Source organism: Duganella sp. GW821-FHT07G03, from assembly GCF_059418605.1.
The window spans coordinates 1-57,277 of record NZ_JBWKQE010000029.1 but is presented as its reverse complement, the minus strand read 5'-3'; the positions used below and the strand labels follow the sequence as shown (position 1 = coordinate 57,277).

49 protein-coding genes and 2 tRNA genes (1 of these 51 cut by a window edge) are annotated in these 57,277 nt (G+C 63.8%); 19 read left to right on the top strand and 32 right to left on the bottom strand.

Translation table 11 applies throughout. From position 1 onward, the window contains the following. Positions 1-558: the 3' portion of a substrate-binding periplasmic protein gene (locus AC07OK_RS27215; RefSeq protein WP_494693191.1), read on the top strand. The gene continues 171 nt to the left of window position 1, outside the view; 558 of the gene's 729 nt are visible here — the last part of the coding sequence; the start codon falls outside the window, past its left edge; its stop codon occupies positions 556-558. Between the two features lie 81 nt (positions 559-639). Next, entirely contained in the window at positions 640-1,077 is a 438-nt protein-coding gene (locus AC07OK_RS27210; RefSeq protein ID WP_494693190.1) for a GNAT family N-acetyltransferase, read from the top strand. A 19-nt stretch (positions 1,078-1,096) separates the two neighbouring features. On the opposite strand, the gene AC07OK_RS27205 is transcribed toward AC07OK_RS27210, so the two are convergent. After that, positions 1,097-1,588: a septal ring lytic transglycosylase RlpA family protein gene (locus tag AC07OK_RS27205; RefSeq protein WP_494693189.1), complete on the bottom strand. Its 492-nt coding sequence runs from the start codon at positions 1,586-1,588 to the stop codon at positions 1,097-1,099. Between the two features lie 125 nt (positions 1,589-1,713). On the opposite strand from AC07OK_RS27205, the gene AC07OK_RS27200 reads away from it, so the two are divergent. Both AC07OK_RS27200 and AC07OK_RS27195 read left to right on the top strand, forming a co-directional pair. Next, positions 1,714-3,147 carry an aldehyde dehydrogenase family protein gene (locus AC07OK_RS27200; protein ID WP_494693188.1) on the top strand — a complete coding sequence of 478 codons (1,434 nt, stop codon included), beginning with the start codon at positions 1,714-1,716 and terminating at the stop codon, positions 3,145-3,147. A gap of 169 nt (positions 3,148-3,316) precedes the next feature. Next, positions 3,317-5,248, top strand: a complete 1,932-nt coding sequence (locus AC07OK_RS27195; RefSeq protein ID WP_494693187.1) for a CocE/NonD family hydrolase — start codon at positions 3,317-3,319, stop codon at positions 5,246-5,248. 127 nt (positions 5,249-5,375) lie between these two features. On the opposite strand, the gene AC07OK_RS27190 is transcribed toward AC07OK_RS27195, so the two are convergent. The 9 genes from AC07OK_RS27190 to AC07OK_RS27150 form a co-directional block, all read right to left on the bottom strand. Further along, positions 5,376-5,789, bottom strand: a complete 414-nt coding sequence (locus AC07OK_RS27190) for a DUF6691 family protein (protein WP_494693219.1) — start codon at positions 5,787-5,789, stop codon at positions 5,376-5,378. Beyond that, positions 5,789-6,214 carry a YeeE/YedE family protein gene (locus tag AC07OK_RS27185; protein WP_494693186.1) on the bottom strand — a complete coding sequence of 142 codons (426 nt, stop codon included), beginning with the start codon at positions 6,212-6,214 and terminating at the stop codon, positions 5,789-5,791. Before AC07OK_RS27185 ends, AC07OK_RS27190 begins: the two co-directional genes overlap by 1 nt. 61 nt (positions 6,215-6,275) lie before the next feature. After that, a complete protein-coding gene (locus AC07OK_RS27180) occupies positions 6,276-6,980 on the bottom strand; it encodes a hypothetical protein (protein ID WP_494693185.1) in 705 nt (234 codons plus the stop codon). Positions 6,981-7,161: 181 nt separating this feature from the next. After that, positions 7,162-7,236, bottom strand: a tRNA-Arg gene (locus tag AC07OK_RS27175). An 81-nt stretch (positions 7,237-7,317) separates the two neighbouring features. Then, positions 7,318-7,394 (bottom strand) — tRNA-Pro (locus tag AC07OK_RS27170). Positions 7,395-7,465: 71 nt separating this feature from the next. Continuing rightward, positions 7,466-8,815, bottom strand: coding sequence for a phosphoglucosamine mutase (gene glmM, locus AC07OK_RS27165; RefSeq protein WP_494693184.1), 1,350 nt, complete (start codon positions 8,813-8,815; stop codon positions 7,466-7,468). 12 nt (positions 8,816-8,827) lie between these two features. After that, positions 8,828-9,679 carry a dihydropteroate synthase gene (gene folP / locus AC07OK_RS27160; RefSeq protein WP_494693183.1) on the bottom strand — a complete coding sequence of 284 codons (852 nt, stop codon included), beginning with the start codon at positions 9,677-9,679 and terminating at the stop codon, positions 8,828-8,830. A gap of 73 nt (positions 9,680-9,752) precedes the next feature. Beyond that, entirely contained in the window at positions 9,753-11,636 is a 1,884-nt protein-coding gene (ftsH, locus tag AC07OK_RS27155) for an ATP-dependent zinc metalloprotease FtsH (RefSeq protein ID WP_494693182.1), read from the bottom strand. A gap of 202 nt (positions 11,637-11,838) precedes the next feature. Continuing rightward, a complete protein-coding gene (locus AC07OK_RS27150) occupies positions 11,839-12,540 on the bottom strand; it encodes an RlmE family RNA methyltransferase (RefSeq protein WP_332855332.1) in 702 nt (233 codons plus the stop codon). Between the two features lie 43 nt (positions 12,541-12,583). On the opposite strand from AC07OK_RS27150, the gene AC07OK_RS27145 reads away from it, so the two are divergent. Further along, positions 12,584-13,054, top strand: coding sequence for a YhbY family RNA-binding protein (locus AC07OK_RS27145; RefSeq protein ID WP_217943711.1), 471 nt, complete (start codon positions 12,584-12,586; stop codon positions 13,052-13,054). 61 nt (positions 13,055-13,115) lie between these two features. On the opposite strand, the gene AC07OK_RS27140 is transcribed toward AC07OK_RS27145, so the two are convergent. From AC07OK_RS27140 to AC07OK_RS27095, 10 genes are all read right to left on the bottom strand, one after another. Next, positions 13,116-13,598, bottom strand: coding sequence for a DUF4149 domain-containing protein (locus AC07OK_RS27140; protein ID WP_494693181.1), 483 nt, complete (start codon positions 13,596-13,598; stop codon positions 13,116-13,118). Beyond that, entirely contained in the window at positions 13,598-14,074 is a 477-nt protein-coding gene (greA, locus tag AC07OK_RS27135) for a transcription elongation factor GreA (protein ID WP_026335301.1), read from the bottom strand. Before greA ends, AC07OK_RS27140 begins: the two co-directional genes overlap by 1 nt. Positions 14,075-14,187: 113 nt before the next feature. Next, positions 14,188-17,418, bottom strand: a complete 3,231-nt coding sequence (carB, locus tag AC07OK_RS27130) for a carbamoyl-phosphate synthase large subunit (RefSeq protein WP_494693180.1) — start codon at positions 17,416-17,418, stop codon at positions 14,188-14,190. Between the two features lies 1 nt (position 17,419). Further along, on the bottom strand, positions 17,420-18,583 hold the full coding sequence (gene carA, locus AC07OK_RS27125; RefSeq protein ID WP_494693179.1) for a glutamine-hydrolyzing carbamoyl-phosphate synthase small subunit: 1,164 nt from the start codon (positions 18,581-18,583) through the stop codon (positions 17,420-17,422). Positions 18,584-18,837: 254 nt separating this feature from the next. After that, entirely contained in the window at positions 18,838-19,248 is a 411-nt protein-coding gene (locus AC07OK_RS27120; RefSeq protein ID WP_020706088.1) for a heme-binding protein, read from the bottom strand. Between the two features lie 36 nt (positions 19,249-19,284). After that, on the bottom strand, positions 19,285-20,208 hold the full coding sequence (locus AC07OK_RS27115; RefSeq protein WP_494693178.1) for a patatin-like phospholipase family protein: 924 nt from the start codon (positions 20,206-20,208) through the stop codon (positions 19,285-19,287). A gap of 49 nt (positions 20,209-20,257) precedes the next feature. Then, positions 20,258-21,610, bottom strand: coding sequence for a Gfo/Idh/MocA family protein (locus tag AC07OK_RS27110; RefSeq protein WP_494693177.1), 1,353 nt, complete (start codon positions 21,608-21,610; stop codon positions 20,258-20,260). A gap of 14 nt (positions 21,611-21,624) precedes the next feature. Continuing rightward, positions 21,625-22,959 (bottom strand): DUF3472 domain-containing protein, encoded by a 1,335-nt coding sequence (locus AC07OK_RS27105; protein ID WP_494693176.1) that lies wholly within the window; start codon positions 22,957-22,959, stop codon positions 21,625-21,627. A gap of 20 nt (positions 22,960-22,979) precedes the next feature. Then, positions 22,980-25,958, bottom strand: coding sequence for a TonB-dependent receptor plug domain-containing protein (locus AC07OK_RS27100; RefSeq protein ID WP_494693175.1), 2,979 nt, complete (start codon positions 25,956-25,958; stop codon positions 22,980-22,982). A gap of 98 nt (positions 25,959-26,056) precedes the next feature. Continuing rightward, on the bottom strand, positions 26,057-29,350 hold the full coding sequence (locus tag AC07OK_RS27095) for a TIM-barrel domain-containing protein (protein ID WP_494693174.1): 3,294 nt from the start codon (positions 29,348-29,350) through the stop codon (positions 26,057-26,059). Between the two features lie 270 nt (positions 29,351-29,620). Between AC07OK_RS27095 and AC07OK_RS27090 the strand changes: the two genes are divergently transcribed. From AC07OK_RS27090 to AC07OK_RS27065, 6 genes are read left to right on the top strand one after another with little or no spacing between them, the layout of a single operon-like run. Beyond that, positions 29,621-30,763, top strand: a complete 1,143-nt coding sequence (locus tag AC07OK_RS27090) for an AgaS family sugar isomerase (protein WP_494693173.1) — start codon at positions 29,621-29,623, stop codon at positions 30,761-30,763. Then, on the top strand, positions 30,750-31,721 hold the full coding sequence (locus AC07OK_RS27085; RefSeq protein WP_494693172.1) for an ROK family protein: 972 nt from the start codon (positions 30,750-30,752) through the stop codon (positions 31,719-31,721). The genes AC07OK_RS27090 and AC07OK_RS27085 overlap by 14 nt, the downstream gene beginning before the upstream one ends. Before the next feature lie 10 nt (positions 31,722-31,731). Beyond that, on the top strand, positions 31,732-33,099 hold the full coding sequence (locus tag AC07OK_RS27080) for a D-tagatose-bisphosphate aldolase, class II, non-catalytic subunit (RefSeq protein WP_494693171.1): 1,368 nt from the start codon (positions 31,732-31,734) through the stop codon (positions 33,097-33,099). A 33-nt stretch (positions 33,100-33,132) separates the two neighbouring features. Next, complete coding sequence (locus tag AC07OK_RS27075; RefSeq protein WP_026335293.1) at positions 33,133-33,900, top strand: DeoR family transcriptional regulator; 768 nt, start codon at positions 33,133-33,135, stop codon at positions 33,898-33,900. 3 nt (positions 33,901-33,903) lie between these two features. Next, positions 33,904-35,016, top strand: coding sequence for an N-acetylglucosamine-6-phosphate deacetylase (gene nagA, locus AC07OK_RS27070; RefSeq protein WP_494693170.1), 1,113 nt, complete (start codon positions 33,904-33,906; stop codon positions 35,014-35,016). 11 nt (positions 35,017-35,027) lie between these two features. Beyond that, a complete protein-coding gene (locus AC07OK_RS27065; protein WP_494693169.1) occupies positions 35,028-36,833 on the top strand; it encodes an MFS transporter in 1,806 nt (601 codons plus the stop codon). Here AC07OK_RS27065 and AC07OK_RS27060 read toward each other — a convergent pair. After that, the gene (locus tag AC07OK_RS27060; protein WP_494693168.1) at positions 36,830-37,606 is read right to left on the bottom strand and encodes an alpha/beta fold hydrolase; all 777 of its coding nucleotides are present in this window, start codon (positions 37,604-37,606) and stop codon (positions 36,830-36,832) included. The genes AC07OK_RS27065 and AC07OK_RS27060 overlap by 4 nt on opposite strands. A 104-nt stretch (positions 37,607-37,710) precedes the next feature. On the opposite strand from AC07OK_RS27060, the gene AC07OK_RS27055 reads away from it, so the two are divergent. Next, complete coding sequence (locus tag AC07OK_RS27055) at positions 37,711-38,325, top strand: hypothetical protein (protein ID WP_494693167.1); 615 nt, start codon at positions 37,711-37,713, stop codon at positions 38,323-38,325. Here AC07OK_RS27055 and AC07OK_RS27050 read toward each other — a convergent pair whose 3' ends face one another. Further along, positions 38,326-40,140: an FAD-binding oxidoreductase gene (locus tag AC07OK_RS27050; RefSeq protein ID WP_494693166.1), complete on the bottom strand. Its 1,815-nt coding sequence runs from the start codon at positions 40,138-40,140 to the stop codon at positions 38,326-38,328. It abuts the gene before it with no gap. Between the two features lie 252 nt (positions 40,141-40,392). Between AC07OK_RS27050 and AC07OK_RS27045 the strand changes: the two genes are divergently transcribed. Further along, on the top strand, positions 40,393-40,926 hold the full coding sequence (locus tag AC07OK_RS27045) for a phasin family protein (RefSeq protein ID WP_494693165.1): 534 nt from the start codon (positions 40,393-40,395) through the stop codon (positions 40,924-40,926). 6 nt (positions 40,927-40,932) lie between these two features. Here AC07OK_RS27045 and AC07OK_RS27040 read toward each other — a convergent pair whose 3' ends face one another. After that, the gene (locus AC07OK_RS27040; RefSeq protein WP_494693164.1) at positions 40,933-41,595 is read right to left on the bottom strand and encodes a glutathione S-transferase family protein; all 663 of its coding nucleotides are present in this window, start codon (positions 41,593-41,595) and stop codon (positions 40,933-40,935) included. Positions 41,596-41,772: 177 nt separating this feature from the next. On the opposite strand from AC07OK_RS27040, the gene AC07OK_RS27035 reads away from it, so the two are divergent. From AC07OK_RS27035 to AC07OK_RS27020, 4 genes are all read left to right on the top strand, one after another. Then, positions 41,773-42,585: a MipA/OmpV family protein gene (locus AC07OK_RS27035; protein ID WP_494693163.1), complete on the top strand. Its 813-nt coding sequence runs from the start codon at positions 41,773-41,775 to the stop codon at positions 42,583-42,585. A 166-nt stretch (positions 42,586-42,751) separates the two neighbouring features. Beyond that, on the top strand, positions 42,752-43,498 hold the full coding sequence (locus AC07OK_RS27030; RefSeq protein ID WP_494693162.1) for a CPBP family intramembrane glutamic endopeptidase: 747 nt from the start codon (positions 42,752-42,754) through the stop codon (positions 43,496-43,498). A 15-nt stretch (positions 43,499-43,513) separates the two neighbouring features. Continuing rightward, entirely contained in the window at positions 43,514-44,107 is a 594-nt protein-coding gene (gene aroQ / locus AC07OK_RS27025; protein ID WP_494693161.1) for a gamma subclass chorismate mutase AroQ, read from the top strand. 169 nt (positions 44,108-44,276) lie between these two features. Further along, complete coding sequence (locus AC07OK_RS27020) at positions 44,277-44,483, top strand: hypothetical protein (RefSeq protein ID WP_494693160.1); 207 nt, start codon at positions 44,277-44,279, stop codon at positions 44,481-44,483. A 228-nt stretch (positions 44,484-44,711) separates the two neighbouring features. On the opposite strand, the gene phoR is transcribed toward AC07OK_RS27020, so the two are convergent. The 7 genes from phoR to pstS form a co-directional block, all read right to left on the bottom strand. Beyond that, the gene (gene phoR / locus AC07OK_RS27015; RefSeq protein ID WP_494693159.1) at positions 44,712-46,025 is read right to left on the bottom strand and encodes a phosphate regulon sensor histidine kinase PhoR; all 1,314 of its coding nucleotides are present in this window, start codon (positions 46,023-46,025) and stop codon (positions 44,712-44,714) included. Beyond that, positions 46,025-46,714 (bottom strand): response regulator, encoded by a 690-nt coding sequence (locus AC07OK_RS27010; RefSeq protein ID WP_020706067.1) that lies wholly within the window; start codon positions 46,712-46,714, stop codon positions 46,025-46,027. Before AC07OK_RS27010 ends, phoR begins: the two co-directional genes overlap by 1 nt. Before the next feature lie 18 nt (positions 46,715-46,732). Then, positions 46,733-47,446, bottom strand: a complete 714-nt coding sequence (phoU, locus tag AC07OK_RS27005) for a phosphate signaling complex protein PhoU (RefSeq protein WP_020706066.1) — start codon at positions 47,444-47,446, stop codon at positions 46,733-46,735. 37 nt (positions 47,447-47,483) lie between these two features. Then, positions 47,484-48,284: a phosphate ABC transporter ATP-binding protein PstB gene (pstB, locus tag AC07OK_RS27000; RefSeq protein WP_494693158.1), complete on the bottom strand. Its 801-nt coding sequence runs from the start codon at positions 48,282-48,284 to the stop codon at positions 47,484-47,486. Between the two features lie 34 nt (positions 48,285-48,318). After that, entirely contained in the window at positions 48,319-49,188 is an 870-nt protein-coding gene (pstA, locus tag AC07OK_RS26995; RefSeq protein WP_494693157.1) for a phosphate ABC transporter permease PstA, read from the bottom strand. Then, positions 49,188-50,186, bottom strand: a complete 999-nt coding sequence (gene pstC / locus AC07OK_RS26990) for a phosphate ABC transporter permease subunit PstC (protein WP_494693156.1) — start codon at positions 50,184-50,186, stop codon at positions 49,188-49,190. The genes pstA and pstC overlap by 1 nt, the downstream gene beginning before the upstream one ends. Positions 50,187-50,330: 144 nt before the next feature. Further along, positions 50,331-51,377 (bottom strand): phosphate ABC transporter substrate-binding protein PstS, encoded by a 1,047-nt coding sequence (pstS, locus tag AC07OK_RS26985; RefSeq protein ID WP_494693155.1) that lies wholly within the window; start codon positions 51,375-51,377, stop codon positions 50,331-50,333. Positions 51,378-51,681: 304 nt separating this feature from the next. On the opposite strand from pstS, the gene ppk1 reads away from it, so the two are divergent. Beyond that, positions 51,682-53,778 (top strand): polyphosphate kinase 1, encoded by a 2,097-nt coding sequence (ppk1, locus tag AC07OK_RS26980; protein WP_494693154.1) that lies wholly within the window; start codon positions 51,682-51,684, stop codon positions 53,776-53,778. Between the two features lie 42 nt (positions 53,779-53,820). Next, positions 53,821-54,288 (top strand): phosphohistidine phosphatase SixA, encoded by a 468-nt coding sequence (gene sixA / locus AC07OK_RS26975; RefSeq protein WP_494693153.1) that lies wholly within the window; start codon positions 53,821-53,823, stop codon positions 54,286-54,288. Positions 54,289-54,529: 241 nt separating this feature from the next. Here the strand turns inward: sixA and AC07OK_RS26970 are convergent, their stop codons facing one another. Both AC07OK_RS26970 and fliD read right to left on the bottom strand, forming a co-directional pair. Beyond that, the gene (locus AC07OK_RS26970) at positions 54,530-55,642 is read right to left on the bottom strand and encodes a polyamine ABC transporter substrate-binding protein (RefSeq protein ID WP_494693152.1); all 1,113 of its coding nucleotides are present in this window, start codon (positions 55,640-55,642) and stop codon (positions 54,530-54,532) included. Between the two features lie 92 nt (positions 55,643-55,734). Continuing rightward, the gene (gene fliD, locus AC07OK_RS26965) at positions 55,735-57,114 is read right to left on the bottom strand and encodes a flagellar filament capping protein FliD (RefSeq protein WP_494693151.1); all 1,380 of its coding nucleotides are present in this window, start codon (positions 57,112-57,114) and stop codon (positions 55,735-55,737) included. Positions 57,115-57,277 lie beyond the last annotated feature (163 nt).

The following is a 57,277-nucleotide window of genomic DNA, read 5'->3' as shown; positions in this document are numbered from 1 at the left end:
CTGCACCTGACGCCGCGCTACCTGGCCGTGCCGCGCAAGCGGGTGGAAACGCCGCTGGCCGGCGGCCAGGCCGACATCCTGTGCGACCTGCGGCCGGAGTGGCTGGACGGCAAAGACTGGCTGTGGTCGGAGGCGATTTTCACCAACAACGAGATCGTCACCACGCGCATCGATACGGCGGCCCTGCGCCGCGTGAGCGAATTGCGGCGGCAGCGCATTGGCACCATACTCGGCTACCGCTATGCCCATCTGGAACAGCCGTTGGGCGAGGAATTCCTCCGCGACGACGCCGCCAGCGACGACCTCAACCTGTCCAAGCTGTTGCGCAAGCGCTTTGTCTACATGCTGACCAATTCGCTGTATTTCGATTATCAGCGCAAGGTGCATCCGGAACGGGCCCTGCTCAATCCGGTGGCATTCAAAGTCACTTCCTTCGACACCTATTGCGCGCTGCCGCGGGGCGGCAAGCTGAACTTGCCGACGCTGGACAAAGCGATCCAGACGCTGAAGCGGCGCGGCGAGATCCAGGCCATGCTCGAACGCTTTCGCCCCGGCTGAGGCAACAATTTATACAAATCTTTGCTTGCATTCCAATCGTGCACGCCTCAAGCTAAGTGATTCCCTTAGCCTGTAACACTTATGCCCCTGGAATTACAATTCGTCCCCCTCAAGTCAGCGATCCCAGCCAAAGTGCTGCATGCCTACCGCCAGGACGCCAACTGGCCGTCGAACCCTGAATTCCCGCATGATGCACGCGGCAAGGTCGTGTGGGTCAGCGTGGAAACGAACGGCAAGCAAATCGCCATCGCGCGGCTGGAGCTGGCGCCGCCTGAATTCTGCGCCGTCAGCGAGTTCATTGTCCGCAGCAAATACCGGTCGCAAGGGGTGGGCCGCTGGTTTATGCATCGCATCGAACAATATTGCAACGGCTTCGGCATACGCCGCTTGGTCTTGCAGGCAGCCAACGGCACCGAAAAATTCTATGCATCCTTGTCCTTTCACAACGATCCCTACCTACCGACGTTCCTGAAAAAAGACATCAATCCGCTGCTGCCGAAGATGTTCATGGCGCGCTGATCGACAGCATCGCGCCGGCCTAGTGCGATTTCTCGGGCGGGGCTGATGCGGCCTCGGTCTTGGGCGGCAACTTGAGCGGCGTGACGGCCACCGGCGCCACCCCCTCCTCCTTCATGTCGAGCTTGTCGGCGGTCTTGGGAGTGACGTCGATGATGCGGCCATCGACATACGGGCCGCGGTCCTTGACCACCACGACCTCGCTCTTGTTGTTGTCCAGATTGGTGACTTTGGCGACCGTACCCACCGGCAGCGTCTTGCTGGCGGCGGCGTTGCTGTCGGGCTTCATGGTTTCGCCGTTCGCCATTTTCTTGCCGCGGAAACGACGACCATAGTAGGAAGCCTTGCCCTTGCGGGTTTTGCCGGAGCGGTCCAGATGATGGCCCGATGGCGCCATCTTGCGCGCTGCGGCCTCTTCCGCCTGAGTCTGCTTTTCGGGCGCCGCAGCCTGTGCGTGCGCGGCCAACAGCCAGCACAACGCCGGTCCCAGCAGCAATACACGCAGCGTCTTCATACGCCGCATTGTAGGCCGTTTGGACGGCGCGCCACGCCCGATAGATCATACTAATCAAGCGCTTGCTTGCTGCAAAAATTGCAGCAATAATGGTCCTCCAACATAGACAGACGGGGACAACGGCGATGAGCGAAGCGGACGTGCAGCAGATCAGGACGGCGTTCGACGCCCAGCAGGCCACCGCGCTGCGCTGGCGCGCATCGAACGCGGCCGAGCGCATCGCCCGCGTCACGCGTCTGCGCGATGCGCTGATGGCGCAGCGCGAGGCGTTGTATGTAGCCTTCCAGCGCGACTACCGCAAGTCGCCGGCCGAGGTCGAAGCGTCCGAATTGCTGCCGGTGATGGAGGAAATCCGCCAGGTGCTGGGCGCCCTCAAGCGCTGGATGAAGCCGCGCCGCCACTGGCCCACCACCACCATGCTGGGCACTTACGCCTCGGTGCAATACCAGCCGCGCGGACGGGTGCTGATCATCGCGCCGTGGAACTATCCGCTCAGTTTGTGTTTCGGTCCGCTGGTGTCGGCGCTGGCCGCCGGCAACACGGCGATCATCAAGCCGTCCGAGATGACGCCGGCCGTGTCCGCACTGATGGCGCGCATCATCGCCGAGGTGTTCAAGACCGACGAGGTGGCGCTGTTCGAAGGCAGCCAACCCACTTCGCACGCCCTGCTCCAGCTGCCCTTCGATCATATTTTCTTCACCGGTTCGCCATCGGTGGGCAAGCTGGTGATGGCCGCCGCCGCCCAGCATTTGGCCAGCGTGACGCTGGAGCTGGGCGGCAAGTCGCCGACCATCGTCGATGAAACCGCCAATCTGAAGCTGGCGGCGGAAACACTGATGTGGGGAAAGTTCCTCAACAACGGCCAGACCTGCGTGGCGCCCGATCACGTGTACGTGCACGCCAGCGTCAAGGCCGGGTTTGTCGCCGCCTGTCGCCACGTGCTGCAACAGCGCTACGGCGCCGACGCGGCGGCGCAAAAACGCAGCCCCGACCTGACCCGCGTGGTCAACCAGCGCCATACGCAGCGGCTGGCCGGACTGCTGGCGGACGCGGTGCGGCGCGGCGCGGTGGTGCACACCGGCGGCGAGGTCGACGAGGCGCAATGCTATATCGCGCCGACGCTGATCGAACAGATTCCGGCCGGCGCGGCCATCCTGTCGGAGGAAATCTTCGGCCCGCTGCTGCCCATCATCGAATACCGCGAGCTGGACCAGGTGATCGCCGCCATCAACGCCGCGCCCAAGCCGCTGGCCTTGTACGTGTGGAGCACGCGCCAGGCCAACATCGACAAGATGCTGAAGCAAACCAGCTCGGGCGGGGCCTGCGTCAATCACTGCGTCGCGCATTTCGCACATGGCAACCTGCCTTTTGGCGGCGTCAACAATTCCGGCATGGGCAGCGCCCACGGTGAATACGGATTCAAGACCTTCTCGCACGAACGAGCGGTGCTGCGCGCGTCGCCGCTGATGCTCATCAAGCTGTTCTTCCCGCCCTACACGCAAGGCCGCTTGCGGCTGATACGGCTGGTGGTCGACTCGCTGAAGCTGCCAATGCTGTGACCGCCAGGTTGTTAACAAATTCTGTGGATAAGCCTGTTAACAAGCGTCAAGCACGGTAGCCAAGTGGCTGTTTAGAAAGGGGAAACTTTCGCTGCGCAAATTTGTTGCAGTAAAAGTTATCCACTGGCATTACACTGGGCGGGTTTGACTTTTCATTAACAAGGAAATCATGAAACCCCGTCTTACTGCCCTCGCCCTCGCCCTCATATTGGGCGGACTTTCCTGCCATGCCGGCGCAGCCGATGCCGCCGCCGCGCCGAAATACAGCCTGCGCGAACACTACACCAAGTACGAATTCCGCATCCCGATGCGCGACGGCGTGCGCCTGTTCACCGCCGTCTACGTACCCAAGGATGCCGGCAAGAGCTATCCCTTCCTGGTCCAGCGCACGCCGTACAGCGCGGGCGTGCAGTCGGGCGGCGAGTTGCACTACGGCGTGGACTTCTACCCCGAGCACATCGGGCCTTCGCAGGACTTCGAGGACAGCGGCTACATCTTCGTCAAGCAGGATGTGCGCGGCCGCTACATGTCCGAAGGCAAGTGGATCGAGATGACGCCGCACGTCAACCCCAACCGCGCCAAAGGCCAGGGCAACGAGAGCGAGGACATGCACGACACCGTCGAGTGGCTGCTGAAGAACGTCGCCAACCACAACGGCAAGGTCGGCATCCTGGGCACTTCCTACCCCGGCTTCTACACGTCGGCCAGCATCATCGATTCGCACCCGGCGATCATGGCGGCGTCGCCGCAGGCGCCGGTGACCGACCTGTACATGAACGACGACTCTTATCACGGCGGCGCCTTCATGCTGGCTGGCAATTTCGATTTTTACTCGGCCTTCGTGGAAGCGGAAAATCCGACGCCGCTGCCGAAGACCTGGGACCATTTCGACTATGGCACCGCCGACGGCTACGAGTTCTTCCTGTCGCACCTGACGCTGTCCCATATCACCGCCACCATGACGCCGAAACAGCGCGCCCTGCTGTTGCCCACCATCGAACACTCGACCTACGACGAATTCTGGAAAACCCGCAACATCGGGCCGCACCTGAAGAACATCAAGGCCGCCGTGCTGACCGTGGGCGGCTGGTATGACGCCGAAGACCTGCAAGGCCCGCTGAGCACCTACAGCAGCATCAAACGCAACAATCCCGGCATCTACAATGGCCTGGTGATGGGGCCGTGGTCGCACGGCGCCTGGGGCCGCGCCGACGGCAAGAGCCTGGGCTATGTCAAGTTTGACGCCAAAACCGGCGAACAGTTCCGCAGCAACATTCTCTACCCTTTCTTTGAACAGCACCTGAAAGGCGTGGCCAACAAGAATGTGTCGGAAGTGTATGCCTTCGAGACCGGCAGCAATGTGTGGCGCAACTACGCCGCCTGGCCGCCTAAGCAAGCCCAGCCGCGCACCCTGTTCCTCGGACCGAACGGTACGCTGGCCTGGAAGCAGCCGGCCGCCGGCGAGGCCTACGACGAATATGTGGCCGATCCACGCAAGCCGGTGCCGTTCACGGCCTATCCTGCACAGGGGGCGCCCAAGGAATACATGGTCGGCGACCAGCGCTTCGCCGCGTCGCGGCCGGACGTCCTGACCTATCGCAGTGAGGTGCTGGAAGAGGACGTCACGCTGGCCGGCCCGGTCAAGCCCAAGCTGTTCGTTTCCACCAGCGGCACCGACGCCGACTGGGTGGTCAAGCTGATCGACGTCTATCCGGCCGCCTACCCGGGCGCGGGCGAGGACGATGAGCGCGGCCCGGACGTGCCGAAACCAACGTTGACGATGGCAGGTTATCAACAACTGGTGCGCGGCGACCCGCTGCGCGGCAAGTTCCGCAACAGCTTCGAGAAACCGGAGCCGTTCACGCCCGGCAAGGTGGAAGCGGTCAACTATGCCATGAGCGACGTCAACCACACCTTCCGGCGCGGCCACCGCATCATGGTGCAGATCCAGAGCTCCTGGTTCCCGCTGGTGGACTTGAATCCGCAGACCTTCGTGGATATTCCGAAGGCCAAGCCGGAGGACTTCCAGAAGGCGACGCAACGCGTATATCACGCGCCGGCCATGTATTCCGGCGTCGAAGTGCAGGTATTGGGCAAGTAAAACAGGACTGGCGGCCGGTTGTTAACAAATTCTGTGGATAAGCTTGTTAACAAGCCCGGCCGCCGTGGGCTAAGTGGTTGTTTCAGATAAGAAAATCGGCGCTGCGCAAAATTGTCGCAGCGTCGAGTTATCCACCGCGACGGCGTTCGAGCAGTTCGAATATCCCCATCCCGGCCAGCATCGCCAAAACGAATACTATCGCCTTCGGCAAGCCCATGCCCAGGCCGACCAATGCCGGTCCGGGACAAAATCCCGCAATTCCCCAGCCCGCGCCAAATAATATCGAACCGAATACCAGGCGGCGGTCGATTTTAACGGAGGTGGGGAGCTTCATTTCCATTCCCCGCAAGGTGGTTTTACGCCGGCCAGCATAAGAAAATGCCAGAAAACCCACGGCGATTGCGCCGCCCATCACGAATATCAACGATGGATCCCAGTTGCCCGCCAAATCCAGGAAACCCAGCACTTTGGCGGGATTCGCCATGCCGGAAACTATCAGGCCCAGGCCAAACAATAAACCGCACAGAAAAGAGATAATCATCATATATGCCGCATTAAATAGACGCTGATAAAACCCGCCGCCGTAAAGATGGCGGTCGCCGCAATCGACCGCGGGGATAGCCTGGATATTCCGCAAACCCCATGTCCGCTGGTGCATCCCGATCCATAGCGGGTACCCACGCCTACCAGCAAACCGGCAGCGATCAATACGCCATAATCCGCATCGATCTGCGCCTGGGGCCAGGCGTAAAACACGCCATAGACCAAGGGCGCCAATATCAGGCCGGCGACAAAAGTAATACGCCAGAGAATATCGCCCGGCACCGGCCGCAACAGGCCGCCAATCACGCCGCTAATGCCGGCTATCCGGCCATTCAACAAAATCAGCAGCGCTGCCGCCGCGCCGATGAATACGCCGCCCAGCAAGGCCGACCAGGGCGTGAAGTTCAGACTATCGATGACCATGCGACGCTCCCAGGGTTACGCGCCAGAAAACGGCGCGAACAAGCTAATTGTTGGCATAATTCTACTCCCCCAGCAGGGCGAGCGACTCCAGCCATGCGGCTTTCCACGGACGCAGATCCGGTTGGGTCGCGAACGCCTTCTTCAGATGCGACATCGGCACGCGATAGACATCATTCAATCCGAGCGCCAATGTGACCGGATTCCACAAATGGGTATTCTTCCCCGCGCGGGAATTCTTTCTCACCCTGGCGCCGTCATCGCCGAATATGCCTATACCGCTGAGCAGGGATTTCTCCAGGTCCAGCTTGGCCATGCCTCCGAATACACGCAGCACTTCGTCTTTCGTGATTCCTTTCAGAATCTCCTTAGGCGGCGACGCGACGACTTCCTCCTTCGGATTCAATATGTTTTCCAATAGAGCTGCGACATCCCTTTGAAAGAAACGCAAGGCGTCCAAAGGCATGGTAATGCCCGGCGGTTTGAGCTTAAAGGAAATCCGGTCCGAATCCCGTGTCATGCGGATTAATACGTCGCCGCTGCCGGCGATCAGTCGCTGTGTATCTTCAACAAAGAATATTGGTGCCGGATACCGGGTAATTCCCTCGGCGAACAGGCCGGCATGTTCTTCCGAATAATCCAGCCATACATGAGGCGTTAAACCCGCTTCCAGCAAGCGTGCCAGATTCCACGGCGTGCCAGTCTGCTCACTTAACCATGAACAAGTCTCATCGGTCGTTGCATTATTAGGAAGTGTGCCGGTTGTCATTTTCTTCTCTCGGAATTTTCGGATACCGCAGTGTACCAATAATACGCGCGGTTTAACGCCGCACTGCGCCGTCGGCATGTCGCACAATAAAGGTGACGCATGTATATTGGGAATAGCGGTGCTGGGGAGATAATGGGATGAAACAGGAGGATGCAGCCATGACGGCCTGGAGGAGTCTGAATGGTCCGCCCGGAGGGAATCGAACCCCCATGATCGCTTTAGAAGAGCGAGGTCCTATCCGTTGAACGACAGGCGGTTTTCATGTAGTCAGTATTCTAACCACTAGCGGCACATATGAAAAACGGGCTGTCTTTCGACAACCCGTTTTAAAAGTTCTTGGTCGGAGTACAAGGATTCGAACCTTGGACCCCCTGGTCCCAAACCAGGTGCGCTACCGGGCTGCGCCACACTCCGAAGACAGTATTCTAACGCTTGGCTCCCGCTACGTCAATGAGAGGCCAAGAAATTATTACACTGCTGAAATTTTATGCAGCCAGCTGGGCTTCCACCTTGTCCGCAATACGGTGCGCCATCGACTGCGCATCGCTGGCGTTACGCGCTTCGACCATCACACGTATCAAGGGTTCGGTGCCGGAAGCGCGGATCAGCACACGGCCGCTGTCGCCCAGCTCGCGCTCGACCAGTTCCTTTTCCGCCACCATGGCCGCGTTCTTGGTCCAGTCGAAGCCTGGCGAGACGCGCACGTTGACCAGCGTCTGCGGGAAGATCACCAGCTCGCCGGCGCACTGCTCCAGCGATTTGCCGGCGCGCTTCAGCGCCGACAGCACTTGCAGCGCCGAGATGATGCCGTCGCCGGTGGTGTGCTTGTCCAGGCACAGCAGGTGGCCGGAGCCCTCGCCGCCCAGCAGCCAGCCCTTGTCCTTCATCACTTCCAGAACGTAGCGATCGCCGACCTTGGCGCGCGCGAAACCGATGCCCTTCTCTTTCAGCGCCACTTCGACCGCCATATTGGTCATCAGCGTGCCGACCGCGCCGGCCACCGGGCCGGTCGCCAGGCGATCCATGACCATCAGGTACAGCAGCTCGTCGCCGTTGTACAGGCGGCCGTTGGCGTCGCACATGATCAGGCGGTCGGCGTCGCCGTCCAGCGCGATGCCGAGGTCGGCGCCGTGGGCGCGCACGGCGGAGGCCATGGCCTCCGGCGCGGTGGCGCCGTGGTCCAGGTTGATGTTGAAGCCGTCCGGCTTGTTGCCGATGGCGATCACTTCAGCGCCCAGTTCGTGGAACACGTGCGGGGCGATGTTGTAGGCGGCGCCGTGGGCGCAATCGACCACCAGCTTCAGGCCGCGCAGGTCCAGCTCGTTCGGGAAGGTGCTCTTGCAGAATTCGATGTAGCGGCCGTGGGCGTCGTCCAGGCGCTTGGCGCGGCCCAGCTTTTCCGACGCCACGCACTCCATCGGCACGTCCAGCGCGGCCTCGATCTCCAGCTCCACCGAATCGGGCAGCTTGGTGCCCTGGTCGGAGAAGAATTTGATGCCGTTGTCCTGGAACGGGTTGTGCGATGCCGAAATCACCACGCCGGCCGACAGGCGCAGCGCGCGCGTCAGGTAGGCGATGGCCGGAGTCGGCATCGGACCGGCCAGCATGACGTCGACGCCGGCGGCCGAGAAGCCCGCCTCCAGCGCCGCTTCCAGCATGTAGCCGGAAATGCGGGTGTCCTTGCCGATCAGGACAGTTGGACGCACCGAACCGCTGCGGGTCTTGGCCAAGACCTTGCCGGCCGCATAGCCGAGGCGCATGACGAAGTCCGGCGTGATCGGCGATACGCCCACCAGGCCGCGGATGCCATCAGTTCCAAAATATTTACGTGACATTGTGTATTCTCTTTATCGTTGTAGGTTAGTTCCTGCCTGCCATACTTTTAGCGCATCCACCGTTTCCGCCACATCGTGCACGCGCACGATCAGCGCGCCCTGCGCCACCGCCGCCAACGCGCCGCCGACGCTGCCGGCCATGCGTTGCTCGACCGGCTTGCCGGTCACCGCGCCCACCATGGCCTTGCGCGACAAGCCGGCCAGCAGCGGCACGCCCAATTCGGCGATCAGCTGTCCGGTGGCTTTCAACAAGGCGTAATTATGCTCCACAGTCTTGCCAAATCCAAAACCTGGATCGATGCAGAGTCGACGCGGATCAATGCCGGCCGCGGTCAGCGCCTCGATGCGCTCGCGCAGGAAGCCGCTGACTTCGGCCACCACGTCGCCGTAGCTGGGCGCCAGCTGCATATGCTGGGGGTCGCTTTGCATGTGCATGATACACAAGCCGCAGTCGCTGTCGCGCACCGCAGCGATGGCGCCTGGCGCGCGGAAGCCGTTGATATCGTTGATCATGTCGACCCCGGCGATGATGGCTTCGCGCATCACCTCTGGCTTGTAGGTATCGACCGAGATGGCCGGTCCCTGGTCGCGCAGCGCGTACAGCACCGGCATCACACGCTGCAGCTCCTGCGCCAAAGGCAGCGGCGGCGCGCCGGGGCGGCTGGACTCGCCGCCGACGTCGATGATGTCGACACCGTCCAATATCATCTGCTCGGCATGGGAGATGGCGAATTCCAGCGACTGGTGCTGGCCGCCGTCGGAAAACGAATCAGGGGTGACGTTGAGGATGCCCATCACGCGGGCGCGGGCGCGGTCGCCCCGCCACGGATAGTTGAATCGGCCGAACTGTAATGTAGATCGCATGGATAACCGGAAGAAAAATAAAAAAAAGGGCGAGGATCGCTCCCCACCCTCTGTCTTGCTACTCAGCCAAGAATCAGGCTGGAGCGGTCACGCTGGGCGAGACGCCCGAGCCGCCATCGCTAGGCGGATGCTTGCGGATGGTCACGCCGGCTTTCGGCGCGCGTGGCTCCAGGCCGGCCATGATGTCGTTGATCTGGTCGGCATCGATGGTTTCCCATTCCATCAGCGCCTTGGTCATCACTTCGACCTTGTCGCGGTTCTCTTCCAGCAGCTTGCGCGCCAGCTGGTACTGCGTGTCGAGGATGCTGCGGATCTCGGCGTCGACCATTTGCTGGGTCGCTTCGGAAATCGTCTTCGATGCGCCGCCGAAGAAGCCGTCGTTCTGGCTGTCTTCGTAGACCATCACACCCATCGCGTCGGACATGCCGAAGCGGGTCACCATCGAGCGGGCCAGCTTGGTGGCGCGCGAGAAGTCGTTCGAGGCGCCGGTCGACATCTGGCCGACGAAGATCTCTTCGGCGATACGGCCGCCGAACAGGATGGAAATTTCTTCCAGCATCTTGTCCTTGTAGCCCGAAATATTGTCGTGCTCAGGCAGCTGCCAGGTCAGGCCCAGGGCCCAGCCGCGCGGCATGATGGTCACTTTGTGGACCGGATCGGCCTTCGGCAGCAGCTTGGCGACCACGGCGTGGCCGGACTCGTGATACGCGGTGTTGCGGCGCTCTTCCTCGCGGATGACCATCGACTTGCGCTCCGGGCCCATGAAGATCTTGTCTTTCGCATCTTCGAAGTCGATCATGTCGACCAGGCGCTTGCTGCGGCGCGCGGCGAACAGCGCAGCCTCGTTGACCAGGTTGGCCAGGTCGGCGCCCGAGAAGCCAGGCGTGCCGCGGGCCAGGATGTCGGCCTTGACGTCGGTGCCGATAGGCACTTTGCGCATGTGCACGTTCAGGATCTGTTCGCGGCCGCGGATGTCCGGCAGGCCGACCGAGACCTGGCGGTCGAAACGGCCCGGACGCAGCAGCGCCTTGTCCAGCACGTCGGCGCGGTTGGTGGCGGCCACCACGATCACGCCGGACGACGCTTCGAAGCCGTCCATTTCCACCAGCAGCTGGTTCAGCGTCTGTTCGCGTTCGTCGTTGCCGCCGCCCATGCCGGCGCCGCGATGACGGCCGACCGCGTCGATCTCGTCGATGAAGATGATGCAAGGCGAATGCTTCTTGGCGTTCTCGAACATGTCGCGGACACGGGAAGCACCCACGCCGACGAACATTTCAACGAAGTCCGAACCGGAGATCGAGAAGAACGGCACCTTGGCTTCGCCGGCGATGGCGCGCGCCAGCAGGGTCTTACCCGTGCCCGGAGGACCGACCATCAGCACGCCGCGTGGAATGCGGCCGCCCAGTTTCTGGAATTTGCTCGGGTCCTTGAGGAAGTCGACGATTTCGTTGACTTCTTCCTTCGCTTCGTCGCAACCGGCGACGTCGGCGAAGGTGACGGTGTTATTGGTTTCGTCCATCATGCGCGCCTTCGACTTGCCGAAGGAGAAAGCGCCGCCCTTGCCGCCGCCCTGCATCTGACGCATGAAGAAAATCCACACGCCGATCAGCAACAGCATCGGGAACCAGGAAACGAAGATTTGTTGCAGGAACGACTGCTCCTCAGGCGGACGCACGTCGAAGTGCACGCCGTTGTCGCGCAGGTCGCCGACCAGGCCGCGATCGAGGCCGGTGGCGGTGGCGCGCACCTTGGTGTCGTCGCTACGGGTGGCCGTGATGTTGACGCCTTCGATCACCACATCCTTGATACGCTTGGCCTTGACCTCATCCAGCAAATCGGAATAAGCGATGGGTTTGGCGCCAGCGGTCACGCCGTGGCTGTCAAACTGCTTGTACAGCATCAGCAGCAGCAGTACCACGACTACCCAGATGGCTGATTTGGAAAACATGTTATTCACGAAAACTCCTTGGATGCAGGGCGCATCTTTTAACCGATAGCTAGAAACCCGATTTTACTCGCAATAAGCAGGCGGTGCCAGAAGCCCGCCTGCGCGTGCGGCCAAAATTCCAGCCGTAAAACACATTATTTGACCAAAATACCAGTGCGATCAAGTCAAAACTGATCCTCACCGTGTCGATGTGCGGCCCAAGCGCCAAATATCAAGGGCGCTCGAGAGGGAAATCGTCAGTTTCCAGCGGTAGTGCCGAGCTCATGCCGTCGGTCGGGTTTTTCAGGCCGCGCCCCAGCAGGAAAATCTCGGACGACTTGTCGCGGCTGGCTTTCGGCTTTTTCTGCACCACGGTTTTGAATTCGCGGCGGAATTTGAGCACAATATCGTTAAAACCCATGTCTTTAAAACATTTCACCAGCAGCGAGCCGCTCGGTTTTAAATGGGCCTGGGAGAATTCAATTGCCAAATCGATCAGATGTTCCATGCGCGCGGCGTCGGCCGAGGCAATACCGGACAGGTTGGGCGCCATATCCGATAACACCACATCGATTTTTTGACCTTTGACATGATCTTCCAATAATTGCAACACCTCGGGCTCGCGGAAATCGCCCTGGATGAAGTGGAAGTCGGCGATCGGCTCCATCGGCAGCAGATCGAGGCCGATCAGCGTGCCGTTGATGCCCCCGCCCTCCTTGCCGGACAGCTTGCGGCGCACGTATTGCCCCCAGCTGCCGGGAGTGCAGCCGAGGTCGACGATGACCTGGCCGGGCTTGATCAGGTTCTCGTCCTCATCGATCTCCTTGAGCTTGAAAGCGGCGCGGGCGCGGTAGCCCTCTTTTTGCGCTAATTTCACATAAGGGTCGTTAATGTGGTCGTGTAACCAGTTTTTGTTTAATTTCTTCTTCTTCATTCGCGTAGAATACTGCCTTTAAGGGAACCACTAAAAATATATTATGCAAAAACTTACACCTGTTGAGCGCAGCGCTCTGCGCGCCGAAGCGCATGGCCTCAAGCCTATCGTCATGATCGGCGAGGCAGGCCTGACAGCCAACGTCCTCAAGGAAATTGCGCTGGGTCTGGACTCCCACGGCCTGATCAAGGTTCGCGTATTCGGCGACGACCGTGAAGCCCGTGCCGCCATGTACGACACCATCTGCGAGCAGCTCGATGCGTCGCCGGTACAACACATCGGCAAACTGCTGGTGCTGTACCGTCCGAAGATCGAAACGGAAAAGGCCCGTTCGACCTCCGGCAAGGGCCTGCGCGAAGTCACCATCGTCAAGCCTAGCCCAAGCGGCACCAAACGTCCGTCTGTGACCAAGGTACTGCTCAAGGGGAATGAACGCGTGACGCAAGGCGGCAATATCAAACGCGCCAAGCCACAGCAGAAGTCGACCAAGAAGAGCGCACTGGGCTCGAAATAAGCCTGATGCATCGTCCTTTCCCGCCTGGGAAAGGACGAAACTGTTATAACCGTATTACTATTTACTGTTTGACCACCAGCCACGCGGCCAGCAAGCTCTGCACCAGGTAGATGCTGCTGGAAATGCCGTGCAACATGCCGAATTCGTTCTGAGCGGCGCCTTCCATCACCCCGCCCGGCCCCGCCGCGGCACGCAGAGCGGCCATCATCGGTTGCAGGCCGAAGTGCGACACCAGCGTGCACGCCAGCATCGTCGAGACGATCAACAGCAGCATGCGGCGCGTCTTGGCGGCCGAGTTGGCGGCTGAACCGGCGAAGATACCGCCCGTCTCCGCGCCCTTGCTAACCCACAGCAACGCCAGCATCACCAGCGCGCAGGCGATCGACAGCCAGGCCTGGTTCTTGAACAGGCTGGCGGCAATGGTGCCGGCCAGCACCCGGTCGCTCAGCGTGGCGAACAGCGTCGGCGCGGCCAGATAGCCGACTGCCCACAGACTGCCCGCCCACAGCGTCGCGACCAGCAAACGTGTACGCGCGAGCAGCATCAGATGTATCGCACTTCCAGGATTTCGTATTCGCGCGGGCCGGACGGCGCCTGCACTTCCACCACGTCGCCGGCCGACTTGCCGATCAGCGCGCGGGCGATCGGCGAGGTCACCGATACTTTGCTCAGTTTCAGGTCCGCTTCGTCCAGGCCGACGATCTGGTAGGTCACTTTCGAACCCGAATCCAGGTCTTCCAGGTCCACGGTCGAGGCGAACACTACGCGGCCATCGGCGTCCAGCGTGGTCGGGTCGATGATTTGCGCGGCGCTCAGCTTACCTTCCAGTTCGGCGATGCGGCCTTCGACGAAGGCCTGGCGCTCCTTGGCGGCATCGTACTCGGCGTTTTCCGACAGATCGCCATGCGAACGTGCTTCAGCAATCGCGTCGATCACGATACGGCGTTCTTTGGTCTTCAACTGGTGCAACTCTTCTTTCAGGAGTTCTGCGCCGTACTTGGTAAGTGGAACTGAAGTCATGTTTATATTTACTCTGTTGTTACAATGGAAAACCACAGAGGCCACGCCAACCTGCAGCGCGAGCTCTGTGGTTAAAAGGTACTGTTTTCCGTCACCGGGGTGACGAAAGAACCTTAGTGTAAGGTTTTATGCAGCCCTTGTAAATCGTACACTTGCAACTCGTCCAAATGACGGATGCCTTCGACCGCCGCTTCCGCGCCGGCGATGGTGGTGTAGGTCGTCACGCGCGACGCCAGCGACGAGGTGCGGATGGCACGCGAGTCGGTGATGGCGCTGCGCTTCTCTTCCACCGTGTTGATCACCAGGACGATCTCGTGGTTCTTGATCATGTCGACCACGTGCGGACGGCCTTCGACCACCTTGTTCACCGGCGTAACCGGAATCCCGGCCGCCGCGATGACGGCAGCGGTGCCCTTGGTCGCCACCAGCGTGAAGCCGATGTCCACCAGGTCGCGCGCCACTTTAACGGCGCGCGGCTTGTCCGACGATTTCACCGAGAGGAACACCTTGCCCGACTTCGGCAGCTTGATGCCGGCGCCCAGCTGCGACTTGACGAAGGCTTCGCCGAAGGTCTTGCCGACGCCCATGACTTCACCGGTCGATTTCATCTCAGGTCCGAGGATGGTGTCGACGCCAGGGAATTTCACGAACGGGAACACGGCTTCCTTGACGCTGAAGTAAGGCGGCACGACTTCGTGCGTGATGCCTTGCTGCGCCAGCGTCTGGCCAACCATGCAGCGCGCGGCGATCTTCGCCAGCTGCAAGCCGGTGGCCTTCGACACGAACGGCACGGTGCGCGAGGCGCGTGGGTTCACTTCCAGCACGTAGACCACATCGCGCAACACGCCGTCGCGCTCCTGCTTCTGGATCGCGAACTGCACGTTCATCAGGCCGACCACGTTCAGGCCCTTGGCCATCAGCGCGGTCTGGCGCTTCAGTTCATCGATGGTCTCTTGCGCCAGCGAGTAAGGCGGCAGCGAGCAGGCCGAATCGCCCGAGTGCACGCCGGCTTGCTCGATGTGCTCCATCACGCCGCCGATGAAGGTGGTTTCGCCGTCGGAGATGCAATCGACGTCGCACTCGATGGCGTCGTTCAGGAAGCGGTCCAGCAGCACCGGCGAATCGTGCGATACCTTGACCGCTTCGCGCATGTAGCGCTCCAGGTCGCGCTGCTCGTGGACGATCTCCATCGCGCGGCCACCCAGCACGTAGGAAGGACGGACCACCAGCGGGTAGCCGATTTCCTGTGCCAGCGCCAAGGCGTCGGCTTCGGTGCGGGCGGTGCGGTTAGGCGGCTGGCGCAGGCCCAGCTTGTGCAGCAGCTGCTGGAAACGCTCGCGGTCTTCGGCGGCGTCGATCATGTCCGGCGAGGTGCCGACGATAGGCACGCCGTTCGCTTCCAGGTCCAGCGCCAGTTTCAATGGCGTCTGGCCGCCGTATTGAACGATCACGCCGACCGGCTTTTCCAGGTCAACGATTTCCAGCACGTCTTCCAGCGTCAGCGATTCGAAGTACAGGCGATCCGAGGTATCGTAGTCGGTCGACACGGTCTCCGGATTGCAGTTGACCATGATGGTCTCGTAGCCGTCTTCGCGCATCGCCAGCGCCGCGTGCACGCAGCAGTAATCGAATTCGATACCCTGGCCGATGCGGTTAGGGCCACCGCCCAGCACCATGATCTTTTTCTTGTCGGTCGGGTTGGACTCGCACTCTTCATCGTAGGTCGAGTACATGTAGGCGGTGTTGGTCGAGAACTCCGCCGCGCAGGTGTCGACGCGCTTGTACACTGGACGGATGCCCAGCTCATGGCGCTTGGCGCGCACGGTCTTGGCATCGGTCTGCAGCAGGAAGGCCAGGCGGCGATCCGAGAAGCCTTTTTGCTTCAGCTTGTACAGCGTAGGCTTGTCGATCTGGTCCAGCTTCTGGGTGTCCATCCACAGTTCCAGGTCCACGATCTCTTTAATCTGGATCAGGAACCAAGGGTCGATCTTGGTCAGGTTGTGTACTTCTTCCAGCGTGAAGCCCTGGGCGAACGCGTCGCCCACGTACCAGATGCGCTCAGGACCTGGCTCGCCCAGTTCCTCTTCGATCTTCTCGCGGTCCTTGGTTTTTTCGTTCAGGCCGTCGACGCCGACTTCCAGGCCGCGCAGCGCTTTCTGGAACGATTCCTGGAAGGTGCGGCCGATCGCCATCACTTCACCGACCGATTTCATTTGCGTGGTCAGGTGGTGGTCGGCGGTCGGGAATTTCTCGAACGTGAAGCGCGGGATCTTGGTGACGACGTAGTCGATCGACGGTTCGAACGAGGCCGGGGTCGCGCCGCCGGTGATCTCGTTGCGCAGCTCGTCGAGCGTGAAGCCCACGGCCAGCTTGGCCGCCACTTTCGCGATCGGGAAGCCGGTGGCTTTCGACGCCAGCGCCGACGAACGCGATACACGCGGGTTCATCTCGATGACGATCATGCGGCCATCTTCCGGGTTGATCGAGAACTGCACGTTGGAGCCGCCGGTGTCGACGCCGATTTCACGCAGCACCGCCAGCGAGGCGTTGCGCATGATCTGGTATTCCTTGTCGGTCAGCGTCTGCGCCGGCGCCACGGTGATCGAGTCGCCGGTGTGCACGCCCATCGGATCCAGGTTTTCGATCGAGCAGATGATGATGCAGTTGTCCGCCTTGTCGCGCACCACTTCCATCTCGTACTCTTTCCAGCCGATCAGCGATTCTTCGATCAGCAGTTCGGAGGTCGGCGAAGCTTCCAGGCCGCGTTTGCAGATGGTCTCGAATTCTTCTTCGTTGTAGGCGATGCCGCCGCCGGTGCCGCCCATCGTGAACGATGGACGGATGATGACCGGGAAGCCCAGCGTGCGCTGCACGCCCCACGATTCTTCCATGGTGTGGGCGACGCCCGACTTGGCCGAACCGAGGCCGATCTTGGTCATCGCGTCCTTGAACTTGGAGCGGTCTTCGGCCTTGTCGATGGCTTCCGGCGTGGCGCCGATCAGTTCAACCTTGTACTTGTCCAGGATGCCGTGGCGATGCAGGTCCAGCGCGCAGTTCAGCGCGGTCTGGCCACCCATGGTCGGCAGGATCGCGTCCGGCTTCTCCTTGGCGATGATGCGCTCCACCACTTGCCAGGTGATCGGCTCGATGTAGGTGACGTCGGCCATTTCCGGGTCGGTCATGATGGTCGCAGGGTTGCTGTTGACCAGGATGACTTTGTAGCCCTCTTCGCGCAGGGCCTTGCAGGCCTGTGCGCCGGAATAATCGAACTCGCAAGCCTGGCCGATGATGATCGGGCCAGCGCCAATGATCAGAATACTTTTAATGTCTGTACGTTTAGGCATCTTATTTTTTCTCCGTTGCTTCCATCATGCCGATGAAGCGGTCAAACAGGTAAGCGACGTCAGTCGGGCCAGGCGATGCTTCAGGGTGGCCCTGGAAGCAGAAGGCCGGCGTGTCGGTGCGGGCGAAGCCTTGCAGCGAACCGTCGAACAACGATTTGTGGGTGACGCGGCAGTTGGCCGGCAAGGTGTCCGGGTCGACTGCGAAGCCGTGGTTCTGGGACGTGATCAGCACTTGTTTGCTGTCCAGGTCCTGCACCGGGTGGTTGGCGCCGTGGTGGCCGAACTTCATCTTCAGGGTTTTCGCGCCCGAGGCCAGGCCCATGATCTGGTGGCCGAGGCAGATGCCGAACAGCGGCAGCTTCTTGGCCATGAAGACCTTGGCGGCGGCGATCGCGTAGTCGCATGGCTCAGGGTCGCCTGGGCCGTTCGACAGGAACACGCCGTCCGGGTTCAGCGCCAGCACTTCTTCAGCGGTGGTTTGCGCCGGCACCACGGTGACTTTGCAGCCGCGCGCGGTCAGCATGCGCAGGATGTTGCGCTTGACGCCGAAGTCATAAGCGACCACGTGGAACTTAGGGTCGGTCAGTTTGCCGTAGCCTTCGCCCAGCGTCCATTCGGTTTCGGTGAAGTCGTAGGCCGCCTTGACGGTGACGACCTTGGCCAAATCCATGCCGGCGATGCCGGGGAAGGAGCGGGCCAGGTCCAGCGCTTGCGCGGCGGACGGCTCGTTGCCCTGGGTGCCGACCAGGATGGCGCCGGACTGGGCGCCCTTCTCGCGCAGGATGCGGGTCAGCTTGCGGGTGTCGATACCGGCGATGCCGACGATGTTCTCGGCCTTCAGGTAATCGGACAGCGACTGGGTGGAGCGGAAATTCGACGCCATCAGCGGCAGGTCACGGATGATCAGACCGGCGGTGTGGACTTTGGTGGATTCGACGTCTTCCGGATTGACGCCGGTATTGCCGATATGCGGATACGTCAGCGTGACGATCTGGCGGCTGTAGGAAGGATCGGTCAGGATTTCCTGATAGCCGGTCATGGACGTATTGAAGACCACTTCGCCAGTTGTATGACCGGCGGCGCCGATCGAAAAACCTTTGAAAATGGTACCGTCAGCGAGGGCCAGTATGGCTGGAACGGCAGGGCCAGAAAAAAATGGCGGCAAGGGCAACTCCTGATAAAGTTACCGTAGCTGCGCCACGTCAGACGACCGTCGTGTGTCCCCCGCCGTCGCAGGCCAGGGTAGAAGGTCAATTGATGATGGAGTGAGTGGTAGTCGCTACGGTAGAGGTGAGATTGGCTAAACCTTTGAATTATAACCAAATCTACCTTGCTTGGCAATGGCAGCCGGAGCACAGTCGACGAAAAAAAAATGCCGCCGGACGCGAGTCGGGCGGCACTTGGTCGAAACGTTGTAAATTAATTCAGCGCGGCGATACCGGCCTTGGCAACCTGCACATCTTCAGCCGACTTGACGCCGGAAACGCCAACGGCGCCGACGACGTGGCCGTCAACGATGATGGGCACGCCGCCTTCCAGCAGGCCGTCCGCCATCGGCGCCGGGGCGCTCAGGAAGGCGGTGCGGCCGTTGTTGATCATGTCTTCGTAGATCTTCGATTCGCGGCGGCCCAGCGCCGATACGCGCGCCTTGGCGGGGGCGATGTGCGACGACAGCGGCGCGGCGCCGTCCTGACGTTGCAGCCACAGCAGGTGGCCGCCGTCGTCGACGATGGCGATCACGACTGGCCAGTTATGGGCGGTCGCCTCGGCTTCGGCGCCGGCAGCGATCTTCTTGATGTCGGCAAGCGACAGGTATGGTTTGGTTTGCATGTGCTCTTCCTTATTATTGGACCGGATATTGTACTGCTACGGTCTGCGCTTGGCTTCCAGTTTCTGCTTGATCTGCGCCATCACCTGCGCGGCGGCCTGCTCGCCCGCCAGGATCGCCTGGTTGCGGCCGGCGAAATCGTTGCCCGCCATTTTGCCCAGGCTAGGCGCGATGACCACGTCCGCGTCCTTCAATTCGTACTGGTTGATGCGCTGGCCCATGATGCTGAAGGTCTGCATGATGACGTCCAGCGAGCTGACGGTGGCCTGCACGTCGGCCTGGGTCGAGATGTTGACGGCGATGACGAAGTCCGCGCCCATGTCGCGCGCAAAGCGCACCGGCACCGGCGCCACCAGGCCGCCGTCCACATACGAGCGGCCGTTGATGACCACCGGCTGGAACACGCCCGGCACCGACGACGACGCCCGTACCGCCATGCCCGTGTTCCCGCGCTGGAACAGGATCGGCTGGCCGGTCTTCAAATCCGACGCCACGGCGCCGAACGGTATCTTCAACTTCTCGATCGGCTGGTTGTTGACCGCCTTGTTGACGTAGGACTGCAGCGCCTCGCCTTTCAGCACGCCGGAGCTCTTGCCGAACAGCGGCACCGCCCAGTCGGAGATCGCCGCTTCGTCCATGTCCATCGCCACCTTCTGCAACTGGAAGCCGGTGTTGCCGGCGGCGTAGAGCGCGCCGACCACCGAGCCGGCGCTGGTGCCGACCACGATGTCCGCGTAAATGCCCTGCGCCTCCAGCGCCTTGATCACGCCGATGTGGGCGAAGCCGCGCGCCGCGCCGCCACCCAGCGCCAGGCCGATCTTGATCTTCTTGGGAGGCAGCGGCTCCGGCACCGCCAGCGGTGGCGCCGACGGCGTTTCAATCACCGGATTGGTTTTGCAGCCGACAACGGCGGCTGCGGCGAAGATGGTTAAAGCGACAAGGGAAAGACGGCGTGATGGCATGTAGGGGTTCAATCTGCTGGGGTTTAGGCGCAGCAGATTGTACCCCACCTTACAAGGCGAAGATCGGCTTGCGCGTCTTCCACGCTCCAGCCGTGAAGTCCGGGAAGTCCAGCGTCTGGAAGTTCTGCGCGATCGACTGTTCCGATAGCGGCGTGATGGCGCTCCATGTCACGGCGTCGTAGATATCGATCGGCATCGGCGCCCTCGCCTTCAGCGCTTCGATGAAGGAGTGGATGACGAAGAAGTCCATGCCGCCATGGCCGGCGCCCTCCGCGTCCTTGGCGTGCTTGCGCCACAGCGGATGGTCGTACTTGTCCTGGTAGGCCTGGAAGTCCTCCCACTGGTGCGGCTTGCTCTTGCCTTCGATGTGAATGGAATTGTTCACGTCCATCCACAGGCCGTCGGTGCCCTGCACGCGGAAGCCCAGCGAATAAGGGCGCGGCAGCGAGGTATCGTGCTGCAGCAGGATGGTCTCGCCGTTCTCGCACGACAGCGTGGTGGTGACCACGTCGCCCAGCTTGAATTGCGTCTTCGCGTTCGGGCTGGCCGCGCCGCCAGGCTGCTTGACGATGTAGTCGTGCAGCCCGCGCGCCTTGGTGGCGAAGCTGTTGATGCGAGTGAAGCGGTTGCCGCGGTTGATGTTGGTGTACATCGCGCACGGACCGATGCCGTGGCTCGGATAGAGCTCGCCATCTCGCTGCACCGAGTGCTCGGTGCGCCACTTGGCTTCCGACCAGCCCTTGGCGCCGAACTCCACGCCGCCACCGTAAGGCTTGGCCGGATCGCCGCTGTTGAACTTTACCGCGCGCAGGTCGTGCTGGTAGCCGCCTTGCAGGTGTATCAGTTCGCCGAACAAGCCGGAACGCACCATCTGCAGCACCGCCATCACGTCGCGGCGGAAGCAGACGTTCTCCAGCAGCATATACGGCGTGTTGGTCTTGAGCTGCGTGTTCAACACATCCCAGTGGTCCTGCAGCGTGATGCCGGCGACCACCTCGCAACCGACAGGCACCTTGGCCTGCATGGCGGCGATGGCCATCGGTGCATGCCACTCCCATGGCGTGGCGATGATCACGCCATCGAGCGCGCCGGCGTCCAGCATGCGCTTGTAGGCTTGCGGATCGCGGTCCTCGCCGAAGGTCTTCGGCTTGGCCTTGCCCGATTTTTCCACCTGCTTGAGCGCGCGGCCCAGCATGATCGGTTCGATGTCGCACAGCGCGACGACTTCCACGTCGTCGCGGCGCAGCAGTTCCTGCAACAGCACCTGGCCGCGCATGCCGGTGCCTATCATGCCGATGCGCACCCGCTCGCGGGTGGCGCCGAACGCCGTCGGCAGCATCAGGCTACCCGCCAACGCTGCGCCGGCGGTCAGGAAGTCGCGTCGATTAAAAACTGATTTCATGGTACTCCTTTTAATTATTGCTGCGGCAGCGTGGTCACATCCACAGCCGGTTGCCGGCCGGTGGCGGCGCGGGTGAAGTTCTGGTTCACCGGAACATAGCCGGCGAAGAAGCCGCCGTTACGCAGGTAGAACTGGCCGTTATCCAGGCCGCCGGCGTAGTCCATGCGCTGGGCGTTGGTCACCGTGGCGTCGCCGGTGAAGCGCGCCGTCGTCACCTCGGACCACGCGCCCGACACGTTGCGGGCCCACTGGTTGCCGAACGATACACGCCGGCCAGTATAGCCCTTGGTATCGATGAAATTCTCCAGGAAGGAGTAGGCTCCCGTCAGGTAGGTGGTGGTGGCCGGACGCTTCCAGGTGGCGATAAAACGCCACACGCCCAGCTCCGGCGCGTAGAACCACGCCGAGTAGTCGGTGGCGCCGGCGCCGTCCGGCCGCGCGCGGGTGATGAAGCGGTAGGTGTTCCCGCTGATCCAGTTGTAGCTCAGGTAGGACTGGCCGCCCGTGCCTTCGCCGCCGAAGCCGTTGTCCACCACGCCCGCGCCCTTGCGCACCAGCGTGGTCTTACCGCCGCCGTCCGCATCCCACACCGAGAACAGCACCCAGCGTTCGCTGGGCGACTTGACCTGGATGCCGAAGTAGCCCTGGTCGAAGCCGTTGGCCATGTAGTAGGAGCCTTCCGGGTCCTGTCCCGCCGGCACAGTCACCTCGTTGTAGAAGTACTCGGTGTTGGCCGGCGTGGTGTAGCCCATGTGGACCGACGGTCCGCGCCGCGACCAGTAGTAGTTGGCCGCGTCGTCGGCGTAGTTGATCGCCGCGCTGGTGGTCACGCGCAGGGCCGAGACGTCACCGAAGTAGCCGCCGTCCTTGCTGACGCCCTGCAGGTCGACCTTCACATAGTCCGGCGCCGCGACGTTGACGGTGCCGACCGGGTAGCTCCCACTGCCGTTGGCGGTCAGTTTGACCACGAACGGCTTGCCGTTGACGGTGACGCGTATGGTGCTGTTGTTGCTGCCGGCCAGCCGGGCGTCCAGGCCCAGCGTGACCGACCCTGCGGACGCCATGCGGAAGTAAGCGCTGGTGACGGTGCCTGGGTTGCTCCAGTTGGCCAAGCCGTTGCCGTTGATCTCCTCCTGTGCGCCGGCGGGCGCGCTGGTGATGAAGGCATTGCCGGCCAGCGCCACTGTCTTCGAGCTGACGGTGGTCGCGCCGGCCTGCGGCCCGCCCATCACCACCTGCGCGGCCGTCTTATCCGTCTGGCCGCCAGTGCTTGCGCCGCCGCACGCGCTCAACATCAACGCTGCGGAATACAGGAACAATCGTCTTGGCTTCAAAGCTCGTTGTGTCATTGTGGTCTCCTCAGGACGGGTCAGAAGAACTTGTAATTGGCCGAGAACGAGTACATACGGCCGAACAGGTTCTGGCTATGGTTGTAGCCTTCCCAGCCATTCGGATCGTACGTAGGCTGCTTGTTCAACAGGTTCTTGATATTCATGCCCAGCTCCAGGTTCTTGATCGGCTTCCAGTTCAGCGCCAGGTTGACCGTGTAGTACGACGGCGCGCCGCCGCACAGGTTCTGCGGCAAGGCGACCGAAGCGGCCGTGCAGTTCTCCGGCGTGTTGTCGGTATCCCATGGACCGTAGGCCCACTTGGTCTTGCCAGTGTAGTTGACGAACAGGCTGGTGACGAACTTCTGATACGCCCAGTCGGCGTTGAACGTGGCGCGCACGCGCGGCGAATCGTAGAAGCCGACCACGTTGCCGGTGAAGCCGCTGCCGTCTTCCGAGTTGTAGGTCTCGCGGCGGCGGATGGTCGCCGACACGCCGGTGTTCAACTTGCCGTATTCGCCCAGCGAGAAGCGGGTGCGGGCATCGATGTCGACGCCATCGAGCAAGGTGCGGCCACGGTTCGAATACGAGTTGATCAAGCCGCCCAGGTTACCCACCGAGTACTTCGGCGCGCCGCCGGAACAAGCCGCAGCGTTGGCCGGGTTGTTGCACATGGCGGCGACGGCCGCCATGTTGCCACGGTCCGCATCGGTGATCGGATTGCGGATGGCGGCGCTGGTGCCGGCCAGGGTCGGGCCGTATTTGTCCACCAGCTGCGTGAACAGTTCATTGAAGTCCTGGCGCACGATCTCGTTGCGGCGGTAGACGAACCAGTAGTCCACCGAAATGCTGACATCCTTGACCGGTTGCAGCACCAGGCCGGCGGTCGAGATCTTGGCCTTCTCCGGACGCAGCGACGGGTTGGGCGGCGTCAGGCCGCCGACCGTGGTCGAGCAGTTCGAATTGAGCAGATTCTTGCCCAGCTCCGCCTCGGCCGGCGAGACGGACTTCATCAGCACCTTGGCCATCGCATTGGTTTCGTCGCAGCGCACGGTGTCGCGGATGCCGCCCACCTGCGCGAACACGCCGCCGCTGCCCGATTCGGCCAGGTTGGGCGCGCGGAAGCCTTCGGAGTAGGTGCCGCGCACCATCACCTCGGGACGCGCGCGCCACAGCACGCCGATTTTCGGCGCCAGGTTGGCGGGGAAGTTCGGATATTTGTCGAGGCGCGCGGCGGCGTTCACTTCCAGCTTGTCGGTCACCGGTATCACCACTTCGCTGAACAGCGCCGCGATGTTGCGCTGGCCGTCGAACCAGGAGCCGCCCTGCTGCGTGATGTAGCCGTTGGCCGCATCCTGGTTGCCCGGCGTGTAGAAGCTCTCGCGCATCAGGCTCGCGCCAACAGCCATGCGCACTTCGCGTTCGCCCAGCTTGGCGATGGTGCCTTCGACCTTGCCATCCCAGGTAATCAGCTTGGTCCACGACTGGATGTCGAAGGTCGGATAGGCGGTGCGCAGCAGCGCGGCGTTGGCGTCGCTGATCTCGCCGAACTTGTAGGCCGGATTGTCGGCGATGTAGGTGCGGCCGGTCGTCGCGTCGGTGGTGAACGGGCCGAAGGCCTTGGCGAAGCCCTGGGTGTTGATATTAACCGTCTGGAACAGCGTCGAATGGCTGCCCGCCACGCTGAGCGCCGTCTCGAAGTCCCAGCCGCCGCCGATGCTGCCGCGCAGGCCCGCCACCGCGCGGTAGTTGTTGTCCTCATTGGTCTGGCCGAAGTGGCCGGGGGCGTCGAGCATGATGTAGTTCAGGCCCGCCGCGCCGCCCATCTTGGCCGCCATGTCGGCATCGAGCTTGCCTTTCAGGTAGACGTTGTTCGGTCCCAGGTAGGGCGTGACAAAGGTGTTGAGCGTGGTGCCGGTATTGCGCGCGAACCAGTTACTGGTGCTGCCGCTGTTGAAGCTGCGCGGGCCGTTCTCGCCGCGCAGCTTGATGTGGGTATAGGTCGCTTCAGCGAAGCCTTCCAGGTTCTCGCTGATCTTCAGGCGGCCGCTGAGGAAGCCGGTGGCGCGGTCGGAGCTCGGGCCGGTGTCCAGCTGGTAGGGTAGCGTGTTCCACACGCAGCGGCTGCCGGCGGCCTCGGTGATGGAGGTGGTGCAGCCGCTCACCGCACGCTGGGTGCGGGCGTTGTTCTTGGATTTATCGAAGACGAACAGGGTGCCGGGATTGACCACGCCAGGTTCGCTGCCGACGCCGACGCGCATGCCGGAGACAAAGGTCGGGTTATTGACGTAGAAGTAGTCGGGCCGCTTCAGATAAGTGTCCGCCGACGAAATGCGGTCGCGCTGGTAGACGTTGATGGCCCCATAGACGTTGTAGCCGTCGGTGTCCAGGTCGCCCAGGCCGTACAGTACATTGGCCTGGCGTTCGCCGTAGGATTTGACGCTCGGCGTGGAGTCGTTGCTGGCGCGGACTTCCAGGCCCTTGTAGTTCTTCTTGGTGATGACGTTGATCACACCGGCCACCGCGTCGGAACCGTAGACGGCCGAAGCGCCGTCGGTCAGCACTTCCATGCGCTCGATGGCGGCGGCGGGAATCGCGTCGATGTTGACGAACATGGTCTGGAAGCCGGCCGGCGCGCCGTAGAACGACAGGCGGCGGCCGTTCAGCAGCACCAGCGTGCCCTGCGCGCCCAGGCCGCGCAGATTGGCCTGCGAGGCGCCGTCGGACCCGGTGAACATCGAGCGGAAGTCCTGCTGCGCCGGACGCGCGGCCGGCAGGTTGTCCAGCACTTGCAGCAGCGTGCGGGCACCCATGTTCTCGATCTGCTTGGCGTCGATCACCTGCACCGGCGACGCGGTTTCGGCGTTGATGCGCTTCAGGCTGGAGCCGGTGATTTCGACCCGCGTAAGCTTCTGCTCATTCGCGCTCTTTTGCGCTTGCTCATCCAGCTCGTCGGCGGCCAGCGCCGTGGAAGCCAGACCCACCGCCACCATCGCGGCCACCAGTTTTTTCATATGCATCTTTGTCTCCCTGTTATTTGTGGTTTGGTTTATTTGAGGCTGCAACGGCCCCTCCCCGGTCCGCGGAGGGGCTCTTTCTTGTGAAACTAAGGGTTAGGTCAGCGCGGGCGGACGGTGCTGCCCTCTGTGCCTATCAGGACCGCGTTGGCCCAGTTGCCGCAGACCTGGGCCGGCTTGCTGCCGCGCGCGCCCAGGGTGCGCAGGCTGAGTTGACTCAGTCCGCGCACATCGATTTCCGGCTTGACCACGGCCGGCGCCGTGATCAGGCCACTGTCATACAACATCCGTTCGCCGCTCCAGACCTGGAACTGCATGCCGCCGGCGCTGCGGCAGCTGTCATCCATGCCCAGGTCGGCGCGCAGCAGGTTCCAGTTGCCCGCCAGTTGCAGGTCGACGCGGCTGGTGGCGCCCACGCCCAGGCCCTTGCGGAACCACAGGCCGTTCATGCGCATCTCGCTGCCATGCGCAGGCTTGTCGCGGCTGACGTTCTTCGGCAAGGCCAGGTCGGACAGGAACTGCTGTACTTCCGGACCTTCCTTCGGCTGGTAGGCCAGCACATGGAACTCGGACAGCGTGATCGGCTGCACCTCGCTCGGCACGGCGGCGTTGTAGGCACGGGCGGCCGGCGTGGCGACGGCGGTCACCATCGGATCGGTGGCGGATGCGCCATCGCCCTCGGGGTTCTGGGTGCTCATGACACGGAAGCGCAGCAGGCGGCCGGCGGCCGGCGGGAAGCTGATCGTCTGCGTGCCCTGCTCCAGCTTCAACTGGCCGCGCTTGACCGGCTGGCCCCAGTCGCCGTTGTTGTCGCCCATGTAGATCTCGTAGTCGCGGATCTGGCCGTGCTGCCAGTGCTGGTCGGTGCGCGGCGCCAGCTCGATGCCGTCGACCAGGCGGCGCTCGGTGAAGCCGATCACCCATTCATGCGGACCGCCCTGCACCGCCGGGCTGCGCGCGGTGCGGAACCAGGTGGCCGGGTTGTTGTCGAATGCGTTTTCCAGCGGGTGGCCGGTTTCCTCGGCCGGACGGTTCATCACCATCATGGCGTCGGCTGGAATGGCGCGGCCCAGCACCGGCGCGGACGGGAAGGCGTCGTCGGCCACCGTAGTCGCGGCGCCGGTCTGCACGGTGAAGCGCAGCGGCTGGCGGATGTCCTGGCTGGCGGCCTTGACGTGCAACGTACCCAGTCGGTCGGCGGCGTCGAAGTACCAGCCTGCGGCGGCGGCATCAAAGGCGGCGCGGTCGGCCAATGGCGGCAGCACGGCGCTGCCGGTGCTCACTGCGGCCGGACGCTGGCGGGTCAGCAGGCGCAACGCATAGGCGCGGCGATCGGGCTGGCCGGCATAGCTGCCCACCACCGGTTCGACGTCGACCTTGACGCCATCGGCGCCGGCGTTCATGCGGATCAGCTGCTGGCTGAAGGCGCCGTCCTGGTACTTGCGGGTGTTGCCATCATCCTCGTACAGTGTGAATTCGGATGCGCCCTGCGGATACAGGTCCAGCGTCAATACGTCCTTCGGTTTTTCGCCGTCGTACAGCATCTCCGGGTACATCGGCAGGATGGCGCCGGCGCGGACGAACACCGGCAGCTTGTCCAGCGTGACGGCCAGGTCGATATCGCGCCCGCCCTTGCCGGCCGTGGCCTGGCGGCCGTCCCAGTAGTCGAACCACTGGCCCTGCGGCAGGTGGATGCCGCGGCGCCAGCCCTGGCTGACGGCTTGGCTGCGGTACACCGGCGCCACCAGCAGGTCGCGGCCCAGCAGGTACTGGTATTTGTAGGCTTCGGTGTAGGCCGCCGGATCTTCCGGGTTGTCCCACATCAGGCCGCGCACCAGCGGCGCGCCGCTCTGCTCCGTCTCGCGCATCAGCGTGTACATATAAGGCGTCAGGCGCATCTTCAGCTTCAGGTAGCGGCGGTTGATGCTGACGTAAGGCTCGGCGAACCACCACGGATGCTTGCGCTCCGCCGCCGCCCAGCCGGACATCCCCATCAGCACCGGGGTAAAACTCTTCCACTGCAGATCGCGGGTGTAGGTCTCCGGGCTGCCGCCGAAGATCCCGTCGACGTCGCCGGTGGCGTAGGCCTGGCCGGACAGGCCGGAGCCGATCAGCGTCGGCACGTGCCAGCGAATGTAGTCCCAGCTGGCGCTCTGGTCGCCGGTCCAGGTGACGGCATAGCGCTGGGTGCCGGCCCAGCCCATCACGGTCCAGATGAATGGACGGCCATCGGAGTTATTCAGGATGCCGTCGTAGGCCGACTTGTTGGCGTCCAGCGAGAACTGATAGCCCTTGCCGGTCCACGCCACGTCCAGCTTCTGCACGCGGGTGCCGGCGGTGCCGACTTCCCACGCCATTTTCTCGACGCCGTTCTCGGTCCACAGGCCGGTGCGGAAGCCGTATTTGGCCAGGCCCTGCACCGTTTCCGGCAGCGCCGAATAGCCGCAGCCGTAGCCGTCGTTCGGCAGTATCCAGCCGCCCGGCATGTCGTGTTCGCGGTATTTGCGCGCCACGGTTTCGATCACGTCCGGCGTCTTGCCGGTGGGGCCGTCGGTCCAGCCTTTGGGCACGGTGCCCGGCTTCTTGACGTTATCGCCGTCGTTGTAGCAATCGGCGTCGCCGTATTCCAGCGCCCAGCGCGGCAGCATGCGCGCGCGGCCGGTCCACTCGGTGTAGCGGGCCAGCACGTCGCGCAGGTCCTTGCCGACGAAGTAGTAGGCGTCGAAGCGCGCCTCGTTGTGCTCCAGCGAGATCTGGTCGCTCTGGCGCAGATCGTAGCTGCCGTCGGACCAGGTGTTGCGCAGCATGCCCCAGCCGCGTGAGCTCATCAAAAACGGCGCGGGGCTGGGTCGGTCGCCCTCTTCCCAGCCGCCGGAGTACGACACCTGCAACTGCTTGCCCTTGAATTCATAGCGGCCGTTCTGCTGGCCGCCGCCGAAGAAGCGCTCGGCCTTGTCGCTCGACAGCGTCTGCACGCTTTGCTTGTCGCCCAGTTCCAGCGGCTGGATCTCGCGCCACAGCGGCTGCGCGTCGCCGGCGCGGAACAGGCTGAAACGCAGCGGCTTGCGGTCGATGCGCAGGCTCAGGGCCGCCGTGCGGATCAGGATATGGTCGGCCTGCTCGCTGACGCTGTGCTCCACCGTGGCGGACGGCGTGGCGACGACGATGGGCGCGGCCTTGTCGCCGGCGCCGGTCAGGCCGGATTTGGGGCCGGCCCAAATATGCAGCACATCGGCGCGCGGAAGACTAAGCTGTATGTGGGCGCCGGTGTCGGTGACCAGATCCCACTGCTGGCCGGCGCCGGCGGTGACGCTGCGTAAATTACCGATCGGAGCGGCCAAGGCCATTAAAGGTGCGCTGGCCAGCAAGGCGGCAATGACTGAAATCTGTTTCATAGTCTGCTTCACGAAAGAAAATGCGTTGCGATGCAATTACTCTAGGAATAAAAATAAGCCCGGTCAACAAAAAGAAAGAAAATATTTAAAAAGAACCAGCCAAATCTTTCGTATTGATAGTTGATCGAATAGCATACTTTCGTTTCCGTGGCAAAAGTGGTACAGGCCAGCACGGCGGCGTTGCGAACCAACTTTCTTTTCACTTTCGAATTTGACATTCCGAAAATAAAACCTTATTCTTTCCATGACTTAACCAGACTAATTCTTTCGATGACCAACTTACTCCAACGTGCCCCCCAAGCCTGGCGCGATATCGGCGGCCTCGATACCGCCGAAGAAATCGTCCATCAGCCAGCCCTCTGGCGCGAACTGGCGACGCACCTCGCCACGGAAAAAAGCCGCATCGCCGCCTTCCTGGGCGACACCTTGAGCAATCCGCAGCAGCGCGTGATCCTGACCGGCGCCGGCAGCTCGGCCTATGTGGGCGAGATCATCGCCGACGAAATCAACGCCGCCTGGCCGTGCCAGGTGCGCGCGCTGTCGACCACCAGCTTGCTGACCCACCCCGCGCTGTACCTGGAACGCACGGCGCCAACGCTGGTGGTGTCCTTCGCCCGCAGCGGCAACAGCCCGGAAAGCACGGCGGCGGTACAACTGGTGCGCGACATGGTGCCGACCGCGCGCTTCCTCAACATCACCTGCAACGCCGACGGCGCGCTGGCCCTGCAAGGCGCCGGCGACCAGCAGACCCTCAACCTGATGATGCCGGCCGCCAGCTGCGACCGCGGCTTCGCCATGACCAGCAGCTTCACCTGCATGCTGCTGGCCGCGCTGTGCGTGCTCGATCCCGACTTCCAGCCGGAGCGCCTGGACACGCTGGCGCAACTGGGCGAGCAAGCGCTGGCCGCGTGGTCGGCGCCGGTGGCCGAACTGGCTTCGCAGCGCGTCGCGCGCGTGGTCTACCTGGGCAGCGGTCCGCTGGAAGCGTTGGCCAAAGAGGCGGCGCTGAAGATCCTCGAACTGACCGCCGGCAGCGTGCTGGCGATGGCCAACAGCGCGCTCGGTTTCCGCCACGGCCCCAAGGCCGCGTTGAACAAGGAGACGCTGGTGGTGCTGTTCCGCAGCTCCGATCCGCTGTCGCGCCGCTATGAACACGATTTGCTGCTGGAGCTCCAGCGCGACCAGGTGGCCGGCCGCTGCCTGACCGTGGGCGCCGGCGCCGGCGCCGACATAGGTATCGACGCGCCGGCCTGGCCGGACGCCTGGCTGGCGCCTCTGTGGCTACTGATGGCGCAGCAGTACGCGCTGCACCAGTCGGCGCTGCTGCAACTGCATCCCGATAATCCTTTTGCCGGCGGCACCGTCAACCGTGTCGTGCAAGGCGTCACCATCTACCGCCATGACGAATTCTGAACCACGCGGCTATCACGGCATCGACATCGGCGGCACCAAGATCGAGCTGGTGGCGTTCTCCGAGGAAGGCCATGAGCTGAAGGAAGTCCACCGCGAGCGCATCGCCACGCCGGGCACCGATTTCGCCGAGTTCCTGCTGGCGATCCAGGGCCTGGTGGGCCGCGCCGACAAGGCGCTGGGCTTGCGCGCACCGGTCGGCATCGGCCTGCCGGGTGTGATCGACAGCGCCACCGGACGCCAGCTCAGCTCCAACGTGCCGGCATTGAACGGTCGCGCCGTGGCCCATGCGCTCAAGGATGCGCTGGAGCGCCCGGTCGCCATCGGCAACGACTGCCAGTGCTTCGCGCTGTCGGAAGCGCAAGGCGGCGCGGCGCACGGCCAGCCGACCATGTTCGGCGCCATCATCGGCACCGGCGCCGGCGGCGGCTATTGCGTCGACGGCCGCCTGCTGCGCGGCGCCAACGGCGTAGCCGGCGAATGGGGCCACTGGCCGCTGCCGGCGGCACAGCTGGCATCACAGTTGGTGATGCAGTTTGCGCCGGCCCCGCTGCCTGTCCTCGACTGCCCTTGCGGGCGGCGCGGCTGCCTGGAACGCTATGTCTCCGGTCCCGGCATGAGCCGGCTGCACCAGCACCTCGGCGGCGGCGACGAAACGCCATCAGCCATCGTCGCGCAGGCGCGCGCCGGTTCGGCCATCGCCGTCAAGACCATGGCGCTGCACGCCGACTTGCTGGGCCACGCGCTGGCCACGCTGGTACTGACGCTGGACCCGCACGCCATCGTGCTGGGCGGCGGCTTGTCGCAGCTAGCGCACCTGTACGACCAGCTGCCGGCCGCGATGCGCCGCCACCTGTTCCCGGGCGTGCGCGTGCCGCCCATCCTGCCGCCGAAATTCGGCGACGCCGGCGGCGCGCGCGGCGCCGCCCTGCTCGCCCGTCAGCAACTGACTGCCCACTAAGCAAAAGCCTATGAAAACTACCGAATCCCTGTCCCCCGTCCAGCAAATCATCGCCGCCCATCGTCGTGGCGAATCTGTCGGTTTGTACAGCGTGTGCTGCAGCCATCCGGGCGTGCTGCGCGCGGCGATGCGCGTGGCGGCCGACTACGACACCGTGCTGCTGGTGGAAGCGACTTCGAACCAGGTCGACCAGTTCGGCGGCTACACCGGCATGACGCCGTCCGCCTTCCGCGACTATGTGCACAACCTGGCGCGCGGCCAGGGCTTCCCGCTGGAGCGCCTGGTGCTGGGCGGCGACCACCTCGGCCCCAACGCCTGGCAGGGACTGGACGCGGCCACCGCCATGCAGCACGCGGAGACGCTGATCGCCGCCTACGCCGCCGCTGGCTTCCACAAGATCCACCTCGATTGCAGCATGCGCTGCGCCGACGATCCGCAGCTGCTGAGCGACGAAACCATCGCCGCCCGCTCGGCGCGCCTGTGCGCGGTCGCGGAAAAGGCCGCCGAGCAGGCCGGCCTGCCGCCGCCGGTGTACGTGATCGGCACCGAAGTCCCTATCCCCGGCGGTGAGGCCAACCTGGCGCAGGCCGGCGCGGTCACCTCGCCCAAGGCCGCAGCGCGCACGCTGGACGTGCACCGCCTGGCGTTCTTCGCGATGGAGCTGCACAGCGCCTGGCGCCGCGTGATCGCGATGGTGGTGCAGCCGGGCGTGGACTTCGACCATAGCCAGATCCAGCACTACGACGCGACCCAGGCCACCGCATTGTCGGCCTTCGTCGCCGGCCAGCCCGGCCTGGTGTTCGAAGCCCACTCCACCGACTACCAGCGCGAATCGGCGCTGCACGACATGGTGCGCGACCACTTCGCCATCCTCAAGGTCGGCCCGGCCGCCACCTTCGCGCTGCGCGAGGCCCTGCAGGCGCTGTCCCGCATCGAGGAAGAACTGGTGGCGCCCGGCCAGGCCTCGCGCCTGATGCAGGTGCTGGACGAAACCATGCTGGCGCAGCCCAAGCACTGGGCCAAGCACTACCCCGGCAGCAGCGCCGAGCAGCGTTTGCTGCGCCGCTATGGCCTGAGCGACCGATGCCGCTACTACTGGGGCGAGCCGGCCGTGGTGGCGGCCGTCGACAAGCTGTGCACCAACCTCGATGCGCTGGCGATCCCGCTGTCGCTGCTGAGCCAACACCTGCCGGAGCAATTCCAGGAAGTGCTGCAAGGCCGGCTGGGCACCAAGGCCGATGCGCTGCTGGAGCACAAAATCGGCCGCGTGCTGGCGCAATATGCGCGCGCCTGCAATCGCAACGCCGCCGCGCTAAACACGCTAAATGCGCCGGCCGATGTGGCCCCGACAGCTGGCAGCGCGGCTGCGATCTGTTAAGCTCGACGTTTTTGTAAAATCGACTGCACAATAATGCGAAATACCAGCCAACGCCGCGCCTCCATCTTGCAGGCGCTTACCCAACACGGCTCGGTCCAGGTGGCCGCGCTGGTGGACCAGCTGGGCGTCTCCGCCGTCACCATCCGCAGCGACCTCAGTGCGCTCGAATCGCAGGGACTGGCCACGCGCAGCCACGGCGGCGCCACGCTGACGCGCACCCCGCCGCCCGAGCAGACCATCCCGCAGAAGGACGCGCTGAACCACGAACAGAAGGAGCGCATCGGCGCCTGGGCCGCGCGCATGGTGCAGCCGGGCGACAACATCATCATCGATTCGGGCACCACCACCATCTCGCTGGCGCGCCACCTGCGCGAGGCGCAGAACGTGACGGTGATGACCAATGGCCTGAACATCGCCTGGGAACTGGCCGACGCCCCCGGCGTCGACTTGATCCTGACCGGCGGTCTGCTGCGCAAGCAGTCGCTGTCGATCCAGGGCACGCAGGCCGAGGCTTGCCTGCAGGCCTATAGCTTCGACAAGCTGTTCCTCGGTGTCGACGGCTTCGACCTGCAATTCGGCGTCACCACCCACCACGAGGCGGAGGCTAGCCTGAACCACAAGATGGTGGAGCGGGCCAAGAAAATCATCGTCCTCGCCGACGCCTCCAAATTCGGGCGCGTCAGCCTGCACCGCATCGTGCAGCTGGACCGCGTCCATACCGTCATTACCGACGCCAGCATCAGCGCGGAATACCGCGATGGCCTGCTGGAAGCCGGCATCGAACTCCTGATAGCGGAATAAACAGTGTTAAGCGGCAGAATCCTCACACCACAAGGCTGGATCACGGGCAGCATCGCCTTCAGCGAGCAAACCCGGCGCATTCAAACCATCCACGCGGACGCGCAGGCAGGCAACAACAGCGGCCTGACGATACTGCCCGGCTTCATCGACCTGCACGTGCACGGCGCCGCCGGCGTCGACATCATGCAGGGCGGCGACGCCGGCGCCAGCGTGGCGCGCAGCCACGCGCGCCACGGCACCACGGCGATGCTGGGCACCACCATGACGGCCACCGACAATTCGATCCGCCGCGCGCTCAAGGGCCTGGCCGGCGTGATCGCCGCTCGCCCGGCCGGCGCCGCGCGCATGCTGGGCGTGCACCTGGAAGGCCCGTTCCTGAGCATCCACCGCCTCGGCGCGCAACCGGCCGACTCGGTGGCGGTGGCCAGCCTGGAGCTGGTGCGCAGCTATCACGAACTGGCGCCGATCCGCGCGCTGACCATCGCCACCGAAGTGGACGGCCACCTGGACCTGATCCCGATGCTCAAGCAGATGGGCATCCGCGTGCAGCTGGGCCACAGCAACGGCAGCTACGAGGACGGCGTGGCCGCGCTCAACGCCGGCGCGGCCGGCTTCACCCACCTGTTCAACGGCATGACGGCGCTCAACCACCGCCACCCCGGCATCGCCGGCGCCGCGCTGGCGCATGCCGAATACGCCGAGATCATCCCGGACCTGCAGCACGTGCACGAAGGCGCGATCCGCGCCGCGCTGCGCGCCATCCCGCGCCTGTATGGCGTGACCGACGCCACCTCGGCCACCGGCATGCCGGACGGCGAGTATGGCCTGGGCAGCCAGCGCGTCTACAAGTGCCTGGGCTGCGTGCGGCTGGCCACCGGTTCGCTGGCCGGCTCGGTGCTGACGATGGATCAGGCGCTGCGCAATTTCGTCGGCCTCGGGCTGGACCTGGCCGACGCCTCCAACCGCCTCTCGCTCTACCCCGCCGACTACATCGGCGAGGCGGAGCGCGGCCGCCTGGTGCCCGGCGCCTGGGCCGACCTGGTGGTCTTGAATGCCGATTTACAGCCGGTGGCCGTCTTCGTTGAAGGCGAAGCCATCGATCTTTCTTCACACTAGCCGGAGTTTTGATGCAAACCACCCTGCCAACCGCACCCGCCCGCGCCATGGGCTTTCTGCTGTTTATCGCCGGTATGGGAGGGCTGCTTTATGGGATAGACGTCGGCATCATCGCCGGCGCCCTGCCCTATCTGGAATCGACGGCGTCGGTGGCGTGGAAGCTGAGCGCGCAGCAGCTGGGCTTTATCGTCGCGGCGGTGTTGCTGGGCTCCGTGCTGTCGTCGCTGTTCGCCGGCGCGCTGGCCGACCTGGTCGGACGGCGCGCGGCGATGGTGCTGGCCGGCGCCTTGTTCACTCTGAGCATACCGCTGATCGCGCTGGCCGACGGCTACCTGCCGCTGATGCTGGGCCGTCTGCTGCAGGGCATCAGCGGCGGCTTGATCGGCGTGGTGGTGCCGCTGTACCTGGCCGAGTGCCTGCATGCGCGCCATCGCGGCCGCGGCGCGGCGCTGTTCCAGCTGCTGCTGACCATCGGCCTGGTGGCGGCGGCGCTGATCGGATTGTTCCAGGCGCAGACGGTGGAAACCGCCACCGCGGCGGCGCAGCATCTGGCGGAGGCGGCGCGCGCCGACGCGGTGTTCGCGGCCAAGGACCACGCGTGGCGCAGCATCTTCTGGGTGTGCCTGGCGCCCGGCCTGGTGTTCACGCTGGGCGGCCTGCTGCTGTCGGAATCGCCGCGCTGGCTGGCGCGCAAGGGCCGCATCGAGCAAGCCCGCGCCGCGCTGCTGCGCACCCGTCCCGCCGCCGAGGCGGAAGCGGAACTGCGCGACATCGAACTGGCGCTGTCGCCCGTCACATCATCCGGCGGCGCGGTGGCCAGCGACCGCCTGCTGAGCCGCCGCTACGTGCTGCCCTTCCTGCTGGCCTGCCTGGTGCTGGCGCTGACGCAGGCGACCGGCATCAATTCCATCCTGGCCTATGTGGTCACCATCCTGAACCAGGCCGGCCTGCCCGGCGCCACCGCCAACATGGCCGACGTCGCGCTGAAGGTGCTGAATGCGGTGATGACGGTGGTGGCGGTAGCGCTGGTGGACCGCAAGGGCCGCAAGTTCCTGATGATGCTGGGCACCGGCGGCATCGTGCTGGCACTGGTGACGGCGGGCCTGCTGTTCCGCAGCGTGGAAGGCGAACAGCGCGACATCAGCGCCATGCTGCAAACGCGCGTTCAGGCCAGCGGTCTGGAACTGCGCCTCGACCCGGCCACCTTGCAGGCGCTGGGCGACATACCGGCCGACGGCGCGCCGATGCAGCTGTCGATCGCCTATTCCTACGGCCCGTTCACCAATGTGCAAAGCCGCCGCAGCGACGATCCAGCGCTGCCGCTGCTGCGCGTCGCCCGTGAAGACACGGTGCAGGCGGACAGCGTGATCGGAGCCTTCTTCCGTCGCCTGCATTTGAATCCGTTCGCCGATCCGGCCGAAGCGGTCGGCGCGCCGCTGCGCATCGAGCAGGCGCACCTGTCGGCGGTACCGCCTTCCACGCACGGCTGGCAGGTGGCGCTGGCGATTTGCCTGTTCGTCGCCAGCTTCGCGGTCGGTCCCGGCGTGTGCGTGTGGCTGGCGCTGTCGGAGCTGATGCCCAACCGTATCCGTTCCAACGGCATGAGCGTGGCGCTGTTGATCAACCAGTTCGTGTCCACCGTGATCGCGGCGGTGTTCCTGCCGACCGTGGGCCAGTATGGTTACGCCACGCTGTTCTTCTACGGCGCCGGCTGCGCGCTGCTGTACTTCCTCACCGCCACCTTCCTGCTGCCCGAAACCAAGGGCAAGACGCTGGAAGAAATCGACGCCCACTTCTCGCGCAAAGCCGCTGCCTAAGCCAGGCAGGCTTCGAGCGACGATTCGAGCAGCGGGAAGTGGCCGCTGTCGACCAGGCGCACATTCGCCTGCGGGAAGATGGCGCGCCAGATGGCGCCATCATGCTCCGCATCGATCATCGGATCATGGCGGCCGAACACCACCGACACCGGACCATTGAAGGCGCTGCGCCCCGGCGGCCGGAAGCTGGCCGCAAAATCGTCCGACACGGCGACCGAGGTCGGGCCGTCAAAGGCGCCCGGCTGCTGCAGCACCTCGAGGAAATGGCGCGGCGCATCGCCGGCATGCGGGCCGAAATACAGCGACGGCACATCCGGCAGCAGTTGCAGCACGCCGAACACGTCCCAGAAGCGCGCCCGCCCCGGCGCCGCTTCGTAGGCCGCCAACGCCGCCACGACCTTGGGGGCGTCGGCATGGCCAGCGTTGACGGACAAGGCGCGCCGCGCCAGCCGCAGCGCGGCCTGTTCCGGATTGTAGGTCGGCGCCAGCAGCACCACGCGCGCCACCAGTTCCGGCGCATGGTTGGCGACGTGGGTCGCCAGGTGCGCGCCGAAGGAACTGGCCATCACGGTCAGCGGCATGCCGTGCGCCTGCGCGCTGCGGCGGAATCCGGCCAGCGTGGCCTCCAGCAAATCCAGATAAGGGCGCTGCGCGCACGGCGCGGCAGGCGGCTGCTGCCACCACTCCACGTCGTCGGCCTGCGGGAAGCGCGTGCGTTCGATGGCGACGCTCAGGCCCGGGCCGCCGTGCAGGTAGAAAATCGATGCCATCATTGCTCCTCGAAAGTGGACTGACGCCAGCGTAACGCAAGAGTGCTTTTTTAACAAGTATATAGCTAGTTGATTGACTTCGCCGGGCGCTGTGGTCAAATGGGCGCATGAAAAAATATCTCCTTGCGATGTCCCTGCTACTGGCGGCCACCCATGCGCCGGCCCAGGTGCTGCCCGTGCGCGAACAGGCAAACGTGATCAACCAGCTGCTGGCCGAACGCTTCGATACGCTGCTGCCGGACATGATGGCGCAGACCGGCATCGATATGTGGATCGTGCTTGCGCGCGAATACAACGAAGACCCGGTGCTCAAGACCATGCTGCCGGCCGAGTGGCTCAACGCCCGCCGGCGCACGGTGCTGCTGTTCTACCGCGACCCGGCCAGCGGCCGCGTCGACAAGCTGGCGGTGGCGCGCGCCGAGAACCTCAACCCGACCATCTACACCCATCCGATCGGCTACCACGGCCACGCGGCCGGCCCCGCCATCGGCATGTGGGACATGCAGGACGGCGTGCCGGGCAGCGGCGACGAGGCGCTGCGCTACCGCACCGCCTACTCGATCGAACTCAATGCGGCGACCGCGCTGCCGGGCTACGCGGAGCCGGTGCGCATCATGCTGGAGGAAGACGCCTACTTCGACCAGGCCGGCATCCGCTACATCGGCGGACGGCAGCAGGAGCTGCTGCTGGTGCCGCGCCGCGCGTCCCACCTCGAACCCTGATCAACCTTTGCGCGTGAAACCGTCGTCGCTCCATGCCTCGCTGCCGACGCCGTGGCGCACGAAGAACAGGCCGTGCGGATCGTACTGGCGCTTGGCGCGCGCCAGCCGCTCGTAGTTGGCGCCCCAGAACGCGGCCTGCCAGTCCTTGAGGAAGTAGTCGCTCTCCGACACATAGGAACCCGCCCTGGGCGCGGCCTTGCGCAATTCCGCCATCGCCCGGCCGATCGACGCGGCCCGTTCGCGGCCACGCTGCGCGCCCTTCTCCGCGTCCTCTTTCGCGCCCGGCATGCCAGGATAGCGCGGGCCGTCGCCGCCGGCGATGATGGCCAGCGCGAACGCGCCCAGCACGTCGGGATTCATCGCCGTGTCGCGCGCGGCGGCCAGGTCGGCGGCCGAGGCGCCGGCCAGGCCCTTGTTGAAGTGCAGGCCCACGCGCCAGTGCCGCGTGCTGCGGAACAGCGCGTCGGCCAACTGCGCCTGCTGTTCGGCGGCCAGCAAGGTGGCGGGCAGCCAGGCCGAATGGTAACCGTGGATGAACCAGCCCGCGTCCCCGGCGTCGCCCTTCCACACGCCATGGTGCGCCGCGGCGCCGGGACGCTCGTCGGCCAGCATGAAGCCGGGCGCGTACTTCTTGAAGAAGGCCAGGTTCCAGAACTGCCGCGCCGGCAGCGCCACCACGCGGAACGGCTTCTCCAGCGTGTACTCGGGCCGCTCGCCCAGCCAGGCCAGGAACGGCGCCCACACCGCCTCCGCCTGCTGCTGGTTCAGTCCCTGGAACACCATGGACACGTCCACCGTATTGCCGGTGTTGAAGCCGATCTGCTCGCCCCAGTTGGCGTTGAACAGCGCGCCGGCGTAGAACGCCAGCACCTGCGCGATCAGCGCGCGGTAGGCATCGTCACTGGCGGCCTTGATGGTGAAGAACACCGCGCCGAAGGTCTCCGGCAGTTCGCGCGTGCGCAGGGTCAGGCGCGTGACCACGCCGACGCTGCCGCCGCCACCGCCCTTCAAGGCCCAGAACAATTCAGGATTGGTGCAGGCGTTGGCGATGCGCACCTGGCCGTCGGCGGTCACCACCTCGGCTTCCAGCAGGCCGGCGGCGGCGGTGCCGTAGTTCTTGGAGAAGCTGCCGAAGCCGCCGCTCTGCACCAGCCCCGCGACGCCGACCGTGGTGCAGCCGCCGCCCTGCACGTAACGGCCGCCGCGCGTGGTGACGGCGTCGTAGGCGTCGATCCACATCGCGCCCGCGCCCAGCGTGACGGCCGGCTGCGGCGCCTCGCTGCAGCCCTGCGCGACGAACGCCGGCTGCAGCGTGGCGTCGTTCATCTGGCGCGTCCAGACCAGCAGCGAATCGGGCGCGTCGGACGTGCCCTGGTAGCTGTGGCCGCCGCCTTTGACCACCAGCCGCAGATTGTGCTCGCGCGCGAAGTTGACCGCCGCCACCACGTCGGCCGTGCCGCGCGCCGCCACCGCGTAGGCGCTCGGCTGCGAGGACCAGGCGTCCTGCCAGCCGCTGGTCTGCGTCAGCGCCGGCTGGTCGCCGATGGCGTAGGTGTTTTTCAGCGCGTCCAGCGCGGCCGTGCAGGCCGGCGCGCTGGCGCCACCAACGCCGGCGGCACAGGCGGCGAACGGCGCGTCCAGTTTGAGCAGGCGGCCGTCGACCCGCTGCTGCAATTGCTGCCAGGCCGAGGCCGACGGCCAGGCGGCATCGCCGGGGCGCACGCGGCGGCGCGCCGTGGCGGCGGCAGCGCGCAGCGAGGTAAGCGACATCAGCGGCAAGGCCGCTACCGACTTGAGCAAGCTTCTTCTTTGCATGGACTGGCTTTCATGTGTGATAGGGACAGCGCTACCTTAGCGCAGCCGTCCGCCGCCGGTCCACCGCTATGTGGCGAGACGGACGGGGGCGTGGCGAAGCGGATAAATTATTGACCAGACAGAACGAATGATGCCTGCAAGCTCCAGGGTGGCAAAAATATGCTGCACCTGCGAAGATAGTGCGGCAGGCGTCCGGCCAAAGCGCCTGAATCAGCACGCTCTCTTTGGCCCCACACCATCCAGGAGAAGTACATGAATTCGTTTGTGGAAACCATTGCGCCAGCAGCAAAAAATCACGCGCTCGCCCGTATCGACTATTTCAGCGACCTGACACTCGCCACCTTGCAATCGGTGCGCAAGCTGTCGGAGGTGAACCTGCAATTCAGCCGCGACTGGCTACAGGAATCCACCGAAACCCTGCGCGCCGCCCTGCTGAGCCCGCACACTGAACGCGCGCCGGCCAGCATGCCGTCGACCGAGCAGGCGACGCACAAGCTGCAGGCGTGGCAGCAGCAGCTGGGCCAGATCGCCAGCGAGTACCAGTCCAGCATCAACCAGGTGGTGCAGCAGCATGCGCCGCAGGCGGCGCGCGCGGCGACCGAGCTGGCCGAGGCGGTGACACACAAGGCCGTCGCCCAGGTCGACCAGCAGCTGCGCCAGGGCAAGGCTGCCGGCAAGGAAATACTCGATCAGGCCCACCAGTTCGCCCAGGTGGCGGCGCAGAACGGTTCGATGGCGCAGCCGGTCTCGATGCAGAGCGCCGAGGACCAGGGCAACCAGAACTAGGCGCCGTTACAGGAAGCGTTCCGGAATATCGTCGACGAAGGGATACATCGAGAAATACGGCTTGGCCTCGTCCAGCACCTGCTTGACGGACGGCCGGCCGACCAGCCGTTCGAAGTAGGCGTTCAGGTGCTGGTATTCCTCGGGGAACGGTAATAGCGTGGCGGCGTAGAACAGCGCCGGCGCCGCCGCGCAATCGGCCATGCTGAACGCCTCGCCGCACATCCAGCTGCGCGCGGCCATGCGCTTCTCGATCATCTTGTAGGCCGTCTTGAGCTTGGTGCGCTCCTTGGTCTGGTCGCATTGCATGCCGCTCAGGTGGCCGAGCACGATGGTCTGCACCGGCTCCTGCACATAGTTGTCGAAGAAGCGGTCCCACAGCCGCACGTCGAGCGCCGCCTCCCAGTCGGCCGGGATCAAATCCTGCGGGCCGGGGAAGTAGCGGTCCAGGTATTCGATGATGACCGAGGTCTCCGGCACATCGCGCCCGCGCGCGTGGTCGCGCAGCACCGGGAATTTGCACAAGGGCCAGATCGCCTCCAGCTCGGCGCGGTCGGCCTCCTCACCCAGGTTGATCAGGCGCTTGTCGAAGGGCGTGGCGTTCTCATACAGCGCGATCAGCACTTTATGGCAGAACGAGGCCAGTGGGTGGTAGTACAGCGTCAGGGACATGGTCGGCTCTCCGAGGGTCGGGCACCGCCACGCGGTACCAATCAAATCAGCAGATGATACTTCAGACAAGCCGATGGCGGCGGACCGGAAATGTTGCGACACTTCGCTCCGTCATACGCCGGGCCAACTCCACCAAGCGCCGGCGGACCACCGAACCACCACCTCACAGGATCCTCCATGCGCCTTGCCATTACCCTTGCCCTCGCCTCCCTCTGCGCCTTCAGCGGCAACAGCCACGCCGACGCGCTCGACCTGCCGTCGTCGTCGGGCCCGCAAACCGCGCCCGCCGCCGGCGACAGCCTGACCGTGGGCGGCGGCATCGCCTACGTGCCGGAATACGCCGGCAGCAAGAAAAACCGCGTGGTGCCGCTGCCCTACATCGAGCGCACCTTCGACAACGGCGTCTTCCTCAGCACCATGCGCGGCGTCGGCTTCCAGACCAGCGTGAGCGGCGTCGGCCTGAGCGCGGCGCTGAGCTACGGCGGCGCGCGCGCCGACCACAAGCGCAATATGTTCGACGGTTCCGACGCGCTCAAGGGCATGGGCGACATCCAGGGCGCGGCCCAGGCAGTGCTGGCCGCCAGCTATCAGGTGGGCACCGTCGGCCTGAGCCTGAGCACCACGCAGAACCTGGCACACCGCGAACACGGCGCCACCTACACGCTGGGCGCGGCGACGCAGTTGTACACCACCGCCAGCGACCAGGTCGGCCTGAGCGTGTCGACCGAGTACGCCGACAAGAAGCACATGCAAACCTACTTCGGCGTGACCGCCGCGCAAAGCGTCGCCTCGGGCTACAAGGCTTATAACGCCAGGGGCGGCATCGCCAACGTCACGACCAGCGTCAGCTGGAACCACGTGCTCGACAAGAACTGGTCGGTGCACACGGTGCTCGGCATCACGCAGTTGGCCTCCGATGCCGCCGACAGCCCGCTGACCAAGCGCAAGACCACGCCGATGCTGATGACGGGCATTGCCTACAAGTTCTAAATCGCTTAGCTGGGTGATACTATTGAGGGAAATTCACCTATCGTTTCCTTCAATAATGCCGACACTCACGCTGCTGACCTTTATCGCCCTCGCCCTGTCCGTGGGGGCCGTCTGGCTCCCACGCTCTCCCCGCGTCCCGCTCGCGCCCTGGCAAATCTGGTTTGCCTTGGCGCTGCTGTGTGGCGCGCTGTCGGGCGTGCTGCACGCGCCGGCCTTCATCGCGCTGGCCTTGTTCGGCGGCGCAGCCTGGCTGACCGATGCGGCGTCCAAAAAATATCTGCGGATACTGTTTGGCGTCGTCACGCTGGTGCTGGCGTTTGCGCTGGCGATCCACAAGCTGCCGGGGTTCAGCAATCCCGTGGTGATTGCCGGCGCGGTGTTCTCGGCCGGCGCCAAGCCGTTTACGCAGTATGCGAACTTCGACAAGGGCGCGGTCGGCCTGATCTTGTTGGCATACATTTGCCATCGCACGGCGTCGCTGGCCGAATTCGGTAGCGTACTGAAGAAGACCTTGCCGGTGCTCGTGCTCACCGTAGCGGCCGTGATGGCCTTTGCCACCGGCGTCGGCTTCGTGCAGCCGGCCTTCAAACTGCCGGAGGTCACGCTGCAATTCCTGGCGGTGAACCTGTTCTTCACTGTGGTCGCCGAAGAGGCGTTCTTCCGTGGTTTCATCCAGGCGAGACTGGCGTCGGCGTTGTCCGATTTCCGTCACGGCGCGTGGGTGGCGCTGCTCTGTTCCGCCCTGTTGTTCGGCGCCGCCCATCTGGCCGGCGGCCCGCTGTACGCCGCGCTTGCCGCCATCGCTGGCCTGGGCTATGCCTACGCCTACCACGCCACGCAGCGCATCGAAGCGTCCATCCTCGTACACATCGCGCTCAACGCCGTGCACTTCATCTTCTTCACCTACCCCTGATCAAAAGGAAAGTTCATGCGCGCAGTGATCCGACTCGCCCTTCTCTGCTTGCCGCTGGCCGGCGCGCTTGCATCGGCCCAGACCGTCGGCGTCCGGCCGGACGAGGTGATTGCGCGCAGCGCGCCCGACTTGCAGAAGGACCTGGCGCCGCTGCGGCTGGCCATCGACCAACGCCTGCTGCTGGCGCAAGCGGTGGCGCGCGCCAAGTGGAATGTGCAGGCGCCGATCGACGACCTGCCGCGCGAGGCGCAGGTGATCCAGGCGGCAGTCAGGCAAGGCGCCGCGCTCGGTCTTGCCGATGCATGGGTCGAAGCGGTGTTCCGCGCGCAGATCGACGCATCGAAAATCGTGCAGCGCGAACTGTACGCGAAATGGCGGACGCAACAGGCCGGCAAGTTTGACGACGCGCCCGACCTGGCCAAGACCGTGCGTCCAGAACTCGACCGGATCACCGTGCAACTGCTGCGCTCCCTGGCCGACCATCAAGCCGTGCTGAAGGCCGATACGCGCAAAGCCGACGTCGCACGCGCCCTGCGCCCACTTGAAGCGACGGCGCTCAGTCCATCCGCCGTCGAGCAAGCACTGGCGCCCTTTGCGGCGCTGCATTGAGCCGCATGGGCGGACAGCAGGAATATGCGTATGGGGTGCTCCACCCCGCTCCTTGTGGCAAAACCCCGATTTCTCCTTCGATTTTCTTCGATTTTTTCAAGCATTGAACTGTTTTCGAATTTGCCGGTCTAAATTGGGGAATGCCGAAGAAAATAGGGGAGAAAATCGAATGAATACCACAATGACCGTGCAGGTGCCCACCGATACCCTGCTCAAACTGATCGAAAAGCTGCGCCGCCGTGGCGGCTCGCAGGATATCTCGGAAGCGATGACTTGGGCCCCCGAACGCTGGCTCGCCGAACCAGTTCGCGCAATCATTCGCGCGCTCGACGCGCAGTGCATGGCACGATTTATACGTCCGCCGCCCAGGCGATAAGACCTTCAAGCTGGCCAACAGGTTGCGCGCCGAATTAGCTGCGGCGGAGAAGTCGGCTGCAGCGGGAACCCAGAAGTCGGCGCCGGCAGAGCACGCCGCCGCCCAAGGAGACGCGCCCCCCGCCTTGGTGCCACCGGTGGCGCCAGTGCCGAGAAACACCGACCGCGAACCTGGCTGGGATTTACCGGAGCGCAGAAAGTTCCGCTACCGGCTGGAAGATGTCGCCTACTAGTTCAGCAACAACTCCGGCTGCTGCTGCACGATGGCCGTCTTCGGCAGACAAACGAGGAAGGAACTGCCCTTGCCCGCCTCCGACTTGATCTGCAAGGTCGAGCCATGGCGCAGCAGCACGTGCTTGACGATCGCCAGCCCCAGCCCGGTGCCCTGGGTCTCGCGCGAGCGGCTCTTGTCGACCCGGTAGAAGCGCTCGGTCAGGCGCGAGATGTGCTCGGGGCTGATGCCGATGCCGGTATCTTCCACCATGAACTTGACGCCGCCTTCATACTCTTTCCACGCCAGATGGATCTTGCCGCCGGCCGGCGTGTAGCGCACCGCGTTCGAGGCCAGGTTGCCGAAAGCGCTGTGCAGCTCTTCATAACTGCCCATGATGTCCGGCCCGTTGACCGCCATGGTGATCTCATGCTTGCCGGCCGACAGCGCCCGCGCATCGCGCAGCACCTGCTCCATCAGCTTGGGCACATCGACCTGCTCCGGCCGCATCGGATAATCGACCGACTCCAGCCGCGACAGGGTCAGCATGTCCTCGATCAGATGCTGCATGCGGTGGCCCTGCTCCGTCATCAGCTTCAGGTGCGCCGAGCGGGTGGCCGCATCGAGCCCCTCGGAAGCGGCGATCTCCAGGAAGCCGACGATCACCGTCAACGGCGTGCGCAGCTCGTGCGAGGCGTTGGCGATGAAGTCGCGCCGCATCTCTTCGATGCGCTCGCTCTCGGTGGCGTCGTGCGTGACCAGGATCTGGCGGCGGTTTTCAAACGGAATGATATGCACGATCAGCTTGCGCTCGCGGAAGCTGATCGTCAGCGGCTGCTCGTAGCGGCCGAGGATGATGTAGTCCATGAAATCCGGACTGCGCACCAGGTTGGTCACGCGCATGCCCTTGTCGCGCTCGTGCGTCAGGCCCAGGTGCTTCTCGGCGGCCGGATTGCACCACTCGAGGAACAGCACGTCGTCCATGATGACCACGCCGTCCGGCAGCAGATGCATGGCCTGGCGGAAGCGCGCCAGCCATTCGGTCAGCTCGGCCTGGTTCTTCTCGTCGTCGCGCCGCATGCGGTACAGGCGCGAGAAGATATTGGTCCAGGCGCCCCAGCCGTCTGGCAGCTTGGCGCTCTGCGGATCGTCCATCCAGTTGCTCAGCTGGTAGAGATAGGACAGCTGCACGAACACCATCACCATCATGGCGAGCAGCGCCAGCACCAGCCCGTGGATCCAGCCGAACATCCAGCCCAGCGTCGCGCAACCCGCCAGGATGATGGCGGTGCGCAGCGCGGCCGGCACCCAGAACACCAGTCTTGGATTCATTATTTCTCCGACAGCATGTAGCCCACGCTACGCACCGTCTTGATCAGATGTTCGGCCTCTTTCAAGGCCTTGCGCAGCCGCAGCACGTGGACGTCGACGGTGCGTTCCTCGATCACCACATGGTCGCCCCACACCTTGTCGAGCAGCTGGCTGCGCGAGAACACCCGTTCCGGATGCGCCAGCAGGAACTTCAGCAGCTTGTACTCGGCATGGCCGATGTCGATCTTCTGCTCGTCCATCAACACCGTGCAGCTGACCGGGTCCAGCATCACATTGGCCGCGCGCATGGTGGCCTGCGCATGCTCCGGGCTCTTGCGGCGCAGCAGCGCCTTGGCGCGCGCCAGCAGCTCGCGCGGCGAGAACGGCTTGGTGACGTAGTCGTCGGCGCCGCTGTTCAGGCCCGCCAGCTTGTCTTCTTCCATGCTCTTGGCGGTCAGCATGATGACCGGGATTTCATTGAACTGGCGGTCGGAACGGATGCGCGCCAGCAGGCGCAGGCCGGTCTGGTCGGGCAACATCCAGTCCAGCAGGATCAGTTGCGGGGTCTTGGTCTGGATGAAGTCCCAGGCCTCGGAACAGCTTTGCACGGCGCAGCAGTTCCAGCCTGCTTCGCGCAGCGAAAACGTCACCAGCTCGACAATGGCTGGCTCGTCTTCGACGATCAGTACGGTGGTTTTATCGGATGCCATTTTTCTCTTTTGTATCGCTTACTGCGCCTGCTCAGGCACGTCGTCCGGTATCGGTGCGGTCTTGGTGTGGCGGATGTCCTTGCCTTCTACGACGTAAATGACGTATTCGGCGATGTTCTTGGCGTGGTCGCCGATGCGCTCGATCGCCTTGGCCACCCACAGGGTGTCCAGCGCGGCCGAGATTGTACGCGGATCTTCCATCATGAAGGTGATCAGATTGCGCATGATCGAACGGAACTCGTGGTCGATCACGGCGTCCTGGGCGATCAGCTGCAAGGCTTGCTTGCCGTCGTTGCGGGCGAACGCGTCCAGCGCATCGTGCAGCATGTCGCTGGTGTTGTTGGCGATGCCGCGCACCATCTCGTAGTGGTTGACGGTCACCGCGCCGCGCGCATGCAGCGCCTTGGCGGTGCGGGCGATCTTGGTCGCTTCGTCGCCGATGCGCTCGAGGTCGGTGATCACCTTGATGGTCGCCATGATGGTGCGCAGGTCGTTGGCGGCCGGCTGGCGGCGCACGATCAGGTGGCTGCAGGCGTCGTCCAGCGACACTTCCAGCTGGTTGACGGCGTCGTCCTCGCGCATCACGCGGTCGGCGCGCTCGGGATTGCCGATGCGGAAGCAGGTCATGGCGTCGAGGAACTGGGTCTCGACGATGCCGCCCATCAGCAGCACCTTGCTGCGGATGGCTTCCAATTCGTTGTCGTACTGCTTGGATGAGTGTTCACCGATCATGCTGAGCTCCGTAGTCGTTTTGCTATTATAAGTTCGATCAGCCGAAGCGACCGGTGATGTAGTCCTGCGTCTCTTTGCGCGCCGGATTCATGAAGATCTGGTCGGTCTCGCCGAACTCCACCAGCTCGCCCAGGTACATATAGGCGGTGTAGTCCGAGCAGCGCGCCGCCTGCTGCATATTGTGGGTGACGATGGCGATGGTGTAGTCCTGCTTCAGCTCGCTGATCAGCTCTTCCACCTTCGAGGTCGAGATCGGGTCCAGCGCCGAGGTCGGCTCATCCAGCAGCAGCACGTCCGGCTTCACGGCGACGCCGCGCGCGATGCACAGGCGCTGCTGCTGGCCGCCCGACAGCGACAGCCCGGACTTGCTCAGCTTGTCCTTGACCTCGCCCCACAGCGCGGCCTTCTTCAGCGCCCATTCGACGCGTTCGTCCATTTCGCCCTTGGACAGGTCTTCATACAGGCGCACGCCGAAGGCGATGTTGTCGTAGATCGACATCGGGAACGGGGTCGGCTTCTGGAACACCATGCCGACCTTGGCGCGCAGCATGTTGACGTCCTGGCCCTCTTCCAGGATGTTACGGCCACGGTACATGATAGTCCCTTCGGCGCGCTGGCCAGGATACAGGTCGTACATGCGGTTGAGCGTGCGCAGCAGGGTCGACTTGCCGCAGCCGGAAGGGCCGATGAAGGCCGTGACCTGCTTCTCGTGCACGTCCAGGTTGACGTTGGTCAGGCTCTGGGTTTTACCGTAGAAAAAATTCAGGCCCGAAATCTCGATGGTTTTACGTTTGCCGTTCGCGGCTACCACATTCTCTTGGCTCAGTTGCGTATTCATTGTTGATCGCTTTATCAGATTTTGATAGTCAGGTTTAATTCGGGACTTTTTGGCTGAACAGGGTGCGCGAGATGATATTCAGCGCCAGCACGCTGAAGGTCACCAGCAGCGCGCCGCCCCAGGCCAGCTCGCGCCAGTTGTCGTACGGGCTCATGGCGTAGCTGTAGATCACCACCGGCAGGTTGGCCATCGGCGCGTTCATGTCGGCGCTGAAGAACTGGTTGTTGAGCGCGGTGAACAGCAGCGGCGCGGTCTCGCCGGAGATGCGGGCCACGGCCAGCAGCACGCCGGTGATCACGCCGGCCTTGACGGCGCGCAGGCGCACCATCATCGCCACTTTCCAGCGCGGCGCGCCGAGCGCGAAAGCCGCTTCCAGCAGGCTGTTGGGCACCAGGCGCAGCATGTTGTCGGTGGTGCGCACCACCACCGGCACCGCGATCAGCGCCAGCGCCACCGAACCGGCGTAGCCGGAATAGTGCTTGGCGGTGGCCACGTACATGGCCCAGACGAACATGCCGATCACGATCGACGGCGCCGACAGCATGATGTCGGTGACGAAGCGGGTCACCGCCGCGACCTTGTTTTCTTCGCCGTATTCGGCCAGGTAGATGCCGGCCAGGATGCCGATCGGCGTGCTGATCGCCGTGGCCAGGCCGACGATCATCAGCGAACCGACGATGGCGTTGATCAGGCCACCGCCCTCGCTGCCCGGGGCCGGCGTGGTCTGGGTGAACAGGTTCATGCTCAGCGCGCCGAAGCCCTTGATGGCCAGCGTGACCAAAATCCACGCCAGCACCAGCAGGCCGACCGACATCGCCGCCACTGACAGCGCGATGCCGATGCGATGCGTCAGCAAGCGTTTGCGATATACCGGATTCAAGGGTTGAGTAGATGCGTGCTTCATTATTTGACGCCTTCCTTGCGGGACATGCCGGCCAACATCAGCTTGGCGGCGGACAGAACGATAAAGGTGATCACGAACAGGATCAGTGCCAGCGCGAACAGCGAGGACACGTGCAGCGGGGTGTCGGCTTCGGCGAACTCATTGGCCAGGGTCGAGGCGATCGAGTTACCGGCCGCGAACAGCGACCACGACAGCTTGTTGGCGTTGCCGATGACGAAGGTCACGGCCATGGTCTCGCCCAGCGCGCGGCCCAGGCCCAGCATGACGCCGCCGACCACGCCGGTCTTGGTGTACGGCAGCACGATCTTGCGCACCACTTCCCAGCGCGTGCAGCCGAGGCCGTAGGCCGATTCCTTCAGCACCGCCGGCACGATCTCGAACACGTCGCGCATCACCGAGGAGATGAAGGGGATGATCATCACCGCCAGGATCAGCGCGGCGGTCAGGATGCCGATGCCCATGGTCGGGCCGCTGAAGAACTGGCCGATGATGGGCAGGTGGCCGACCGTGTTCTTCAGCAGCGGCTGCACGTAGTCGCCGAACAGCGGCGCGAACACGAACAGGCCCCACATGCCGTAGATGATGGACGGCACGCCGGCCAGCAGCTCGACCGCCGTGCCCAGTGGACGGCGCAGGCCGGCCGGGCAGATCTCGGTCAGGAACAGCGCGATGCCGAAGCTGACCGGGAAGGCGATCAACAGCGCGATGCCGGAGGTGGCCAGGGTGCCGACGATGGCGATCAGCGCGCCGTACTTGTCGTTGACCGGATCCCACTCGACGGTGGTGATGAAGGCCGGGCCGAATTCCTTGAAGGCCGGCCATGCGCCCACCATCAGCGAGATGATGATGCCCATCAGCACCGCCAGCACGGACAGCGCGAACAGCATGGTGGTCTTGTGGAAGATGAAATCCTGGATGCGCTGGTTGCGCATGGTGCGGTGCATGGCCTGGGTGGCGGCCTGCTCGGCTGCCGCGAGGGCGGCGGTGGCAGTCTGCATGGCCGGCTCCGGTTTGTTCAGTGGCGTGGAAGTGATATCAGCGCTCATATTGTTGTCTCGTGATGGTAGCTAGCCTGCGGCTCCCGGTCGGGAGGCGCAGGCTAACCCCCTCGCCACTTACTGCGTGGCGAAGGGAGGTCCGGATTAGTAGATGGCCTTGCCCGATGCGTCTTTCAGGTTGGCTTTCCAGGCATCCTGCACCAGCTTGACAACCGTTGCCGGCAGTGGAACGTAGTCCAGTTCGGTGGCAGCGGCGCCGCCGTTCTTGAAGGCCCAGTCGAAGAACTTGATGACTTCCTTGCCTTTGTTGGCGTCAGCCTGTGCTTTGTGCATCAGGATGAAGGACACGCCGGTGATCGGCCACGAGTTCTTGCCCGACTGGTCGGTCAGCACCACGCCGAAGCCTGGGGTCTTGGTCCACTCGGCGTTGGCGGCGGCGGCTTTGAAGAAGTCGTCGTCAGGCTGCAGGAAGTTGCCGTCCTTGTTTTTCAGCTGGGTGTGCGACATCTTGTTCTTCTTGGCGAAGGCCCACTCGACGTAGCCGATCGAACCCTTGATGCGCTGCACGTTGGCGGCGACGCCTTCGTTGCCCTTGCCGCCGACGCCGACGATCCATTTCACGGCGGTGCCGGAACCGATCTGGGTCTTGAAGGTCGGGCTGGTTTTCGACAGGTAGTCGGTGAACAGGAAGGAGGTGCCCGAACCGTCGGCGCGATGCACCACGGTGATTTCACCGGCAGGGATCTTCACGCCCGGGTTCAGCGCGGCGATGGCGGCGTCGTTCCAGTTGGTGATCTTGCCCAGATAGATGTCGGCCACGACCGGACCGGTCAGCTTCAGCTGGCCAGGGGTGATGCCTTCCAGGTTGACCACGGTGACCACGCCGCCCATGATGGCCGGGAACTGCATCAGGCCTTCTGCGTCGAGCTCTTCAGCTTTGAGCGGCATGTCGGACGCGCCGAAATCGACGGTCTTGGCTTTGATCTGCTTGATACCGGCGCCCGAACCGACGGACTGGTAGTTCAGGCCGTTGCCGGTGGCGGCTTTGTACGACTCGGCCCACTTGGCGTAGATCGGGTAAGGGAAGGTGGCGCCGGCGCCGGTCATATCGGCGGCGTGGGCGGCGGACGAGAAGGCCATGACGGCCGTGACGCCTACTACCAGGGAAGAGAACAGTTGTTTCAGTCGCATATCAAGTCCTTTTGTTATGACAGGTTAGGATGCTGCGCAGTCTACCGGGGCTATATGACAGCTTTATGACATGACCGAAATATGTCAAAAATAGTTTTTTTACCTCGGAATTGCGCCCTCCCCCCTCTGAGAACAGGCCATGGTGCCGCCATATATTACGCCCATCCTGTCATAATTGGCGCGTCACGAAAGTCATTTATGACAAACGATGTCATGGAGTTGTCATATTTCTTATTTACACTGTTGCATCATTCTTCCGCGATACAGGATAGAATGAGCCTAATTGCAAAGTGAACAAAAAGACATGAAGCCTGACTTGCATGCTGAAGTGAACAAGAACTCCGCGTTTCTGGACCGGGAACTGTCGCAACTGATGTTCAACCGGCGCGTGCTGGCGCAAGCCGAGGACAAGAGCATCCCTTTATTGGAGCGGCTGCGCTACCTGTGCATCGCCAGCAGCAACCTCGACGAGTTCTTCGAAGTGCGCGTGGCCAGCCTGCTGGCGGCCGGCAGCGTCGAAGGTTCGCTCTCCAATCACCCGGCGCTGGTGGCCACGCTGTCGCGCATCAGCAGCGAGTGCCACGCGCTGGTGACCCACCAATATGAAATCCTCAACCAGGAAGTGCTGCCCCAGCTGGCCGCCAACGGCGTGCACCTGGTGCGCCACAACGAGCGCAACGAGGCGCAGCGCGCCTGGGTCAAGGAATACTTCGACACCGAAGTGCGCCCGCTGCTGACGCCGATCGGCCTGGACCCGGCCCACCCCTTCCCGCAGGTCGTCAACAAGAGCCTCAACTTCATCGTCTCGCTGTCCGGCAAGGACGCCTTCGGCCGCGGCACGGCGATCGCCATCGTCAAGGCGCCGCGCGTGCTGCCGCGCGTGATCCGCCTGCCCGACCACCTGTCGAAAAGCGGCGGCGTCTCGTTCTGCCTGCTCTCGTCCATCATCCACGCCCACATCTCCGACCTGTTCGCCGGCCGCGAGGTGATCGCCTATTCGCAGTTCCGCGTCACCCGCGACTCCGACCTGTGGGTCGACGAGGACGAGGTCAAGAACCTGCGCCAGGCGCTCAAGGGCGAATTGCAGGGCCGCCAGTTCGGCACCTCGGTGCGGCTGGAAGTGGCCAAGAACTGCCCACCGGAGCTGTCGCAATTCCTGCTCGACCAGTTCGGCCTGCACCAGAGCCGGCTGTACGCGGTCAACGGCCCGGTCAACCTGGTGCGCCTGACCGAGATCGTCGACCACGTCAACAACCCGGCCTTGCGCTTCCCGCCGTTCTTCCCCGGCATCGCGCAAAAGCCGGGCAGCCCGGACATCTTCGCCGCCCTGCGCGAGGGCGACATCCTGCTGCACCACCCCTACCAGACGTTCCAGACGGTGATCGACTTCATCCGCAGCGCCGCGCTCGACCCGGCGGTGGTGGCGATCAAGCAGACCATCTACCGCACCGGCATGAACTCGGACCTGATGGAGTCGCTGATCCTGGCGGCGCGCTCGGGCAAGGAAGTGACCGTGATCGTCGAGCTCAAGGCGCGCTTCGACGAGGAAGCCAACATCAACTGGGCCGACAAGCTGGAACAGGCCGGCGCCCAGGTGGTGTACGGCGTGGTCGGCCTCAAGACCCACGCCAAGGTGGCGCTGGTGATACGCCGCGAAGACCACAAGCTGCGCTTCTACGCCCACCTCGGCACCGGCAACTACCACCCGAGCACCACCAAGTTCTACACCGACTTCGGCCTGCTGACCTGCCATCCCGGCATCAGCCAGGAAGTGAACGAGGTGTTCATCCACCTGACCAGCCTGACCAAGCCGCACCGGCTGGTGCACCTGTGGCTGGCGCCGTTCGCGCTGCACAACGAGATCATCAAGGCCATCCGCAACGAGGCGCGCATCGCCCGCGCCGGACGGCCGGGACGCATCATCGTCAAGATCAACGCGCTGGTGGACGAATCGGTGATACGGGCGCTGTACGCGGCCTCCAAGGACGGCGTCAAGATCGACCTGATCGTGCGCGGCGCCTGCATGCTCAAGCCGGGCGTGCCGGGGCTGTCGGAGAACATCAAGGTGCGCTCCATCATCGGCCGCTTCCTCGAGCACAGCCGCATCTACTACTTCCGCAACGACCTGGCGCACGACGTCATGCTGGCCAGCGCCGACTGGATGAGCCGCAACCTGTTCCGCCGCATCGAGGTGGCCTTCCCCGTCCTCGACAAGGCGCTCAAGCGCCGCGTGCTGAACGAAGGCCTGAATCCTTATTTAAAGGATAATATGAACGCCTGGGAGCTGGAAGCGGACGGCCACTACCAGCGCCGCAAGGCGCGCGGCAAGCAGCTGCCCTACAGCGCCCAGCAGCACCTGATGGAAACGCTGGGCATGGCCGGCGCCCATCTGGGAGACTAAGCGGAGCGGGATCTTTTTTCACATGTCGTTCAGGAGAAAAACATGGATCTCATATTGTGGCGGCATGCCGAGGCCGAGGACGCGGAACCCGGCATGTCCGATCTGGAGCGCGAGCTGACCGTCAAGGGTCTGAAGCAGGCGCGCCGCATGGGCCAGTGGCTCGATTCGCAGCTGCCCGACAGCTGCCGCATCCTGTGCAGCCCGGCCGTGCGCACCCTGCAGACGGCCGAGGCGCTGGGGCGCAAGTTCAAGATCCACACCGACCTCGCGCCCGGCGCCGACGCCACCGACATCGTCAAGGCCGCCAACTGGCCGGGCAACAAGGATTCGGTGCTGGTGGTCGGCCACCAGCCGACCCTGGGCCAGCTGGCCTCGCTGCTGATGACGGGCGACGATATGGAGTGGGATATCCGCAAGGCCAGCGCCTGGTGGTTTTCCCAACGCGACCCCGGCAACGCCATGAGCGTCTACCTGAAGGCGGTGATGGCGGCCGACCTGGTGGTGAAATAATGACGCGTTGAGCTTGTAAAGCGGCAACCATCTGCTAAAGTTTAATCGTAACAACTTGAGGGAGGGTTACCATGTTCACCTTACTCACGATGGGGATCTTCGGAGGGATGATCGCCTTGGTCGTTTACGAGCTCATAGAGGAAACACGCGGCAGCAAACACAAACTGGTCGACCGCTATCACGAATAGCATACGCTTCATTGAAGCACCACGGCATTCCCGCGCAAGCGGGAATGGTCCGTTTACAGGCCGGTCTTGAACTTGGTGTAGATGCGGGTAATGTTGCGGCGGATATCAGCCGGCACCGCTTCCGGCGCGGCCATGCGCTGCTTGTCGGCATCCGACAGGAACACCGTCTTGTTCTCGGCGATATCCTTGCGCACGAACTTCAGGCTGGCCGAATTCGGGTTGGCGTAGAACACCTTGTTGGTCAGGCTGGCATGCACCTCGGGGCGCATGATGTAGTTGATCCACAGGTGGGCGTTGTTCGGATGCGGCGCGTCGGCCGGGATGGCCATGGTGTCGAACACCAGCGCGGCCGAGGTCTTCGGCACCAGCACCTCGATCACATTGCCATTCTTGGCGTCGATGGCGCGCTGGCGGGCGATGTTGATGTCGCCCGACCAGCCCAGCGCCACGCACACCGCGCCGTTGGCCATGTCGTTGATATAGCCCGACGAGCTGAACAGCGTCACATTCGGACGGATGGACTGCAACAGCTTGCCCGCCTCGGCGTAGTCGGCGGCGTTCTTCGAATAGGCCGGCTTGCCCAGGTAGAGCAGCGCGGCCGGCAGCACCTCGGACGGCGAGTCGAGGAAGGACATGCCGCACGACTTCAGCTTGGCCGCGTATTTCGGATTGAAGATCAGGTCCCAGGCGTTGTCCGGCATCGGCATGCCGCCCAGCGCGGCCTTGACCTTGTTGACGTTGATGCCGACCGTGGTATAGCCCCACAGCCAGTCGACCAGGTATTCATTGTTCGGATCGATACCGGCCAGCTTGGCCTGGATCGCCGGGTCCATGTTCTTCAGGTTGCTCAGTTTGGATTTATCGAGCTTGCGCAGCAGCTTGCCGTCGATTTGCAGGCGCGCCCATTGCGCGGTCGGCACCACGATGTCATAGCCCGACTTGCCGGCGGCCAGCTTGGAATTGAGGATTTCGTTGTTATCAAACAGGTCATAGCGGACCTTGATACCGGTTTCTTTTTCAAAGTTTTTGACGGTATCGTCGGCGATATAGTCCGACCAGTTATAGATGTTGAGGACTTTTTCCTCCTGCGCCTGGGCCGCCACCTGCCCCGCGCCCGCCATCAAGCCAGCCGCCACCAACGCCGCACCAACGAACTTCCCTGCCATAGCCCCTCCGAGTGGAATCAATCACAAGCCGTGATGATCGGGCATAGCCAGTTCCGACGCAAGGAATTCGTTAGAAATATCAATCTGAAATATCAACCCAGCATGTCGAACAGCGTGCCGGACTTGCCGGCCGTGCCGTTGACGGCGCTGCCGGCGGCGGTCTGGGCCTGGGCCGTGTACAGCGCCACCAGCGCCGTCGCCTGCGCCGTCAGCGCCTTGGTCAGCACCGTGCGGCGGCCGTTGATGCTGTTGATCTCGCGGCCCAGCATGCCCGCTTCCTTGCTGATCACGCTGCCATCCGAAGTCAGCGCCGACGCCTTGGCCGACAGCAGGTCGGCGATGCCCTTGCCATTGTTGGTGAACAGCTTGCCGACGCCGGCAGTATCGCTGGCCAGCGCGGCCTTGAGCTTCTTGTCCTCGACCACCAGCTGGCCGCTGCCGTCCTGGCTGACGCCGGCCGCATTGAGCGCCGCCATCGAGACACTGCCGCCGCCCGTCTTCAGCAGCAGGTTCAGCTGGCTGCTGACCTGCCCCATCGCGGTATCGGATTTCAGGTCGCCTTTTTGCAGCGCCTGCAGCTTCTTGTTCAAGTCGTTGTAGGCGCTGACGAAGGATTTCAGGTTGGCGCCGATCTGGCTGGCGTCCTGGGTGATGGTGACGTCGGTCTTGCCGGCCGCGGTCAGGGTCAGCGTGGCGCCGGCGATGGCCTGGTCGACCGTGTTGCTGGCGCTGGTGACGTCCTTGCCGTCGACGCTCAGGATGGCGTCCATGCCGGCGCTGGCCTGCTTGAGTTTCTGGCTGCCGTCGGGATCGAAGGCGAGCAGGTTTTTCAGCGCCGCGTCGCCGCTGACGCTGATGCGCAGGCTGTTGGCCGCGCCGCTCTGGCCGGCGATCGCCAGCGAGAACTTGCCGTCGTCGCCCTTGGCCACCTTGACGTCCACGCCGGCCGCCTTGAACGCGGCGGCGATGCCGTCCAGCGTATTGTTGCTGCCGTCGATGGTGATCGACTTGCCGGCCGCCTTGCCGTTGACGGCAAAGCCCTTGTCGCCGCCGGCCTTGCCGAAATCGATCTTGACGGTGGTGGCGGCGCCCGAGCCGATCTTGGCGTCCGACGCGGCGAACACATCGCTGGTCAGGAACTGGCCGCGCGCCAGCTGCTTGACCTCGACCGCGTAAGTGCCGGCCTTGGCGGTGCCGGTGGAAGCGGCGGTCAGCACGTTCTTGACGGAAGTCGCGGCGCTGGTGCTCAAGCCGCTGCCGGTCAGGCCGGCGGCGATCGACTGAAAATTCGCCAGCGCGCTTTGCAGCTGGCCGAGCGCCGACAGCTTGGTCTGGTCGTTCTTCAGCGTCGTGTTCAGTTTGGTCGCTGCACTATTCTGCGACGCCATCGTCTGTTGGACGCGATTGTAGATATCGTTCGACACCGTCGAACCGCCGGTAGTGCCGCTGGAGTTGATGCTGGAAGTGGCCATGATACGTCCCGCCTGATTTGGTTACATAGTATGCAACATCAGCAAAAAATCAAAGCGCCGAACAGACAGCATTTTCCCCACCAACTCCGGGGTCAAGTCCTGAACCTTCCCCTCAAATTTCTTGTAAACATTTGAGGAAGCTGTTAACTTTCTATCTTAAAAA

Excerpts from the sequence above, each read along its gene's own strand:
- AC07OK_RS27210 (WP_494693190.1), top strand. The coding sequence starts at position 640 with ATGCCCCTGGAATTACAATTCGTCCCCCTCAAGTCAGCGATCCCAGCC.
- AC07OK_RS27205 (WP_494693189.1), bottom strand. The coding sequence starts at position 1,588 with ATGAAGACGCTGCGTGTATTGCTGCTGGGACCGGCGTTGTGCTGGCTG.
- AC07OK_RS27200 (WP_494693188.1), top strand. The coding sequence starts at position 1,714 with ATGAGCGAAGCGGACGTGCAGCAGATCAGGACGGCGTTCGACGCCCAG.
- AC07OK_RS27195 (WP_494693187.1), top strand. The coding sequence starts at position 3,317 with ATGAAACCCCGTCTTACTGCCCTCGCCCTCGCCCTCATATTGGGCGGA.
- AC07OK_RS27190 (WP_494693219.1), bottom strand. The coding sequence starts at position 5,789 with ATGATTATCTCTTTTCTGTGCGGTTTATTGTTTGGCCTGGGCCTGATA.
- AC07OK_RS27185 (WP_494693186.1), bottom strand. The coding sequence starts at position 6,214 with ATGGTCATCGATAGTCTGAACTTCACGCCCTGGTCGGCCTTGCTGGGC.
- AC07OK_RS27180 (WP_494693185.1), bottom strand. The coding sequence starts at position 6,980 with ATGACAACCGGCACACTTCCTAATAATGCAACGACCGATGAGACTTGT.
- glmM (WP_494693184.1), bottom strand. The coding sequence starts at position 8,815 with ATGTCACGTAAATATTTTGGAACTGATGGCATCCGCGGCCTGGTGGGC.
- folP (WP_494693183.1), bottom strand. The coding sequence starts at position 9,679 with ATGCGATCTACATTACAGTTCGGCCGATTCAACTATCCGTGGCGGGGC.
- AC07OK_RS27150 (WP_332855332.1), bottom strand. The coding sequence starts at position 12,540 with ATGAAGAAGAAGAAATTAAACAAAAACTGGTTACACGACCACATTAAC.
- AC07OK_RS27145 (WP_217943711.1), top strand. The coding sequence starts at position 12,584 with ATGCAAAAACTTACACCTGTTGAGCGCAGCGCTCTGCGCGCCGAAGCG.
- AC07OK_RS27140 (WP_494693181.1), bottom strand. The coding sequence starts at position 13,598 with ATGCTGCTCGCGCGTACACGTTTGCTGGTCGCGACGCTGTGGGCGGGC.
- greA (WP_026335301.1), bottom strand. The coding sequence starts at position 14,074 with ATGACTTCAGTTCCACTTACCAAGTACGGCGCAGAACTCCTGAAAGAA.
- carB (WP_494693180.1), bottom strand. The coding sequence starts at position 17,418 with ATGCCTAAACGTACAGACATTAAAAGTATTCTGATCATTGGCGCTGGC.
- AC07OK_RS27120 (WP_020706088.1), bottom strand. The coding sequence starts at position 19,248 with ATGCAAACCAAACCATACCTGTCGCTTGCCGACATCAAGAAGATCGCT.
- AC07OK_RS27115 (WP_494693178.1), bottom strand. The coding sequence starts at position 20,208 with ATGCCATCACGCCGTCTTTCCCTTGTCGCTTTAACCATCTTCGCCGCA.
- AC07OK_RS27110 (WP_494693177.1), bottom strand. The coding sequence starts at position 21,610 with ATGAAATCAGTTTTTAATCGACGCGACTTCCTGACCGCCGGCGCAGCG.
- AC07OK_RS27105 (WP_494693176.1), bottom strand. The coding sequence starts at position 22,959 with ATGACACAACGAGCTTTGAAGCCAAGACGATTGTTCCTGTATTCCGCA.
- AC07OK_RS27100 (WP_494693175.1), bottom strand. The coding sequence starts at position 25,958 with ATGCATATGAAAAAACTGGTGGCCGCGATGGTGGCGGTGGGTCTGGCT.
- AC07OK_RS27095 (WP_494693174.1), bottom strand. The coding sequence starts at position 29,350 with ATGAAACAGATTTCAGTCATTGCCGCCTTGCTGGCCAGCGCACCTTTA.
- AC07OK_RS27090 (WP_494693173.1), top strand. The coding sequence starts at position 29,621 with ATGACCAACTTACTCCAACGTGCCCCCCAAGCCTGGCGCGATATCGGC.
- AC07OK_RS27085 (WP_494693172.1), top strand. The coding sequence starts at position 30,750 with ATGACGAATTCTGAACCACGCGGCTATCACGGCATCGACATCGGCGGC.
- AC07OK_RS27080 (WP_494693171.1), top strand. The coding sequence starts at position 31,732 with ATGAAAACTACCGAATCCCTGTCCCCCGTCCAGCAAATCATCGCCGCC.
- AC07OK_RS27075 (WP_026335293.1), top strand. The coding sequence starts at position 33,133 with ATGCGAAATACCAGCCAACGCCGCGCCTCCATCTTGCAGGCGCTTACC.
- AC07OK_RS27065 (WP_494693169.1), top strand. The coding sequence starts at position 35,028 with ATGCAAACCACCCTGCCAACCGCACCCGCCCGCGCCATGGGCTTTCTG.
- AC07OK_RS27060 (WP_494693168.1), bottom strand. The coding sequence starts at position 37,606 with ATGATGGCATCGATTTTCTACCTGCACGGCGGCCCGGGCCTGAGCGTC.
- AC07OK_RS27055 (WP_494693167.1), top strand. The coding sequence starts at position 37,711 with ATGAAAAAATATCTCCTTGCGATGTCCCTGCTACTGGCGGCCACCCAT.
- AC07OK_RS27050 (WP_494693166.1), bottom strand. The coding sequence starts at position 40,140 with ATGCAAAGAAGAAGCTTGCTCAAGTCGGTAGCGGCCTTGCCGCTGATG.
- AC07OK_RS27045 (WP_494693165.1), top strand. The coding sequence starts at position 40,393 with ATGAATTCGTTTGTGGAAACCATTGCGCCAGCAGCAAAAAATCACGCG.
- AC07OK_RS27040 (WP_494693164.1), bottom strand. The coding sequence starts at position 41,595 with ATGTCCCTGACGCTGTACTACCACCCACTGGCCTCGTTCTGCCATAAA.
- AC07OK_RS27035 (WP_494693163.1), top strand. The coding sequence starts at position 41,773 with ATGCGCCTTGCCATTACCCTTGCCCTCGCCTCCCTCTGCGCCTTCAGC.
- aroQ (WP_494693161.1), top strand. The coding sequence starts at position 43,514 with ATGCGCGCAGTGATCCGACTCGCCCTTCTCTGCTTGCCGCTGGCCGGC.
- AC07OK_RS27020 (WP_494693160.1), top strand. The coding sequence starts at position 44,277 with ATGAATACCACAATGACCGTGCAGGTGCCCACCGATACCCTGCTCAAA.
- phoR (WP_494693159.1), bottom strand. The coding sequence starts at position 46,025 with ATGAATCCAAGACTGGTGTTCTGGGTGCCGGCCGCGCTGCGCACCGCC.
- AC07OK_RS27010 (WP_020706067.1), bottom strand. The coding sequence starts at position 46,714 with ATGGCATCCGATAAAACCACCGTACTGATCGTCGAAGACGAGCCAGCC.
- phoU (WP_020706066.1), bottom strand. The coding sequence starts at position 47,446 with ATGATCGGTGAACACTCATCCAAGCAGTACGACAACGAATTGGAAGCC.
- pstB (WP_494693158.1), bottom strand. The coding sequence starts at position 48,284 with ATGAATACGCAACTGAGCCAAGAGAATGTGGTAGCCGCGAACGGCAAA.
- pstA (WP_494693157.1), bottom strand. The coding sequence starts at position 49,188 with ATGAAGCACGCATCTACTCAACCCTTGAATCCGGTATATCGCAAACGC.
- pstC (WP_494693156.1), bottom strand. The coding sequence starts at position 50,186 with ATGCAGACTGCCACCGCCGCCCTCGCGGCAGCCGAGCAGGCCGCCACC.
- pstS (WP_494693155.1), bottom strand. The coding sequence starts at position 51,377 with ATGCGACTGAAACAACTGTTCTCTTCCCTGGTAGTAGGCGTCACGGCC.
- ppk1 (WP_494693154.1), top strand. The coding sequence starts at position 51,682 with ATGAAGCCTGACTTGCATGCTGAAGTGAACAAGAACTCCGCGTTTCTG.
- sixA (WP_494693153.1), top strand. The coding sequence starts at position 53,821 with ATGGATCTCATATTGTGGCGGCATGCCGAGGCCGAGGACGCGGAACCC.
- AC07OK_RS26970 (WP_494693152.1), bottom strand. The coding sequence starts at position 55,642 with ATGGCAGGGAAGTTCGTTGGTGCGGCGTTGGTGGCGGCTGGCTTGATG.
- fliD (WP_494693151.1), bottom strand. The coding sequence starts at position 57,114 with ATGGCCACTTCCAGCATCAACTCCAGCGGCACTACCGGCGGTTCGACG.